This window comes from Streptomyces sp. BK239 (assembly GCF_004217285.1).
Lineage (GTDB): Bacteria > Actinomycetota > Actinomycetes > Streptomycetales > Streptomycetaceae > Streptomyces.
The window spans coordinates 398,791-455,547 of record NZ_SHKS01000002.1; the positions used below are offsets into that span (position 1 = coordinate 398,791).

50 protein-coding genes (1 of these 50 only partly in view) are annotated in these 56,757 nt (G+C 73.3%); 29 read left to right on the forward strand and 21 right to left on the reverse strand.

The features are described 5' to 3' along the window. The first annotated feature begins 123 nt into the window (after positions 1 to 123). Positions 124 to 1,758 carry a malate synthase A gene (gene aceB / locus EV567_RS07640; RefSeq protein WP_130437879.1) on the forward strand — a complete coding sequence of 545 codons (1,635 nt, stop codon included), beginning with the start codon at positions 124 to 126 and terminating at the stop codon, positions 1,756 to 1,758. A gap of 12 nt (positions 1,759 to 1,770) precedes the next feature. On the opposite strand, the gene EV567_RS07645 is transcribed toward aceB, so the two are convergent. The 3 genes from EV567_RS07645 to EV567_RS07655 are packed head-to-tail and all read right to left on the reverse strand — an operon-like array spanning position 1,771 to position 4,528. After that, positions 1,771 to 2,055: a SelT/SelW/SelH family protein gene (locus tag EV567_RS07645; protein WP_130437880.1), complete on the reverse strand. Its 285-nt coding sequence runs from the start codon at positions 2,053 to 2,055 to the stop codon at positions 1,771 to 1,773. Beyond that, complete coding sequence (locus EV567_RS07650; protein ID WP_130437881.1) at positions 2,052 to 2,966, reverse strand: HipA family kinase; 915 nt, start codon at positions 2,964 to 2,966, stop codon at positions 2,052 to 2,054. The genes EV567_RS07645 and EV567_RS07650 overlap by 4 nt, the downstream gene beginning before the upstream one ends. Before the next feature lie 35 nt (positions 2,967 to 3,001). Beyond that, positions 3,002 to 4,528 carry an IucA/IucC family siderophore biosynthesis protein gene (locus EV567_RS07655; RefSeq protein WP_130437882.1) on the reverse strand — a complete coding sequence of 509 codons (1,527 nt, stop codon included), beginning with the start codon at positions 4,526 to 4,528 and terminating at the stop codon, positions 3,002 to 3,004. A 103-nt stretch (positions 4,529 to 4,631) separates the two neighbouring features. Here EV567_RS07655 and EV567_RS07660 point away from each other — a divergent pair, with 103 nt between their 5' ends. From EV567_RS07660 to EV567_RS07670, 3 genes are read left to right on the forward strand one after another with little or no spacing between them, the layout of a single operon-like run. Then, complete coding sequence (locus tag EV567_RS07660; RefSeq protein ID WP_130437883.1) at positions 4,632 to 6,149, forward strand: IucA/IucC family protein; 1,518 nt, start codon at positions 4,632 to 4,634, stop codon at positions 6,147 to 6,149. A gap of 44 nt (positions 6,150 to 6,193) precedes the next feature. Next, positions 6,194 to 7,456 (forward strand): VWA domain-containing protein, encoded by a 1,263-nt coding sequence (locus tag EV567_RS07665; RefSeq protein WP_130437884.1) that lies wholly within the window; start codon positions 6,194 to 6,196, stop codon positions 7,454 to 7,456. Beyond that, positions 7,456 to 8,256: a hypothetical protein gene (locus EV567_RS07670; protein ID WP_130437885.1), complete on the forward strand. Its 801-nt coding sequence runs from the start codon at positions 7,456 to 7,458 to the stop codon at positions 8,254 to 8,256. Before EV567_RS07665 ends, EV567_RS07670 begins: the two co-directional genes overlap by 1 nt. A gap of 72 nt (positions 8,257 to 8,328) precedes the next feature. Here the strand turns inward: EV567_RS07670 and EV567_RS07675 are convergent, their stop codons facing one another. Continuing rightward, positions 8,329 to 8,961 carry a winged helix-turn-helix transcriptional regulator gene (locus EV567_RS07675; protein ID WP_130437886.1) on the reverse strand — a complete coding sequence of 211 codons (633 nt, stop codon included), beginning with the start codon at positions 8,959 to 8,961 and terminating at the stop codon, positions 8,329 to 8,331. Positions 8,962 to 9,042: 81 nt separating this feature from the next. On the opposite strand from EV567_RS07675, the gene EV567_RS07680 reads away from it, so the two are divergent. Next, positions 9,043 to 10,251 (forward strand): pyridoxal phosphate-dependent aminotransferase, encoded by a 1,209-nt coding sequence (locus EV567_RS07680; protein WP_130437887.1) that lies wholly within the window; start codon positions 9,043 to 9,045, stop codon positions 10,249 to 10,251. Positions 10,252 to 10,271: 20 nt separating this feature from the next. Here EV567_RS07680 and EV567_RS07685 read toward each other — a convergent pair whose 3' ends face one another. Then, positions 10,272 to 10,718, reverse strand: coding sequence for an ATP-binding protein (locus EV567_RS07685; protein WP_130437888.1), 447 nt, complete (start codon positions 10,716 to 10,718; stop codon positions 10,272 to 10,274). A gap of 156 nt (positions 10,719 to 10,874) precedes the next feature. On the opposite strand from EV567_RS07685, the gene EV567_RS07690 reads away from it, so the two are divergent. Genes EV567_RS07690 through EV567_RS07700 form a run of 3 tightly spaced genes read left to right on the forward strand, consistent with a single transcriptional unit; the run spans position 10,875 to position 12,586 of the window. Next, a complete protein-coding gene (locus EV567_RS07690; protein ID WP_130437889.1) occupies positions 10,875 to 11,726 on the forward strand; it encodes a helix-turn-helix transcriptional regulator in 852 nt (283 codons plus the stop codon). Further along, positions 11,723 to 11,929 carry a DUF397 domain-containing protein gene (locus tag EV567_RS07695; RefSeq protein WP_130437890.1) on the forward strand — a complete coding sequence of 69 codons (207 nt, stop codon included), beginning with the start codon at positions 11,723 to 11,725 and terminating at the stop codon, positions 11,927 to 11,929. The genes EV567_RS07690 and EV567_RS07695 overlap by 4 nt, the downstream gene beginning before the upstream one ends. 51 nt (positions 11,930 to 11,980) lie before the next feature. After that, positions 11,981 to 12,586, forward strand: coding sequence for a histidine phosphatase family protein (locus EV567_RS07700; RefSeq protein ID WP_130437891.1), 606 nt, complete (start codon positions 11,981 to 11,983; stop codon positions 12,584 to 12,586). A gap of 94 nt (positions 12,587 to 12,680) precedes the next feature. Here the strand turns inward: EV567_RS07700 and EV567_RS07705 are convergent, their stop codons facing one another. Further along, entirely contained in the window at positions 12,681 to 13,904 is a 1,224-nt protein-coding gene (locus EV567_RS07705) for an RNA-guided endonuclease TnpB family protein (RefSeq protein WP_130437892.1), read from the reverse strand. Between the two features lie 243 nt (positions 13,905 to 14,147). Between EV567_RS07705 and EV567_RS07710 the strand changes: the two genes are divergently transcribed. Continuing rightward, positions 14,148 to 14,783, forward strand: coding sequence for a hypothetical protein (locus EV567_RS07710; RefSeq protein WP_130437893.1), 636 nt, complete (start codon positions 14,148 to 14,150; stop codon positions 14,781 to 14,783). Positions 14,784 to 15,058: 275 nt separating this feature from the next. Here the strand turns inward: EV567_RS07710 and EV567_RS07715 are convergent, their stop codons facing one another. Next, entirely contained in the window at positions 15,059 to 16,327 is a 1,269-nt protein-coding gene (locus tag EV567_RS07715; RefSeq protein WP_130437894.1) for a DUF418 domain-containing protein, read from the reverse strand. Positions 16,328 to 16,541: 214 nt separating this feature from the next. On the opposite strand from EV567_RS07715, the gene EV567_RS07720 reads away from it, so the two are divergent. Next, complete coding sequence (locus tag EV567_RS07720; RefSeq protein ID WP_130437895.1) at positions 16,542 to 16,757, forward strand: hypothetical protein; 216 nt, start codon at positions 16,542 to 16,544, stop codon at positions 16,755 to 16,757. A 76-nt stretch (positions 16,758 to 16,833) separates the two neighbouring features. After that, positions 16,834 to 18,651, forward strand: coding sequence for an ABC transporter ATP-binding protein (locus EV567_RS07725; RefSeq protein WP_130437896.1), 1,818 nt, complete (start codon positions 16,834 to 16,836; stop codon positions 18,649 to 18,651). On the opposite strand, the gene EV567_RS07730 is transcribed toward EV567_RS07725, so the two are convergent. The 3 genes from EV567_RS07730 to EV567_RS07740 form a co-directional block, all read right to left on the reverse strand. Then, positions 18,612 to 19,721, reverse strand: coding sequence for a sensor histidine kinase (locus tag EV567_RS07730; protein WP_130437897.1), 1,110 nt, complete (start codon positions 19,719 to 19,721; stop codon positions 18,612 to 18,614). The genes EV567_RS07725 and EV567_RS07730 overlap by 40 nt on opposite strands. Further along, positions 19,718 to 20,377, reverse strand: coding sequence for a response regulator transcription factor (locus tag EV567_RS07735; RefSeq protein ID WP_130438313.1), 660 nt, complete (start codon positions 20,375 to 20,377; stop codon positions 19,718 to 19,720). Before EV567_RS07735 ends, EV567_RS07730 begins: the two co-directional genes overlap by 4 nt. 196 nt (positions 20,378 to 20,573) lie before the next feature. Further along, positions 20,574 to 21,869: a DUF418 domain-containing protein gene (locus EV567_RS07740; RefSeq protein WP_130437898.1), complete on the reverse strand. Its 1,296-nt coding sequence runs from the start codon at positions 21,867 to 21,869 to the stop codon at positions 20,574 to 20,576. Between the two features lie 184 nt (positions 21,870 to 22,053). Here EV567_RS07740 and EV567_RS07745 point away from each other — a divergent pair, with 184 nt between their 5' ends. Further along, positions 22,054 to 22,476 carry a thioesterase family protein gene (locus tag EV567_RS07745; RefSeq protein WP_130437899.1) on the forward strand — a complete coding sequence of 141 codons (423 nt, stop codon included), beginning with the start codon at positions 22,054 to 22,056 and terminating at the stop codon, positions 22,474 to 22,476. Positions 22,477 to 22,485: 9 nt separating this feature from the next. Here the strand turns inward: EV567_RS07745 and EV567_RS07750 are convergent, their stop codons facing one another. Next, a complete protein-coding gene (locus EV567_RS07750; RefSeq protein ID WP_165430326.1) occupies positions 22,486 to 23,343 on the reverse strand; it encodes an NAD(P)H-binding protein in 858 nt (285 codons plus the stop codon). An 87-nt stretch (positions 23,344 to 23,430) separates the two neighbouring features. Here EV567_RS07750 and EV567_RS07755 point away from each other — a divergent pair, with 87 nt between their 5' ends. Both EV567_RS07755 and EV567_RS07760 read left to right on the forward strand, forming a co-directional pair. Further along, complete coding sequence (locus EV567_RS07755) at positions 23,431 to 24,222, forward strand: helix-turn-helix domain-containing protein (RefSeq protein WP_130437901.1); 792 nt, start codon at positions 23,431 to 23,433, stop codon at positions 24,220 to 24,222. A gap of 61 nt (positions 24,223 to 24,283) precedes the next feature. After that, positions 24,284 to 24,883 (forward strand): 3'-5' exoribonuclease domain-containing protein, encoded by a 600-nt coding sequence (locus tag EV567_RS07760; protein ID WP_130437902.1) that lies wholly within the window; start codon positions 24,284 to 24,286, stop codon positions 24,881 to 24,883. A 16-nt stretch (positions 24,884 to 24,899) separates the two neighbouring features. Here EV567_RS07760 and EV567_RS07765 read toward each other — a convergent pair whose 3' ends face one another. The 6 genes from EV567_RS07765 to EV567_RS07790 all read right to left on the reverse strand — a co-directional run bounded on the left by EV567_RS07765 (position 24,900) and on the right by EV567_RS07790 (position 28,919). Beyond that, positions 24,900 to 26,273: an 8-oxoguanine deaminase gene (locus EV567_RS07765; protein WP_130437903.1), complete on the reverse strand. Its 1,374-nt coding sequence runs from the start codon at positions 26,271 to 26,273 to the stop codon at positions 24,900 to 24,902. Positions 26,274 to 26,284: 11 nt separating this feature from the next. Continuing rightward, on the reverse strand, positions 26,285 to 27,202 hold the full coding sequence (gene pucL, locus EV567_RS07770) for a factor-independent urate hydroxylase (protein ID WP_130437904.1): 918 nt from the start codon (positions 27,200 to 27,202) through the stop codon (positions 26,285 to 26,287). 4 nt (positions 27,203 to 27,206) lie between these two features. Further along, positions 27,207 to 27,602, reverse strand: coding sequence for a hydroxyisourate hydrolase (gene uraH, locus EV567_RS07775; protein ID WP_130437905.1), 396 nt, complete (start codon positions 27,600 to 27,602; stop codon positions 27,207 to 27,209). After that, positions 27,599 to 28,126, reverse strand: a complete 528-nt coding sequence (uraD, locus tag EV567_RS07780; RefSeq protein WP_130437906.1) for a 2-oxo-4-hydroxy-4-carboxy-5-ureidoimidazoline decarboxylase — start codon at positions 28,124 to 28,126, stop codon at positions 27,599 to 27,601. The genes uraH and uraD overlap by 4 nt, the downstream gene beginning before the upstream one ends. Positions 28,127 to 28,302: 176 nt before the next feature. After that, entirely contained in the window at positions 28,303 to 28,671 is a 369-nt protein-coding gene (locus EV567_RS07785; protein ID WP_130437907.1) for a helix-turn-helix domain-containing protein, read from the reverse strand. Next, the gene (locus EV567_RS07790; RefSeq protein ID WP_165430327.1) at positions 28,668 to 28,919 is read right to left on the reverse strand and encodes a hypothetical protein; all 252 of its coding nucleotides are present in this window, start codon (positions 28,917 to 28,919) and stop codon (positions 28,668 to 28,670) included. The genes EV567_RS07785 and EV567_RS07790 overlap by 4 nt, the downstream gene beginning before the upstream one ends. Positions 28,920 to 29,239: 320 nt before the next feature. Between EV567_RS07790 and EV567_RS07795 the strand changes: the two genes are divergently transcribed. Continuing rightward, positions 29,240 to 30,016, forward strand: a complete 777-nt coding sequence (locus EV567_RS07795) for a hypothetical protein (RefSeq protein ID WP_407071569.1) — start codon at positions 29,240 to 29,242, stop codon at positions 30,014 to 30,016. 264 nt (positions 30,017 to 30,280) lie between these two features. Here EV567_RS07795 and EV567_RS07800 read toward each other — a convergent pair whose 3' ends face one another. Next, positions 30,281 to 31,951, reverse strand: coding sequence for an AMP-binding protein (locus tag EV567_RS07800; RefSeq protein ID WP_130437909.1), 1,671 nt, complete (start codon positions 31,949 to 31,951; stop codon positions 30,281 to 30,283). Positions 31,952 to 32,384: 433 nt separating this feature from the next. Between EV567_RS07800 and EV567_RS07805 the strand changes: the two genes are divergently transcribed. Together EV567_RS07805 and EV567_RS07815 are read left to right on the forward strand one after the other, a co-directional pair. Beyond that, positions 32,385 to 35,201, forward strand: a complete 2,817-nt coding sequence (locus tag EV567_RS07805; RefSeq protein ID WP_130437910.1) for a LuxR family transcriptional regulator — start codon at positions 32,385 to 32,387, stop codon at positions 35,199 to 35,201. A 256-nt stretch (positions 35,202 to 35,457) separates the two neighbouring features. Continuing rightward, on the forward strand, positions 35,458 to 36,249 hold the full coding sequence (locus tag EV567_RS07815; protein ID WP_130437912.1) for a trypsin-like serine protease: 792 nt from the start codon (positions 35,458 to 35,460) through the stop codon (positions 36,247 to 36,249). 141 nt (positions 36,250 to 36,390) lie between these two features. On the opposite strand, the gene EV567_RS07825 is transcribed toward EV567_RS07815, so the two are convergent. Further along, complete coding sequence (locus tag EV567_RS07825) at positions 36,391 to 37,497, reverse strand: winged helix DNA-binding domain-containing protein (RefSeq protein WP_130437914.1); 1,107 nt, start codon at positions 37,495 to 37,497, stop codon at positions 36,391 to 36,393. Positions 37,498 to 37,672: 175 nt separating this feature from the next. Here EV567_RS07825 and EV567_RS07830 point away from each other — a divergent pair, with 175 nt between their 5' ends. The 3 genes from EV567_RS07830 to EV567_RS07840 are packed head-to-tail and all read left to right on the forward strand — an operon-like array spanning position 37,673 to position 41,500. Then, entirely contained in the window at positions 37,673 to 39,031 is a 1,359-nt protein-coding gene (locus EV567_RS07830; RefSeq protein ID WP_130437915.1) for an MFS transporter, read from the forward strand. Continuing rightward, entirely contained in the window at positions 39,028 to 40,554 is a 1,527-nt protein-coding gene (locus tag EV567_RS07835; protein WP_242620715.1) for a prolyl oligopeptidase family serine peptidase, read from the forward strand. The genes EV567_RS07830 and EV567_RS07835 overlap by 4 nt, the downstream gene beginning before the upstream one ends. Positions 40,555 to 40,606: 52 nt before the next feature. Next, on the forward strand, positions 40,607 to 41,500 hold the full coding sequence (locus EV567_RS07840; protein WP_278044740.1) for a PaaX family transcriptional regulator C-terminal domain-containing protein: 894 nt from the start codon (positions 40,607 to 40,609) through the stop codon (positions 41,498 to 41,500). A 292-nt stretch (positions 41,501 to 41,792) separates the two neighbouring features. Here EV567_RS07840 and EV567_RS07845 read toward each other — a convergent pair whose 3' ends face one another. Next, positions 41,793 to 43,328: a helix-turn-helix domain-containing protein gene (locus EV567_RS07845; RefSeq protein WP_130437916.1), complete on the reverse strand. Its 1,536-nt coding sequence runs from the start codon at positions 43,326 to 43,328 to the stop codon at positions 41,793 to 41,795. Positions 43,329 to 43,533: 205 nt separating this feature from the next. Here EV567_RS07845 and EV567_RS07850 point away from each other — a divergent pair, with 205 nt between their 5' ends. The 4 genes from EV567_RS07850 to EV567_RS07865 are packed head-to-tail and all read left to right on the forward strand — an operon-like array spanning position 43,534 to position 50,564. Continuing rightward, positions 43,534 to 46,389: an ATP-binding protein gene (locus EV567_RS07850; protein WP_130437917.1), complete on the forward strand. Its 2,856-nt coding sequence runs from the start codon at positions 43,534 to 43,536 to the stop codon at positions 46,387 to 46,389. Continuing rightward, positions 46,386 to 47,417, forward strand: coding sequence for a hypothetical protein (locus EV567_RS07855; protein WP_130437918.1), 1,032 nt, complete (start codon positions 46,386 to 46,388; stop codon positions 47,415 to 47,417). Before EV567_RS07850 ends, EV567_RS07855 begins: the two co-directional genes overlap by 4 nt. Before the next feature lie 19 nt (positions 47,418 to 47,436). Beyond that, a complete protein-coding gene (locus tag EV567_RS07860; RefSeq protein ID WP_130437919.1) occupies positions 47,437 to 49,077 on the forward strand; it encodes a hypothetical protein in 1,641 nt (546 codons plus the stop codon). Beyond that, positions 49,074 to 50,564 carry a hypothetical protein gene (locus tag EV567_RS07865; protein ID WP_130437920.1) on the forward strand — a complete coding sequence of 497 codons (1,491 nt, stop codon included), beginning with the start codon at positions 49,074 to 49,076 and terminating at the stop codon, positions 50,562 to 50,564. The genes EV567_RS07860 and EV567_RS07865 overlap by 4 nt, the downstream gene beginning before the upstream one ends. A gap of 25 nt (positions 50,565 to 50,589) precedes the next feature. On the opposite strand, the gene EV567_RS07870 is transcribed toward EV567_RS07865, so the two are convergent. Further along, positions 50,590 to 50,865, reverse strand: coding sequence for a hypothetical protein (locus EV567_RS07870; RefSeq protein ID WP_130437921.1), 276 nt, complete (start codon positions 50,863 to 50,865; stop codon positions 50,590 to 50,592). A gap of 351 nt (positions 50,866 to 51,216) precedes the next feature. On the opposite strand from EV567_RS07870, the gene EV567_RS07875 reads away from it, so the two are divergent. The 5 genes from EV567_RS07875 to EV567_RS07895 form a co-directional block, all read left to right on the forward strand. Next, a complete protein-coding gene (locus EV567_RS07875; protein WP_130437922.1) occupies positions 51,217 to 52,893 on the forward strand; it encodes an FAD-dependent monooxygenase in 1,677 nt (558 codons plus the stop codon). Between the two features lie 249 nt (positions 52,894 to 53,142). Continuing rightward, positions 53,143 to 54,300 (forward strand): SchA/CurD-like domain-containing protein, encoded by a 1,158-nt coding sequence (locus tag EV567_RS07880; RefSeq protein ID WP_130437923.1) that lies wholly within the window; start codon positions 53,143 to 53,145, stop codon positions 54,298 to 54,300. 61 nt (positions 54,301 to 54,361) lie between these two features. Next, positions 54,362 to 54,811, forward strand: coding sequence for a cupin domain-containing protein (locus EV567_RS07885; protein WP_242620716.1), 450 nt, complete (start codon positions 54,362 to 54,364; stop codon positions 54,809 to 54,811). Then, positions 54,808 to 56,076 carry a beta-ketoacyl synthase gene (locus tag EV567_RS07890; protein ID WP_130437924.1) on the forward strand — a complete coding sequence of 423 codons (1,269 nt, stop codon included), beginning with the start codon at positions 54,808 to 54,810 and terminating at the stop codon, positions 56,074 to 56,076. Before EV567_RS07885 ends, EV567_RS07890 begins: the two co-directional genes overlap by 4 nt. Beyond that, positions 56,073 to 56,757, forward strand: partial view of a ketosynthase chain-length factor gene (locus EV567_RS07895; protein ID WP_130437925.1) — the 5' portion only. 602 nt of this gene lie beyond the right edge of the window; 685 of the gene's 1,287 nt are visible here — the first part of the coding sequence; its start codon is at positions 56,073 to 56,075; its stop codon lies beyond the right edge, outside the window. Before EV567_RS07890 ends, EV567_RS07895 begins: the two co-directional genes overlap by 4 nt.

Consider the following 56,757-nt stretch of genomic DNA (forward strand, 5'->3'; position numbering starts at 1 on the left):
TCGGCGGGGCCGGCGCGCGCGCGACACAGCGCGCCATTGAACTTCCACGATGAGGAAACTACTATCCACTGACGCGATCAAGTCGTGTGCGCCGACCCGCCCCGCCGAAGGAAGTGACCGCTCATGGCAGCCCCCGCGCCGTCCACGCCGGCCGTAGTCGACGCCGAGCCCCTGCCGCGGCAGGAGGATGTCCTCACCGAGGCGGCCCTCGCCTTCGTGGCCGAACTGCACCGCCGCTTCACCCCGCGCCGGAACGAGCTCCTCGCCCGCCGGGCCGAGCGCCGCGCCGAGATCGCCCGCACCGGCACGCTCGACTTCCTCCCGGAGACCGCCGCGATCCGCGCCGACGACTCCTGGAAGGTGGCCCCCTGCCCCGTCGCTCTGGAGGACCGCCGGGTCGAGATCACGGGCCCCGCCGACCGCAGGATGACGGTCAACGCCCTCAACTCCGGTGCCCGGGTGTGGCTCGCGGACTTCGAGGACGCCTCCGCGCCGACCTGGGAGAACGTGGTCCTCGGCCAGCTCAACCTCATCGACGCCTACACCCGGAACATCGACTTCACCGACCCCGTCTCCGGCAAGGTGTACGCCCTGCGCCCCGACGACGAGCTCGCCACCGTCGTCATGCGCCCGCGCGGCTGGCATCTGGACGAGAGGCACCTCGTCGACGCCGAGGGGGTGCGGGTGCCCGGCGCGCTCGTCGACTTCGGCCTGTACTTCGTCCACAACGCCCGGCGCCTGCTCGACCTCGGCAAGGGACCGTACTTCTACCTGCCCAAGACCGAGTCGCACCTCGAAGCGCGGCTGTGGAACGACGTGTTCGTCTTCGCGCAGGACCACCTCGGCATCCCCCGGGGCACGGTGCGCGCCACGGTCCTCATCGAGACGATCACGGCCGCGTACGAGATGGAGGAGATCCTCTACGAACTCCGCGACCACGCCTCCGGGCTGAACGCGGGCCGCTGGGACTACCTGTTCTCCGTCATCAAGAACTTCCGTGACGCCGGGCCCGAGTTCGTCCTGCCGGACCGCAACGCCGTGACGATGACCGCCCCGTTCATGCGGGCGTACACCGAACTCCTCGTCCGCACCTGCCACAAGCGGGGCGCGCACGCCATCGGCGGCATGGCGGCGTTCATCCCGTCCCGCCGGGACGCCGAGGTGAACAGGGTCGCCTTCGAGAAGGTCCGCGCCGACAAGGACCGTGAGGCCGGCGACGGGTTCGACGGGTCCTGGGTCGCCCACCCCGACCTCGTCCCGATCGCCATGGAGTCCTTCGACAAGGTCCTCGGCGACCGGCCGCACCAGAAGGACCGGCTGCGCGAGGACGTCGACGTCCGGGCCGCCGACCTGATCGCGATCGGCTCGCTGGACGCGAGGCCCACGTACGAAGGTCTCGTCAACGCGGTGCAGGTCGGCATCCGTTACATCGAGGCGTGGCTGCGCGGACTCGGTGCGGTGGCCATCTTCAACCTGATGGAGGACGCGGCCACCGCGGAGATCTCCCGCTCGCAGATCTGGCAGTGGATCAACGCGGGCGTGGAGTTCACGCACGAGGGGCGGACCGTGCGGGCCACCCCCGAGCTGGCCCGCCGGGTCGCCGCCGAGGAACTGGCGGCCGTCCGCGAGGAGATCGGCGAGGAGGCGTTCGCGTCGGGGCACTGGCAGCGGGCCCACGACCTGCTGCTCCAGGTCGCCCTGGACGAGGACTACGCGGACTTCCTGACCCTGCCCGCGTACGAGCGCCTCGAAGGCTGAGCGTCACGCGCCTCAGGGCGCGGGCTGGTCCGAGTGGCCCAGGGGCTTGCCCGGGGCCACCCGGTCGCGTACGAGGCGCTTGACCGCCGTGGGCTCCGGGAAGCCCTGCTCACGGCGGTCCCACACCACTTCGTCGTTCACCCGGACGACGAAGACGCCGCCGGTGCCGGGCCGCAGGGCCAGCTCGGTGAGCTCCGTCTCGAAGGTCGTCAGCAGCTCCTGCGCGAGCCAGGCGGCGCGGGGCAGCCAGCGGCACCGGGTGCAGTACTCGATCTCCACGCGCTGGACGTCGCTCATCCCAGGTGCACCGACCAATCCTGTTCCGCGGCCGGCTTGCCGTGCAGGTCGGGGACCCGCTTGAGCCAGTCCGGCCGTCCCTGCCGCGTCTTCGCCGCGCGCAGGACCTCCTCGGCGGCGAGTTCCTCCCGGGTGGGGAAGTCCGTGGGCAGCCAGGCCGCCGAGGCCTTCACGCGCGCGTGGAGGTGGTCCACGTACGCCGTGCGGGCGTCGTCGGCCGTGGCGAACGCCGGGTCGTCCGCGAGCCAGGCGTCGGGGACCTCGGCGAGGATCTCCCGGAGCAGTTCCCCCGTCACCCGGGGCGCGAGCTCCGCGTCGGCGGCGCGCACGTCGGGCGCGTACCGGCCGAGGGCGTGGTGGCGGAAGTCGTAGGCCTTCGCGGGGTCGGCGCCGTCCCACCGGTGGTGGAAGACGAGGGCGGCTCCGTGGTCGATCAGCCACAGTCTCGGCGGCACGGTCCCGGACGTGGGCCACACCATCAGGTTGGAACTGTGGACGGTGCGGTCGACGTTGACGGTGAGGGCGTCGAGCCAGACGATCCGGCCCGCCTCCAGCGGGTCCACGGGGAAGGCCTTCGCCACCTCGGGCGTGAAGTCGCGCGCGCCGGGCAGGCAGTCCATGCCGAGGTTGAGTCCGGCGCTGGCGGCGTGCAGGTCCCGCACTTCCTGGTGCGGCTCGCTGTCCGCGATCGCCGGGTCGAAGCCCACCATGACCAGCTCGGGGAAGCGCAGCCCCAGGGCGCGCGCCAGTTCGCCCACGACGATCTCGGCGACCAGCGCCTTGCGGCCCTGCGCCGAACCGGTGAACTTCACGACGTAGGCGCCGAGGTCGTCGGCCTCGACGACGGCGGGGACGGAACCGCCGGACCTCAGCGGTTTCACATATCGAACGGCAGTCACGTGGCGCAGCACACCGGTCAGCCTAGTTCAGGTCGTACGGGGCCGGATCACGCGTCGGCCAGGGGGTTGGGCAGGGGCAGGTAGCGGGCGTCGGCGCCGTCCGCGCCGGTCCAGCGCAGCAGCAGGTTCGTCTTGCCGGGCAGGGTGGGCGCGGCGAGCAGGGCGCGGACCTCGGGGAGGTCGTGGCGGGCGAGTTCGCGGCGGGCGGCGGGCCAGGGGTCCAGTCCGGGCCGGTGCTCGGCGAGGGCGGCGGCGACCTCGGTGAGGTGGTTGACGACCAGGCAGTACACGAGCCGTTCCCAGCCGGCGGCGCGCGCGACGTCCGGCAGCAGCTTCACGCCCTCCGCGTCGCGGAACAGGGCCTGCACCGGCGTCCCGCCGGCGTCGACGGCGACCAGGGTGTTCTGAAGATGCGCCTCCAGGACGACGCCGTGGTCGGCGAAGGCGCCGAGCACCGGCGGGACGACGGCGGCCAGGTACGCCTCCCACCAGGCCGCCGTGTCGGCCGCGCGGTGCGGGGGGCTGCCCGCGAAGCCCTCGACGAGGCCGGCGGCGAGCAGCGGGGTCGCGCCGGGCAGCAGGTGGCCGCGCAGGCCGTCGCGGACCAGCACGGCGAGTTCCTCGAAGGCGAAGTCGGCGGTGCGGTAGCCCCGGTCGCTCAGCCAGGCCGCCGGGCCGCCGGCCGCCGTGAACGCGCGCGTGACGGCCGCGTCGGTCCGGCGGAGCCGGAGCAGGTCGTGGCGCCAGAGCCGGCGGATGTCGTTGGTGATGCGCACGTCGAGGCTGAACTTGAGGAACAGGTCGGGTCCGGGCGTGTACAGGGTGCGGATCGCGGCGGTGGGCCAGGCGTCGAAGGCGGTGACGCCGAGGCGGACCAGCCGGCCGTCGGCGAACGCGGGGGCGAGGGCGCGGCGCGCCAGGTCGAGCTGCCAGGGGTGGGCGGGCAGCAGCCGGTAACCGGGCGGGGCCTCGCCGAGGGCGTCGAGCGCGGCGGTGTCGCCCTCCTCGACGACCGTGTCCTCGCGCAGCCCGAGCAGGACCAACGGGAAGCGGGCGTGGGCCTCGGGGGCGTACGGCAGCCAGGCGCTCGCGGGGCCGCCGCCGCGCGCCTTGGGGGCGGGATGGTGGGGGTGGCCGGTGAGGAGGGACTGCTCGGAGCGCAGGTAGGGGTCGTCGGGCGGGACGGCGCCCGCGCGTGCGGTGAGCAGGGCGGCCACCGCCTGCCGGCTGTCGAGCATCTCGGCGGGCAGCTCGTGGTTGGCGAGCCCGGTGTGCCGGCGCAGTTCCTCGCCGGCCAGGGAGACGAGAGCGCCGTGGTCGAGGCGGTGCCAGGCGCCGGCGGTGTACACCTCCGGTTCGGTGGGGCGCCGGGCGCCGCGCACGCGCAGCTCCCGGCCGGACGGCAGCCGGTGCACACGGCGTCCGTCGCGTTCGGACAGCGGTTCCCCGACCTCCCGCAGCAGACAGTTCAGCAGGGGCGCGCCCGCGACGGCTTCGGCGCGGGCGGCGAGGCCGTCCCGTCCGGCCCGGTCGGCGGACGCCGGGGCCTTGGCGGTCGGGGGGATGAGGTCCACGGGTTGTACTCGTTCCCTACGGTTCTTCTCGGGCGGGGACGATCAGTATCGCGGTCGTCACGAGCCGTCCGTGACGCCGTACCCGTACCCGAGGAGTCCGCCCGTGCACCGTCCCCCCACCGCCGAGGCCGAGGTGGCCGCCGAGCTCGCCGGGGTGCGCCCCGCGCTCGGGCCCCGGTTCGCCGCCGAGCTGCCGGGGGCCCGCGCGGCCGTGCTGACGCGGCTGTGGCGGGCGCTGGCCCATGAGCCGCTGCCCTGGATCGAGCACCGCGAGGCGGGCCGGGAGGGTCTGGCGCTGCGCCTTGCGGACGGCCGCCGTCTGGACGGCCCGCCCGCGGATCCGTACGCGACGACCGGCAGCGTGACGGAGGTGCGGCTCGACGGGGTGGCGTACGACGATCCCGCACGGCTGACGACACAGCTCGCCGTGCCGCACGGCGACGGTTTCGCGGCCGAACTCGGCGACAGCGTCGCGTCGTTGGCTCTCTCGCGGGCGGGGGCGGCGAGCGGCGGAGCAGGTCCGGGCGGATGGCCCGCGCACGACTGGGAGTGGGAGCAGCGTGTCGTCGACGGACATCCGTACCACCCCAACTGCCGCTCCCGGCCCGGTTTCTCGGTGGCGGAGCAGCTAGCGTACGGCCCCGAGCACCGCCCCCCGCCGGTACGGCTGACGTTGCTGCCGGCGCCGGTCGCGGAGTGCCTGGTCACGGGTGACTGGCCGGAGGAACTGCGGGACGGGCGGGACGTGCTGATCCCGGTGCATCCGTGGCAGGCGGCGCACGTCCTCAAGCGGTCGGGCCTGCCGGGTCCTGCCGCGCACCCGTTGATGTCGTTGCGCACGCTCGCGGTGCCGGGCGGCCCGCATGTGAAGACGGCGCTCAGCGCCCGGCTGACGTCGTCGGTGCGGGACATCTCGGTCGGCTCGGTCGCCTCCGCCGCGGTGCTGTCGGCGTTCGCGGAGACGCTGGCGGCGCGCACGGACGGTCTGCTGCACATGACGCGGACGTGGGGCGCGGTCACCGCCGACTCCCCCGATCTGGCGGCCCTGTTGCGCGAGTCACCGGCGGCGTACGCGGGGCCGGGCGAGCAGGTGACGCCGGTCGCGGCGCTCGCCACCACCGGACTTCCCTCACGTCCGGGCTGGTTGGTGGAGTTCGCGCGGCTGTGTCTGGGCGTCGGGCTGCGGCTGCTGGAGCTGGGCGTGGCGCTGGAGGCGCACGGGCAGAATCTGCTGGTGGTGCTGTCGGCGTCGGGCGCCCCGCTGCGGCTGGTCTACCGCGACCTCGCCGACATCCGGGTCAGCCCGGTCCGGCTGGCCCGGCACGGTGTGCCGCTGCCCGAGCTGCCGGAGCGGATCCGCACGGACGACGTACGGGCGCTGCGCCGCAAGCTGTTCGGCTCGCTCGTCGGGGGCGCGCTGGCGGGGACGGCGGGCGACGGGGAGACGCTGCGGGCGGCGCTGGCGGCGGCCGTCCGAGAGCTGCCGCGCACGCCCGATCTCGACGCACTGTGCGAACAGCCGCTGCCGGTCAAGGCGTTGACCCTGATGCGGCTGTCCCCCGAGGTCGCGGGCGATCAGTGGACCGTACTGCCCAACCCGCTGCGGTCGCACGGCATCTGAGGCCGTTTTTGTGGCGGAGCGCCTCCGATCAATAGGATCCGCCGATGATCAGAACACAACGGCTGGCGGCGGGCGTGGCGGCACTGCTCGCCACGCTCGCGGTCGGGATCGCGTTCCCGTCCGGGGCGGTCGCCGACGAGACCACAGCCAACGCTCCGAAGGTCGACCTGGTCCTCGACGTCAGCGGCTCCATGCGGGCCAAGGACATCGACGGCGGGACCCGGATGGCCGCGGCCAAGCAGGCGTTCAACGAGGTGCTCGACGCCACCCCGGAGGGCGTGCGGCTCGGCATCCGCACCCTCGGCGCCAACTACCCCGGCGACGACCGGCAGACGGGCTGCAAGGACACCGCGCAGCTCTACCCGGTCGGCCCGCTGGACCGGACCGAGGCGAAGACGGCGGTGGCGACGCTCACGCCCACCGGCTGGACCCCGATCGGCCCGGCGCTGCTGAAGGCGGCCGGGGACCTCGACGGCGGCACCGGCTCCAAGCGGATCGTGCTGATCAGTGACGGCGAGGACACCTGCGCGCCGCTCGACCCGTGCGTGGTGGCCCGGGAGATCGCCGCCAAGGGCATCGGACTGACCATCGACACCCTCGGCCTGGTCCCCAACGTCAAGATGCGCCAGCAGCTCAGCTGCATCGCCGAGGCCACCGGCGGCACCTACACCTCGGTGGAGCACACCGAGGAACTCGCCGACAAGGTCAACCAGTTGGTGGACCGGGCGGCCGATCCCGTGGTGACGCCGGTCGCCGTCGGCGGCGCGGAGTCCTGCACCGCCGCGCCGGCGCTGAAGTCGGGCCTGTTCACCGACCGCGAGGAGTTCGGCCGGCAGCGCTGGTACCGGGTCGACGTCGAGCCGGGCAAGGAGCTGCGCGCCTCGGTCAGCGTGGCGGCCGACCGGGCCGTGAACCCCTCCTACGGGGTGCTGCTGCGGGCGGTCACCGTGCACGGCCGGGAGATCGTACGGGGTGAGGCCGCGGGAAACGGCCGCACCGACGTCGTCTCGGCCGGTCTGCGCTACCCGAAGGCGGAGAGCGACGAGGAGGACGCGCCGGCCGAGACGGTGTGCCTCCAGGTGACCAACTCCTTCTCCCCGGCGGCCGGGGTGAAGACCACGCCCGGCATGCCGCTGGAGCTGACGGTGGACGTGGTGGACGGCCCGTCCCCGGCGAGCGACGTGGCCTCGTTCGGTCTGGGCCGCGGCTGGTGGCTGCTCGGCGCGCTGGTGCTGGCCGGCTTCGTCGCGGGCGTGCTGTGGGGCTGGCTGTCACGCTGGCGTGTCGCGATCTGGAGGACCAACTGATGCGGATCACACGCGTGGTGAGCGCGACCTTGCTGGCGCTCGGTCTGGCGGCGGCGCCCGCCGCGGCCGACTCGACGCCCTCGGCGAGCCCCTCCCAGGACAGCGCGGCGCCCACCCGGGCGGGCACGTCGTTCCGCACCGCCACGGAGGTCGACCAGGGCCAGAAGGCGACCGCGAGCGCGTCCACGGGCGACTACCTGTACTGGTCGTTCCCGGCTGACGCCGGCCAACGGCCCACCGTGAAGGCGACGGTGAAGCTCCCCGAGGGTCACACCGGCCAGACCTGGCAGATCGACGTGTACGACGGTCTGCGCCGCCGCCAGGCCTGCCAGTACGGCGCCCAGACGCGCACCGCCGCCGCGGGCGCGGCCTCGGCCGAACTGGCCTGCGTCCTGCGCACTGTGCGCGCCTGGTCGGAGCCGTGGGCGAACGACCCGCTGCCGGGCACGTACTACGTCCGTCTGACCGCCGTCGGGCTGAAGACGGCCGACCTCGGCCTGCCGGTCTCCACCGAACTGCGGGTGGACTCCAAGGACATGGGCGGTGCGGCGGCGGTGGACGGCAGCCTCGCCGAGCCGCTGGTGCCGGGCGTCGCGGTCAAGTCCGACACCGGGAAGGACGATTCGTCCTCGGCGGTGCTGTCGAGCATCGAGCCGGACGACGGCTGGTCGTCGGGCTGGTGGTCGGACCGCTGGGTGTGGACGGCGATCGGCGGCATGCTGGCCGCGCTGGCCGGCATCGGCGGTTACGCGCTGACCCGGGGCACGGGACGCCCGCCGGGGGTACCGCCGCAGGCGTAGCCGACGGGCGCGAGCGCCTGAACGACCCTCAGAAGGCCTGTCACACACGCGTGGCAGGCCTTCTCTCCTGCCTCACGCCTCCCGCAGCGCCTTGGCCAGCGGGCCCTCACCGCTCACGCCGACGCGCCCGGCCCGCACCGCGTCGGGCAGGGTCAACTGCCCGCGCGCGAGGGCCTCCGCGGTTCCGGCGTCCAGGGTGAGACGCGCGTCGGGCTCGCCGGGCGCGGGGCCTTCGCCGTATACGGGCGCGTCCCGAGCACCCACCAGAAGATGGAACTCGCCTTCTTCCAACACCACTTCGACGGCTCCGTCGCCCTCGCCCTCCAGCGCGCGCAGCAACGGCAGCGCGAACCAGTGGGCGCGTACGGCGTCGGTGGGCTGCCGCTCCCCCAGTTCCCCCTGCCCCCACGCCCCGAGCGCCTGCAGGACCGGCAGCAAACCGCTCCCGCGCGCGGTGAGTTCGTACACGTAGGCCGCTCCGGGCGGGGGCAGCCTGCGGCGGGTGGCGAGGCCGTCCCGCTCCATGTCCCGCAGCCGGGAGGCAAGGACGTCCGTGCTGACGCCGGGCAGGTCGGCGTGCAGGTCGGTGTAGCGGCGCGGGCCGGCGAGCAGCTCCCGGACGATCAGCAGGGTCCAGCGGTCGCCGACGACGTCGAGCGCGCGGGCGGCGGAACAGTACTGGTCGTAGCTTCGGCGACGAGACATGCGAGGCAGTCTAGACATGTCGTTGGACTTTCCAAGCGGTGACTTGGTAAAACCAAGCAACCCCAGATACCGGAGGGACCCATGGAGTTCCGGCAGTCGAACAAGCTCAGCGAGGTCTGTTACGAGATCCGCGGCCCGGTGATCGAGCACGCCAACGCGCTGGAGGAGGCGGGCCACAGCGTGCTGCGCCTGAACACGGGCAACCCCGCGCTGTTCGGCTTCGAGGCGCCGGAGGAGATCATCCAGGACATGATCCGGATGCTTCCCCAGGCCCACGGGTACACGGACTCGCGCGGCGTCCTGTCCGCCCGCCGGGCGGTGGCCCAGCGCTACCAGAGCCGGGGCCTGGAGGTCGACGTCGACGACGTCTTCCTGGGCAACGGCGTCTCCGAGCTGGTCTCCATGGCCGTGCAGGCGCTGGTGGAGGACGGCGACGAGATCCTCATCCCGGCCCCCGACTTCCCGCTGTGGACGGCGGTGACGACCCTCGCCGGCGGCAAGGCGGTCCACTACCTCTGCGACGAGCAGTCGGAGTGGTACCCGGACCTGGACGACATGGCGTCGAAGATCACCGACCGCACCAAGGCCGTCGTGATCATCAACCCGAACAACCCCACCGGGGCGGTCTACCCCAAGGAGATCATCGAGGGCATCCTCGACCTGGCCCGCCGCCACGGCCTGATGGTGTTCGCCGACGAGATCTACGACCAGATCCTCTACGACGACGCCGTCCACCACTCGGCCGCCGCGCTCGCCCCCGACCTGGTCGTCCTGACCTTCTGCGGACTGTCCAAGACGTACCGGGTCGCGGGCTTCCGCTCGGGCTGGCTGGTGGTCACCGGCCCCCGGCAGCACGCCAGGGACTACCTGGAGGGCCTGACCATGCTGGCCTCCATGCGCCTGTGCGCCAACGCGCCCGCCCAGTACGCCATTCAGGCCGCGCTGGGCGGCCGGCAGTCCATCAGCGAGCTGACCGCGCCCGGCGGCCGGCTGCGCGAACAGCGGGACGTGGTCTTCGAAAAGCTCAACGAGATCCCGGGCGTCTCCTGCGTCAAGCCCAAGGGCGCGCTGTACGCCTTCCCGCGCCTGGACCCGGCGGTGCACCGGATCCACGACGACGAGAAGTTCGTCCTGGACCTCCTCCTGCGCGAGAAGATCCAGGTGGTCCAGGGAACCGGCTTCAACTGGCCCTCCCCGGACCACTTCCGCATCCTGACGCTGCCCCACGCGGAGGACCTGGAGGCGGCGATCGGGAGGATCGGGCGGTTCCTCGGGGGATACCGGCAGTAGGACCCCCGGGCGTCGAGTCTTCAGCCGAGCGCGACCTCGCACCACACCGTCTTGCTGAAGCCGTCGCCCCACGTCGCCCCCCAGTGGCTCGACAGCGCCTCGACCAGGAGCAGACCCCGGCCGGACTCGGCGTCCGCGGCGGGCGGCCGGAGGGTGCCGGGCGTGGGTGGGCGGCGGCCCGGACGGGGGTCGGTCACCTCGATGCGAAGGGTGGCGTCCTGCGGGTAGAGCGTCAGGCGGAGCCTGAAGTCACGGCCCCGCTCCCTGCCGTGCCGTACGGCGTTCGCCGCGAGTTCGGCGACGAGGAGCGCGGCGGTGCCGTTCGCGTCCGTCGCGTAGGGCCAGCCCCAGGTGTCGAGTTGTTCGGCCGTCAGGCGCCGGGCGAGGCGGGCGCCCCTGGGGGTGGCGGAGAGCCGGACCGTGGACTGACGCGTGGTGGGGGCCGACTGGGCGATCTCCGAGTTCATGTCACTCAGCGTGGTCGATCGACTCTACTCTGAACAGGAACGTCAGCGGTACGCAGCGTCACTGTCCGGTCGCCGTCCGGGTCTGTCCGGGCGGCGACGCGTGACGCGTGGGGCCGGTGGGGAGTTGGGATCGAACGGCACGAGGAGGTGTCCGGGGTGGGCGCGACGGGACAGGGGCACGTCGAGGAACCGCACGTCGACGACGAGGAGTCGACGGCGGTGCTGCGGACCGTCGGCAAGGTCATCAAGATGTTCCGGGAGCGAAAGGGCTGGACCCAGGCCGAGTTGGGGGCGGCGGTCGGGTACAGCGAGGAGCAGGTGTCCTCGGTGGAGCGCGGACGACGGGCGCCGAAGCCGCAGTTCCTGGAGGCGGCGGACGAGGCGCTGTCGGCGGGTGGGCTGATCGCCGGGCTGCGCAAGGACGTGGAGGAGGCCCGGTACCCGAAGAAGGTGCGGGATCTGAAGAAGCTGGAGGGGGAAGCGGTCGAGATCTGCGCCTACGACAACTCCGTGGTCAACGGGTTGTTGCAGACGGAGGAGTATCTGCGGGCGGTGTTCGGGACGCGACGACCGGCGTTCTCCGAGGAGGAGATCGAGCGGCTCGTCGCCGCTCGGCTCGCGCGCCAAAAGATCATCGACGGCTCACAGACGATCCCGGCCTTCAGCTTCGTCCACGACGAGGCGAGCCTGCGTCGGCGGGTCGGGGGCAGAATGGTGTGGCGTCAGCAGCTCGAACGGCTGCTGGAGGTCGGGCAGATGCGCAACGTGGAGATCCAGGTGCTGCCTCTGGACAGTGAGGACAACCCGGGACTCGACGGCCCGTTCCACCTGCTGCGACTCAGGGAGGACAACACGGTGGCACACAGCGACATTCAGCTGGTCAGCCGACTGATCTCGGACCGTAAAGAAATCCAGATCCTTGAGCTGCGCTATGGCATGATCCGCGCGCAGGCTCTCACTCCGCGGGAGTCGCTGGCCTTCATCGAGAAACTCCTTGGAGAGACATGAGCGTGCAGCCTCCAGTTGATGACGGCTCCGAGCCGAAGTGGTTCAAGAGCAGCCACAGCAATCCCGACGGTGCGGCTTGCGTCGAAATCGCGGTCACCCCCGGCGACATCCGCATTCGGGACTCGAAGATCGCAACAGGCCCCCAACTCGCCTTCGGCCCCACGCAGTGGGCCGCCTTCGTCACGTACGCCGCCGACCGCTGACGGGGCACGCGGCGTCGGCGTCGCCGGGCGCGCTGTGCGAGCCTGTGTCGCATGGGTGATCTTTTTCTCGTCCGGCACGGAGAGACCTCGTGGTCGCGTTCCGGCCGGCACACCGGATCGACGGACGTCCCGCTCACCGAGCACGGCCGGGACGAGGCGCGGCGGCTGGCGCCGCTGATCCGGTCGCACCGGATCGGCGCCGCGTTCGTCAGCCCCGCGCAGCGCGCGCGGGAGACCGCCGAGCTGATCGGGCTCGGCCCGCACGAGCCGCAGGTCGACGCGGATCTGCGGGAGTGGGACTACGGCGGCTACGAGGGCATCACCACCGTGGAGATCCATCGTGAGCGGCCCGACTGGTTCCTGTTCACGGACGGGGTCGCGCCGGGACCGCCCGAGCATCCCGGGGAGAGCCCGGAGCAGGTCGGGGAACGGGCCGACCGGATGCTGGCCAAGGTGGACGCGGCGTTCGCGAACACCGAGGGGTGCGTGGTGCTGGTGGCGCACGGCCACTTCCTGCGGGTCCTCACGGCGCGCCGGCTCGGGCTGCCGCCGTCCTCGGGCGCGCTGTTCCAGCTGGCCACGGGCACGCTGTGCCGCCTGGGGACGGAGCACGGGCGGCCGGTGATCGCGGGGTGGAACATCCGCCCGGGCGGCTGACGGACCCGGGGGGAGGATGTCAGACCCTCGTCTTGACATGCTCCTCGTCCTGAAGGGATGAGGATTCTGGCCTTCTCGATCGGTTGCCGTGCCGCTACGCGGCGCGGTTTCCGGTCGGGAATCCGTGGCTTCCTGTTTCTTCGCGCTGTGCCGGGATCGCTCCCGGTCTTACCGGCGCTCCGCAGGCCGATACCGCCAGTCCGGCGGCCGTCTCGATGTTGATCGCGGCGTTGTGGTCACGGTCGTGGACGGTGCCGCACGCGGGGCAGGTCCATTCCCGCACATTCAGGGGTTTGGGCCCGTCCACGGTGCCGCAGGCGTGGCAGGTCTGGGAGGTCGGTTCGAACCGGCCGATCTTGACCAGGGTGCGCCCGTACCGTTCTGCCTTGTACGCGAGCATGCTGATGAATGATGACCAGCCGGCGTCGTGCACGGACTTGGCCAGTCTGGTGCGGGCCAGTCCCGTCACCGACAGGTCCTCCACGGCGATCCCTTGGTTCTCGGCGATCAGCTGGGTGGAGAGCTGGTGGTGGAACTCGCGGCGCGCGTCACTGACCTTGGCGTGGGCGCGGGCGACTTTCAGGCGGGCCCTGGCCCGGTTCTTCGATCCCTTCTGCTTGCGGGACAGCTCCCGCTGGGCCTTCTTCAGTTTCTTCTCCGCGCGCCGCAAAAAGCGCGGGGAGTCGATCTTCGTGCCGTCGGAGAGGACCGCGAAGTGGGTCAGGCCGAGGTCGATGCCGACGGTGCGGTCGGTCTGCGGCATGCGGGCGGCGTCGGCGGCGGTGTCGGTGTCGATGACGAACGAGGCGAAGTACCGTCCGGCCGCGTCCTTGATCACCGTGACGGAGGTCGGAGCGGCGGGCAGCGGACGGGACCATTTCACCTTCACCGCGCCGATCTTCGGCAGGTGCAGGCGGTGGCTGTCGGTGATGGTCCAGCGGGCGTTGGCGGTGAACCGGATCGACTGCCGAGCGTCCTTGCGGGACTTGAAGCGTGGTGCCCGAAGTTTCGGTCCTTTGCGGGAGCCGTTGAGGGAGGCGAAGAAGTTCTTGTACGCGGCCTCGGCGTCCCGCAGGGACTGCTGGAGCACCACCGCGGAAACCTCCCCCAGCCAGGACCGCTCGGCTGTCCGCTTCGCCTCGGTGATCAGCTTCCGCGACAGTTCACCGGCCGTCGGAAACGGCTGCCCGGCCCCGCGGGCGTCCTCGCGGGCACGCACGGCGTCGTTGAACACGACCCGCGCACACCCGAACGCCCTCGCCAACGCGGCCTGCTGGACGGTGTCGGGGTACAACCGATAGGCGTACCGAAGCTGCATGACGATCACCTTAGAAGCCCGAACACCCACTGTCGCCGGGAACATGCGCGCGAGAGGTCACCGTGGCGTGCACTGCCCGGCTCCGCCGGAACGACACCGCGACGCTCCACGTCGCCACCACGAGATTCCCTTCACCCCCGGCCCGAAGGCCGGAGCACTGCGAATGAATCCCGGTAGCCTCGGAGGCGGTGGGTGAACGGCAGGGGCGGGCCCGTCGTCCCCGTGGCCCGGAGGGGGTACGCCTTGACACGACCGCCGACCGCGGCGCAGCGGCGGGTGATCGACGCCGCCGATCCCGTCACCGGGCGGCTGCGGGGTACGGAGGCGCAGCTCGCGGCGCTGGTGGGGCGGGGGCTCGCCTTCCGGCATCCGCGCCCGCCGCACGACTGCTTCCTGACGCCCGCCGGGCAACGGATACGCGAGGCCGCGCCCGAACCGCCCCGTGCGGCCGAAGCGGCTCAGGAGGCGGCGGGCGCGGGCGGGGTGTTCGCCGCGCGGGTCGGCGGCGAGGAGGAGCCCGCGGTGGGGCCCTCCCGTGCCCGGGAGGTGCACAGCGCCTGGAAGGGGCTGCTGGAGCTGCGCCGGATGACCAATCCGGACGGTGCCGCGGACCGGCCGTGCGGGTGGGAGCGTACACATCTCGTGCGGGCCGCCGCGCTCGCCCTGGAGGCCGCCGGGCACCGCCCCGCAGGGCCGGACGGCGACGGCTACCGGGTCCGCGCGACGCCGCAGCCGGACGCCGTCGCGGTGCGCGGGCCGGACGCCGGGACGCTGCGGGCGTGCGCGGCGACGCTGGAAGGGGCGGGCTGGCAGGTCGGGGAGCACACCGACTCCCGCACGAGAGACCGCTACCTGCTGGCGTCCCCGCGCCGGGTGTGAGGGGCGCGGCCGAGATGTGCCGATGCCGTCGGTCAGTGCAGGTCCCACAGAGCCGTCGAGGACGCGAGCCGAGATGAGAAGGCGTCGCTGAGGTGGCTCAGCCGCTCGGCAGTGAGTTCGAGGGCTCCAGTCGGTGCGGCGCTTCTCAGGGTCCGCAGTGCCGTCCTGTCGAGGGCCGACAGAGGCTGGGAGTCGGGGTCCGGGAGGGTATGAGGAACTGCTCGGGCATCTCGGTGCCGGGGTGGAGCGAGGGGGCGTCCCACCCCGGCCGGGTCTCATCGGATGTGCTTCGCCAGCTTGGTGGCGGCGTTGAGGAGGTGTTCCAGGGGGCCTCGGCGGAAGAAGCGGGACCAGATCGCGGCGAACACGGTCGCCCCGAGGACGAACATGATGAGCGGCACCCATGACTGCTGGGTGCCGGTCCCGGCGGGCACGGACAGCGCGGACTGGGCGAGGAAGTGGCCGACGTAGGCGGTCAGGGACATGGTGCCCACGGCGATGACCGGCTTGGCCAGGCGGCGCAGTCGCGGCAGGCGGTCCATCGCCACCGTCGCGCCCACGATCACGAGGATCGCGACGCCTACGCTGCCGATGATGTCGAACGTGGTCCCGCTGTGCGGCCCGCCCTTCAGCAGGAACGACGCGGACATCTCGGGGAACGATCCCCCGTCCGGGGGCATCGAACCGCCGGCAGGGGGCATCGAACCGGAGCCGCCGGACGAGGACCCGTCTTCCGCCATGCTCCTCAACGCGCCCGATCCGGCGAGCAGCAGGGACATGCCGTAGGCGGCCGCGGTGAGGGAGGCGCCGAGCGCGGCGAGGCGCTTCTGAACGGTGCCGGAGGACAGGTCGAGGCGGCCCAGTGCCATGCCCGCGATCACGAACGACATCCACGTGAGCGCCGGGTAGAAGCCGGTGAGCAGCAGGTCGAGCACTCCCACCTCGCTGAGGCGGCGGAGCGGGTCGTGGGCGTTGATGCTCTCCTGGACCGACGAAGTCAGCAGCGAGGTCAGGACATACGCCAACTGCGGTGCGACGAGGGCGAACGCGGCCGCGACGATCGCGAGTGTCCTGGCACGCAGTCGCACCAGGGGAAGGGCCAGCAGGAAGTAGACCCCGTAGAAGCCGAGGATGATCACTCCCCCGTACTCCATCGCCAGCACGGTGCCCAGCACCAGAAGGACCGCGGCGCGGATCGCGATGCGGGCCTTCGCCTGCCGGCCCGCCAGGCCCGTCTTCGGCTCGCGGCGGCCGGCGATCAGCATCAGAGAGAACCCGGCGAGAGTGGCGAACAGGACCGACGAGTGGCCGTCCGCCATGTAGCGGATCCAGCTCGCCACGCCGGTCGTGGCGGACAGCGGGGGGCCGATGTGCACGACGTACATGCCGAACACCGCCAGCGCGCGGGCCAGGTCCACCCCGACGAGGCGTCCCGTCGAAGGACCGGCCGAGGCCGGCACGGCGGACTCGGGGGAGGTTAGGGGCGGCGGAGGTGGGTTCTCCGGGAGAGCTGACGTCTCCTGCGGCGGCTGCGTCTGTGTCATACGGCGAACCTCGCGCGGAGTTCAGGGTGCGGGCCATCCGGCAGGCTTCAGTGACGCCCCCGCCGACCGGCGGGTACCGCCCTGCCGACCGGCGGAACCTCGTCCCCGGCCCGGTCCGGTGCGACCGGGCGGTGATCTTGTCCAGCCACTCGGCGGGGGTGGACCCGACGGTTGCCGGGTGGGTGCGGGACGGCCGGGCTTCCAGGGTCGAGGCATGACACACCGTGCGCGACACAAGGAGCTCAACACCTCCCGCGCCTCACCACCTGACGAACCGGGGCATGACGTGGTCCCTCTCAGAGGCGACTTCCTGGAGTTCCTCGGCCTGGTGCTGGCTGTGGGCGCCCTCGTCCTGGTCGTCGTACGCCCTGAGCTCCCCGAAGCGTTCGTGCGCGCCCTTTCATCGAGCACGGCCGGACTCGTCCGTTGAGCCGGCACACCATCACGCCCGGTCCGCGCGGCACCGTCTGCGCGGTGCCGGGCGGACCGCAGAAGGAAGGAACGTTGTGAACACCGCATCCGCCCCGGCGAAGGACGAGTCGTCCCTGTCTGCCCGGGAGACCGTCAGGGCGCTGTACGGGTATGTCCGGCCGCACCGTTGGGCCGTCGCCCTTGGTCTGTTGTGCGCCCTGGTGGGGGCCGCCGGGGCGCTGCTGCAGCCGTTGGCCACGAAAGCGCTGGTGGACCGGATGGCTTCCGGTGGGACCATCGCCGGGATCCTGATCGGGCTCACCGTGCTGGTGGTGGTGGGCACGGCGGTCGAGGCGTTCGGCGCGTACGTGCTGGAGCGGACGGCGGAGTCGGTGGTCCTGGCCGCTCGACGCACCGTGGTGGGGCGGCTGTTGCGGCTGCGGATCGCGGAATGGGAGCGGATCCCGCCGGGTGATCTGATGTCCCGCGTCACCTCGGACACCACGCTGCTGCGGGCGGTCAGCACGCAGGCGGTCGTCTCCGCGGCCACGGGTGCGGTCGCGTTCGTCGCGGCGATCGTGATGATGGCTCTGCTCGATGTCGTGCTGCTGGGTGTCACGCTCGGCGTGGTCGTGCTGGTCGGCGGGGCCGTCGCGCTGGTCATGCCGAAGATCGCCCGGGCCACCGAGCGATCGCAGCAGGCGGTCGGGGAGATCTCCGTCGCGTTGGAGCGGGCCTTCGGGGCGTTCCGCACGGTGAAGGCGTCCGGTGCCGAGGGCCGGGAGACCGCCCGGGTGGAGGCGGCTGCGCGGCGGGCGTGGCGGCACGGCGTGAAGAGCGCGAAGTGGGAGGCCGCGGCGGGCTCGGCCGACGAACTCGCCGTCCAGCTGGCCTTCCTCGCGGTGCTCGCGGTCGGCGGGGCGCGCGTGGCGTCCGGGGAGATCCCCGTGTCCACCCTCATCGCCTTCCTGCTGTATCTCTTCTACCTGATCGAGCCGGTGTCCAGACTGGTCGACGCCGTCTCCCAGTATCAGGAGGGGGCGGCGGCGCTCTCCCGGATCGCGCAGGTGGAACAGCTGGCGACCGAGCCGACCGACGGCCGGCACAACGGCCCGCCCAGGCAGGGGGCATCGGTGTCGGAGCCGGCGTCGGTCCGCTTCGAGGACGTGTCCTTCCGCTACGGGCCCGGTTCGCCGTACATCCATCAGCAGGTGAGTTTCGAGGTTCCGGGAACCGGTACGACGGCCTTCGTCGGTCCCTCGGGCGCGGGCAAGTCGACGGTCTTCGCGCTCATCGAGCGGTTCCACGAAGTCACCGGCGGCCGGGTCCTGGTCGACGGCAAGGACGTGCGGGACTGGTCCCTGTCCGAGCTGCGGTCTGCCATCGGGTACGTGGAACAGGACGCGCCCGTCTTGGCCGGCACCCTGCGGGAGAACCTCGTCTTCGCGGCGCCCGGCGCGAGCGACGACGACATCCGCGACGTCCTCGCCCGCACGAAGCTCGACACCCTCGTCGAGCGCCTGCCCCACGGCCTGGACACCCCGGTCGGACACCGCGGTTCGAAACTGTCGGGCGGCGAACGGCAGCGCATCGCCATCGCCCGCGCACTGCTGCGCAAGCCCCGACTGCTGCTCCTGGACGAGGCGACCTCACAGCTCGACGCCGTCAACGAGCTCGTGCTGCGGGACGTCATCACGGAGGTGGCCCGCGACACCACCGTGCTGGTGGTGGCCCACCGCCTGTCCACGGTGACCGGAGCCGACCGCATCGTCGTCCTGGACGCCGGCCAGGTCCGAGCCGTCGGCACTCACGAGGAACTGGTGACCGAGGACCCGCTGTACGCACGACTGGCAGCCGCCCAGCTCCTTCCCGCTCAGTCCGCGCTGAGCGGGATCCGCAGCCGCACCCGGTAGCCGCCTTCCGTGGTCGGGCCCGCATCCAGGGTGCCGTGCAGGACGTCGGCACGTTCCCGCAGTCCGACGAGGCCTTGCCGGGAGCCGGGGAGGGACAGGGAAGGACGCGTGGGCGGGGTGTTGGTGACGGTCACTCCGATGTCGTCGCCGTCCTGCCACAGTTCGACGCCGGCAGTGGCGCCAGGTGCGTGTTTGCGGACGTTGGTCAGCGCTTCCTGCACCGTACGGTAGAGAGCGCGTTGGGTGGGTGTGCTCACAGTGGGTGGCAGTTCGCCCGTCAGCTGTACGTGAGTGCCGCTTGATTCCACGAGTTTGCGCAGGTCGGCAAGGGTGGGCTGAGGCGTCAGCTCGGTGGCGTCGCCGCCGGAGGCCCGCAGCAGGGTGACCATGGTGCGCAGTTCGTCGAGCGTGGTGACGCTCAGCGAACGGATCGTGCGGGCGGCCTCCTTGGCGTCCGCGTCCTTGGTGCCGACCTGCAATGCTCCGGCCCGGACGGCGATCAGGCTGACCTGGTGGGAGACCACGTCGTGCATCTCGCGTGCCAGTTGGGCGCGTTCGCGGGCGAGGACGGCCTGGGCGTGCAGGGTCCGCTCGTGTTCCCTTGCCTCCTCGATCTCGGCCAGTCGCTTCGCGAGGTCCCGCTGTGCCTGGAGCAGCTGGCCGAAGAGGACCGGCGCCGCGGCCGTGGCCAGGCCGTACACGAAGAAGACCACTGTCATGGTCCGGTCTACCTCGGCCAGGGGCCACGGGGTGCTGCTCGCGACGGCGGCCAGGGCGACGCACACGGCGAGGAGACGGCGGTTGCGGGAGCGTTCGGCCAGGGTGAACAACGCCGCGAGCACAGCGACGGCGACGTCCTGCATCAGCGCGACGGGCAGGGTGAGCAGGAACACGCCGAGCGGGAACCTGCGCCGGAAGGCCAGCGCGGTGCACCCGACAGCCGCCAGCGCGAGCCCGAGGCGCGTGGGCTCCCAGTTGTTCAGCCGCACGTCCACGGCCGCCGCGACCACCAGGGCGAGGTCGATGACCGGCGCGGGAAGCCGCTGCCACAGGACGCGTGCACGGCTCATCCGCCGGCCTCCGACCGCAGGCGCTCGTCGAGCAGCCCGGCCCGCTGCGCCAGCAGCGCGGCCTGTACCCGGCCCGCCACCCGCAGCTTCGTCAGGATCGCGCTGACGTGGTCCTTGACCGTGCCCGCCCCCAGGTGGATGCGCGCCCCGATGTCCGCGTTCGACAAGCCCTCCGCCACCAGGACGAGGACGTCACGCTCCCGCGCGGTGAGCAGCCGGACCCGCGCCGCGTCCTCGTCGACAACCGTCTCGGTGCCGGGGTGGCTGTGCAGCAGGGTCCGCGACGCCTTGGGGGACAGCACGACGCCGCCCGCGGCCAGGGTGCGCACCAGATGAGGGAGTTGCTCCGGTTCGGTGTCCTTGAGCAGGAAGCCGGCAGCGCCGCCGTTCAGCGCGGTCAGGATGTACTCGTCGGCGTCGAACGTGGTCAGCATCGCCACCACCGGCGGGTCCGGCATCGTGCGCAGCTCGCGAAGGACGGTGAGCCCGTCGACGTCCGGCATCCGGATGTCCAGCAGCACCACGCCGGGCCGCTCCCGGCGGACGGTGTCCACCGCGTCTGCGCCGCTCGCGGTCGCGACGACCTCTATGTCCTCGGACGCGCCCAGAATCAGCTGGAAGCCCGAGCGGACCAGAGCCTCGTCGTCGACCACCACTACCCGTATCACGCGCCCCGCCTCACCTTGTTCATGCCGTTCGGCCCATGCCGACTCGACCCTAAAGCCATGCGGAGCCCTTGCGGCCCGCGAGCGGCGGCACCCGCCACACGGCGGGGCAGCACCCACCGCTCGGCAGGGCCACAACAGCCTTCTGCCGACAGGCCGTACGGATTCCCCGGGGCGCCCGCCCGGCTCAGCGGACGCGGTTCGCCAGTTCGGTGGCTCTGTTGAGGAGGTACTCCAACGGGCCGCGGCGGAAGAAGCGGGACCAGATCCCAGCGAACAGGGTGGCCCCGGCCACGAAGCAGAGCAGCAGCTCGAAGGAGGCGGACTGCGGTGGGGTGACCCCTTCGCCGGGCAGGGCGAGGATCACCAGGATGTGGCTCACGTAGAGGGTCAGGGACATGGTGCCGACGGCGATGACCGGCGCCGCCAGCCGGCGCAGCACCGGCAGCCGGTCCACGGCCACCGTCAGGCACAGGATCACGGTGATCGCGACTCCCACGCAGCCGATGAGGTCGAACGTGGAACCGCTGTGCGGCTCCGCCGCCAGCAGCCCCCAGGCGTCGGGGCCCCACAGTCCATTGCCGACCGGCAGGTCGAAGGACCCCTCTGCCATGCCGGGATCCTTCATGGCGGTGCCTTCCTTCAGGACGTCGAAGTCCTTCATGCCAGGCATCCCGGCCATGATCTCCCTGGCGCCGCCGGTCAACCGGAGCGCCAGCCACGAGACGCCGTATCCGAAAGCGGTCAGCGCGGGACCGACCACGGCCAGCCGCCGCCGCACCGCACCGGAGGACAGATCCAGTCGGCCCAGGGCCATGCCGGTGACCACGAACGTCATCCAGGTGATCGCCGGGTAGAAGCCGGTGAGCAGGAAGTCGAGCACACCCACGCCGGAGAGGCGCGCGATCGGGTCGTAGGAGTCGATCGTGTGCACGGTCGACTCGCTGAGCAGCGCCCGCAGGGCGTACGCCACCTGCGGCATGACGAGCGCGAGCGCGACCGCGACGGTCGCGAGAGTCCTGGCGCGCAACCGCAGCAGAGGCAGGGCCAACAGGAAGTACACCGCGTAGAAGTTGATGATGACGCCGCCGCCGAAGTCGGTCATCGCCAGCGCGGTCCCCACCACCAGAAGGATCACGGCCCGGATCACGATCCTGGCCTTCGCCTGCCGGCCGGCCAGTCCGGTCTTCGGCTCCGGACGGCCGGCGATCAGCACCAGCGAGAACCCGGCGAGGGTGGCGAACAGCGCCGAGGCCCGGCCGCTCGCCAGCCAGACGGCCCAGGTGCCCATGCCGTCACCGGAGACGGGGAAGGGATTGAAGGGGCCTACGTGCACGGCGAACATTCCGAACACGGCCACGGCACGGGCGAGGTCCACCCCGACCAGGCGCGCCGTCGACGAAGGGCGTTCCGTCGCCGTGACAGGCTCGGGTACGTCCAGGGGCTGGGCAGGCGCCTTGTCGGCGCTTTCGATCTCGGTCACCGGGACAACCTCGCCGAGACGTGGGCGGTCGACCATCCGCCGGGCTTCAGGAGGTGTCCCGCCGGTCGGCCCACCGCCCCCCTCCGGTCGGCGGGGGGGGCGGGAGCCGTGCGAGGAGGAAGTGGACGCCGCAGTGGGCGAGGATGATGATGTCCCCGGACGAACACAGCAGGAGGAGCCACCAGTGAGCGAGCCGTTTTCCGTCCGGATCACCGTCCGCGGATACGAGACCGACACGCAGGGCCATGTGAACCAGAGTGTGTACGTCAACTACGCGGAACACGCCCGCTGGTCGCTGCTCCAGGCCGCCGGGATCACCCAGGCCGCCCTGATCGCGAGGGGCGTCGGGCCCGTCGCCCTGGAGACGACCATCCGCTACAAGCGTGAGCTTCTCGCCGGCGACGAGGTCGACGTGACGTGCGTCTTCGAGTGGAGCGGCGGCAAGACGTTCCGCATCGAGCAGGTCATGCGCAAGGCCGACGGCACGGTGGCGGCCGAACTCACCGCGGTCGGCGGCCTGCTGGACCTGAAGTCACGGCGGATGGTGCCCGACCCGCAGAACCACTTCAAGGAACTGGCGTCCGACCCGGCCCTGTTCGGCCTCTGACGGACGGCGTCACCCGAAGGCCGCTCGACACTCGCGCGCCCACTCGCGGTAGGTCCGCGCCGGACGCCCCAGCAGCTCCGGCACGTCCTCGGTGACCACGGCGTTGCCGCCGTCGCGTACGAAGGCGTTGCCGGCCAGGACGCCCTCCGCCTGGGCCTCACCGAGACCCCATGCGAGCAGACGCTCACGCGCCTGGCGCGGTGTGAGGTCCCGGGTGGTGATCGGCCGGCCGAGGACCTCGGCGAGCACGGCGGCCTGCTCCGGGACGCTGATCGTCTCCGGTCCGGTCAGCGTGTACGTCCGTCCGGCGAGCCGGCCGTCGAGAAGGACCCGCGCCGCGGCCTCGGCCACGTCACGCGGGTCGATCACGCCCTGCGCCCCGTCGCCGCTCATGTTCGGCACCGGCTCGCCCGCTTTGATCGGGGCCGCCCAGCTCAGTGTGTTCGAGGCGAACGACGAGGGCCGCAGGACGGCCCACTCGGCCCCGCTCTCGCGCACGGCCCGCTCGCCGGGCAGATGCCACGTTCCGAAAGCGCCCAGACCGGGGTCTCCGGTCGCGATCGCGGACAGCTTCACCAGCCGGCCGACCCGCGCCGACCGGGCCGCCGCCACCAGCGCCTGGTCGTGGTGGGTGTCCGGACCCGGGACGCCCACCAGGAACGCGGCCCGCGCTCCGGCCGCCGCGGCCTCCAGGGAGCCGGGGTCGAGGTAGTCCCCACGTGCCACCTCCACCCCTGAGGGCAACGCGGCGGCCTTCGCCGGGTCGCGGAGCAGTGCGCGCACCTTCTCGCCGCGTGCCGTCAACTGTCGTACGAGTTCACTGCCGATGGTGCCCGTGGCACCGGTCACGAGGATCATGGCTCTCACGGTGCCGGGCGTCGCCGCCGCATCTCTAGGAGATTCCGGCACGCTTCGGCGACCCTCCGGGACCTGTCCGGCGCTTACGGTGGAGCGGTGACCGACGTCCTCGCCGAACAGCCCCTCACCGTCCACGACCGGGCGCGCCCCTGGATCTCCGGCGTCGCGGCGGTGCGGGCCACGGGTCCCGTCGAGAACGCCCTCGCACACCCGCCGGACACCGCGACCCAGGTGGTCGTGCGCCTGCGGGGCGACGGGTGGCGCGACACACTGGTCGTCGGACCGCGCACCCTGGCCACGTACCACGCGGACGCGCACCAGCGGGTGGTGTCCTGTGTGCGCCTGCGTCTGGAGCCGGGTGCGGTGCGACCGCTGCTGGGTGTGCCGGCCGTGGACCTCGTCGGCCGGGTGATGCCGCTGGGCGCCCTGCCCTCCGACACGGCCCGTGCGCTGGCGCGCGAACTGGCTCACCAGGAGCCGGGTGAGGTCACGTCGGGACTCGCGGATCTGCTCCCCCCGCCCTCCGACCGTTCCCGCGACCGCGACCGGCTGCTGCGCGCCGCCGTCGCCGCCCTGTCGACCCGCCGGGACCGCGCGCCGGCCGCCGTGCGGGACGTCGCCCGCCAACTGGCCGTCAGTGAACGCCAGTTGCGCAACCTCTTCGCGGAGGGCATCGGCCTCTCCCCCAAGCACTTCGCCCGCATCGACCGCGTGCGGCACGTGCTGGACCACGCCCTGACCACCCCGTGGGCCGAACTCGCCGCCGTCACCGGTTACTACGACCAGTCGCACATGACGGCCGACTTCCGCACCCTGATGGGTGTGCCGCCCCGGGCGTTCTTCTCAGGGCGGCTGCCGCGGGCCACACCCTGCCAAGCGCCCTCATGAGGCCAGGGTGAAGCGGAATTCGGGTGCACCGCGCCCCGGGCACCTGCGATGCTCCCGTCCCATGCCCCCGCGACGCGTCAGACCCAGCCTGTACATCTCCGTGGACATCGAGGCCGACGGGCCCATTCCCGGCCCGTATTCGATGCTCAGCCTCGGCGCCGCGGTCGCCGGTGTGCAGGACGCGGACGGTTTCACCGCAGCCGATCCCGCCGCGCGGACCTTCTACCGCGAACTGCGGCCCATCAGCGAGGAGTTCGTGCCCGAGGCGCTGGCCGTGAGCGGGCTCGACCGGGAGCGGCTGCGCGAGCAGGGGATCGAACCCTCCCTGGCACTGGCCCAGTTCGCCCACTGGGTGCGTGAGGTGAGCGACGGCGCGCAGCCGGTGATGTGCGGCTACCCGGCGCCGTACGACTGGACCTTCCTGTACTGGTATCTGATCCGGTTCACCGGGTCGAGTCCGTTCGGGCACTCCGGCTGCCTCGACATGAAGACGCTGTACGCCACGAAGGCGGGACTGCCGCTGCGGGCGGTGGCGAAGCGCGCCATGCCGCCCGAGCTGCTGTCGACGCGCCGCCACACCCACCACGCCCTCGACGACGCGATCGAACAGGCCGAGCTGTTCGCCAACCTCATGGCCTGGGCGGGCCCCCCGGAGTCCTGAGGCCGCCCCTTCCGGCTCAGGAACCGGCGGCGATCCGGGCCAGCCGCCTCGCCTCCTCGCGGGTGGATCGGGCGATCGCGTCCTCGTCGGCGGTCAGCAGCCGGCCGTTCTCGACGATCTGGCGGCCGTTCACGAAGGAGGCGGTGACCGGGGCGGCCGCGCCGAAGACCAGCGCGGTCACCGGGTCGGCGATGGAGGCGTGGGCGAGGGTGTCCATCCGCCACAGCACCAGGTCGGCCAGCTTTCCCGGTTCCAGTGAGCCGATCTCCCTTTCGCGGCCCAGGACTCGGGCTCCGCCGTAGGTGCCGAGGCGCAGCGCCTGACGGGCGTTCAGGGCGGCCTCGCGGTGGGGGCCGAGTCGGTTGACGAGGAGGGCGTTGCGCAGCTCGGTGTGCAGTTCGCCGGACTCGTTGGACGCGGTGCCGTCGACGCCGAGGCCGACCGGGACGCCGGCCGCGAGGAGGTCGGGGACGCGTGCGATCCCCGCCGCCAGGCGGGCGTTGGAGGAGGGACAGTGGGCGACGCCGGTCCTCGTACGGGCGAAGGCTTCGATGTCGGAGTCGTTCATGTGGACGCAGTGCGCCATCCACACGTCCTCGCCCAGCCAGCCGGTGGACTCGAAGTAGTCGGTCGGGCCCATGCCGAACAGCTCGTGACAGAACTTCTCCTCCTCGACCGTCTCCGAGCCGTGGGTGTGCAGCCGCACGCCGAGCCGGCGCGCCAACTCCGCTCCCTGCCGCATCAGTTCGGTGGAGACGGAGAAGGGTGAGCAGGGGGCGACGGCCACCTGGGTCATCGCGCCGAAGGAGGAGTCGTGGTGGCGCCGTACGGTCTTCTCGGTGGCGGCGAGGGCGTCCTCAAGGCTCTCGACGGCGAAGTCGGGCGGCAGGCCGCCGTCCTTCTCGCCGCGGTCCATGGAGCCGCGCGCCAGGGTGAAGCGGACGCCCATGTCGCGGGCGACGCCGATGATCGTGCCGGCCAGGTCCCCGCAGCCGCGGGGGAAGACGTAGTGGTGGTCCATGGCGGTGGTGACGCCGCCACGGGCCATCATCGCGAGCGAGCCCTGCGCGGCCGCGCGCACCATCGGCTCGTCGATGCGCGCCCACGTCGGGTACAGCGCGACGAGCCAGTCGAAGAGGTTGTGGTCGGTGGCGAGGCCCCGGGTGATCCACTGGTAGAAGTGGTGGTGGGTGTTGACCAGGCCGGGGGTCACGAGGTGGCCGGTGGCGTCGACGCACCGTACGACGTTCTCCAGGCCTTCGGGGGCGCGGCCGGGGCCGATCGACTCGATCCGGTCGTCCGCCAGGACCACGTGCCCCGAGGCGTGCTCGGTGTCGTGCGCGTCCACGGTCGCGATGGCCGCGTTCTCGATGACGGTGCGCTGGGTCATCCGGTCCGTCCTCACAGGTTGGTCAGGTCCTCCGGGATCCGCGCCTCGCAGCCGTCCCGCAGGACGGTGGCCTCGATCAGGCCGTAGGGGCGGTCCGCGGCGAAGTACACCTCGTTGTCGTTCTCCAAACCGAACGGCGTGAGATCCACCAGGAAGTGGTGCTTGTTGGGCAGCGAGAAGCGGACCTCGTCGATCTCCGGGCGGTGTTCGACGATCCGGGAGCCCATCGCGTACAGGGTCTGCTGGAGGGACAGCGAGTACGTCTCGGCGAAGGCCGAGAGCAGGTGCTCCCGGGTTCGCGCGTAGGACTCGTTCCAGTCGGGCGCGGGCTGCGCGTCGTCGGTCCAGTTCAGGCGCCAGCGCCCGGAGACCTCGGTGGCCAGGACCCGGTCGTGGGCCTCGGGGAGCGTCGTGTACCTGTCCTTGACGTAGCCCCAGAACTCGGAGTCGGTGGTGTTCAGCACGGTCAGGTCCTTGAGCCCGGCGACGACCTCCCAGCGCTCTCCGTCGTAGGCGATCTGGGCGAGCCGGGTCTCCTGGCCCTTGCGGACGAAGGAGTGCGCGCCCTCGCCCGAGGTCTCGACGCGCTCCCAGGCGTACTCCTCGACGCGGATCCGGGCCCGGTGGATCGACTGCTGCGAGGTGACGAAGTGGCGGGCGAGGTGGATGCCGAACTGCTCGGGGGAGTCGACGCCGTGCTCCTTGGCGAACGCGTACACCGTGTTCTTGGTGGTGTCCGTCGGCAGGACGCCGGCGTTCGAGCCCGAGCAGTGGACCTCCTCCATGTCGCCGCTGAGCGACACGGAGACGTTGAGGTCCTTGATGTGGTGGGTGGCGCCGTCGCGCGTGACCTTGACGACCCGGGTCTCGGCCTTGCCGTACCGGTTCGGCCCGAGCACCGGGCGGCCGGGGCGGGGGTTGTCTGCCATGGAGCTAGCTCCCTCGGTATACGGAGTAGCCGAACGGGGTGAGCAGCAGCGGTACGTGGTAGTGCTCGCCGGGCGCGACGGCGAACGTGACCGTCACCTCCGGGAAGAACACGCCCGGACCGCCGTCCCGGTGCGCGGGGGCGTCCTGCCGTGCCTCGGCCCGCTCGTTCTCGAAGTACGGCTCGACCGCGAAGTCGAGCCGTACATGGGTGGTCCCTTCCGGCAGGTCCGGGAGGTCCTTGCACCGGCCGTCCGCGTCGGTCGCGGAGCCGCCGAGCGGCTGCCAGCCGGCGTCGCGGCCCGCGCGGGCGGCGATCCGGACGGCGACGTCGCGGGCGGGGCGGCCGACGGAGGTGTCCAGGATGTGGGTGGACACCGAGGCGGTCGTGCTGGTGCTCATGCTGCTCCTCGGTCCTCTTCTGCTTCGACGACGCGGGCGAGCCGGATGCGGTTGATCTTCCCCAGTTCGGTGCGGACGATCTCCCGCTCCCGCTCCGGCGTGTTGCCGATCCGTTCCCGCACGGCGTCGCGCATCTGCTCGCCGGTGCGGCCGGTGGCGCAGATCAGGAAGACGTGCCCGAACTTCTCCTGGTAGGCCAGGTTGAGTTCGAGCATCTCCGCTCTCAGCTCCTCGGACGCGCCGGCCATGCCGCGCTGTTCGCGGGCGGAGGCCGGGTCGCCGGGCCGGGGCCGGCCGATCGGCGGATGCCCGGCCATGGCCTCGTCGAGGTCCCGCGCGCTCAGGCCGGCCGTCGCGGCGTCGCCGGCGGCGTAGAGGTCGTCGGGGGTGGCGTAGGGACGGCCGGCGAGCAGCCGCCGCACCCATGCCGTCGAGGCGCACACCTCGTGCAGCGCGGCGGCTGCCGCCCGCTCCTCCAGGGCGTTGAACCGGCTCAGACCGGCGGGCTGGGGAGTCGACGTCACGGGAGCCTCCGTGGCCGTGGCGGCCTGCGTGCTGAGGGGACTGCGTACTGACCGGGCTGGGGCCAGCTAACGCCCCACCGGTCCCCGGCGTCAACACTTTGTTGAAAAATCCGGGTCACGGCTCCCCGCCGACGGGTCACGCCCCCCCCCGCAGCGGGTGACGACCTCGCCGCCGCTCAGCCGCCCTTCTCGCGGTTGAGGTAGTTGTAGACGGTGAACCGGCTCACCCCGAGTGCGCCGGCCACGGTCTCCACGCCGTGCCGCACGGAGAACGCGCCGCGCGCCTCGAGTATCCGTACGACCTCCTGCTTGGCCTTGCGGTCGAGGTCGGCGAGCGGCCTGCCCCGCTCGCGCTCCATGGCGGCCAGGATGTGGTCCAGGGAGTCGGCGAGCTGCGGCAGCCGTACGGCGACGGCCCGCGTCCCCTCCCAGGTAAGCACGACGTCGTCGGGACCGGCCTCGTCCGGCGGGAGCAGCTCTCCGCCCATCGCGTCGACCAACGGCTTGACGGCCGCGACGAAGGCCTCGTCCCCGGCGCGGGTCACTTCCCGTCCTCCCCGACCACGTTGAGCTGGAGGGAGATCCGGGTGGCGCCCGACCCGAGGGTCCGGCGCAGCACGGCGTCCACGGCGGCGAGCACGGCGTCGGCGTCGCCTTCGGCGGTGTTGCCGAACGGGCCGACGTCCACGGCGTCCAGATCGGCCGACTCGATCACCTCGCGGGCGACCAGCGCGTGCGCGGGCGCCTCGTCGAGATCGAAGGGCTCGGTGGTGAACTCCAGTCTCAATCGCACGCGCTCAACCTAACGCGCGAGGCGGTCTCCCGCCGGGCGTCCTCCCCGGAAGGGGGGCGCCTCCGTCCGGCGCGGCCGGGAGCCCGCGTCAACCTCAAATGAACCTCTGAACATGGCCCGTGGGCTTCAACCGCGCCTGGCGCAGGGCACATTGTGGTCCCGCGGGGTCCGCCGGCACGGGGGCGGCGGACCCCGCGCATCGTGCAGCGGGCGTTCGATCTTCGAGCACGCGCCGGGCCTTCGGGCCCGCTTTCTCCGGTCTCTGCCCGACCTTCGCCAACGGACGGACAAGCGGGGGGCGATGGAGGACCATGGGGGCCATGTTCGAGAGCGTGCCGGTGAGTTGCCCGGCCTGCCGACGCGAGCGTCTCTACTCCGCGCCGACCTACCCGTGCGCGTGCGGCGCCCCGGTCACCCCGCGCCTCGACCGCCGCGCGAAGGTGACGGCCGTCGCCCACCGCGCGTGGGAGGAGGAGTGGGTCACCGTGCGGTGCGCGGCCTGCGGCCGCCATGACCAGTGGCCGCGACCGGAGCTGGGGTGCGTCTGCGGCACGGTGCTGCGCATCCCGGTGAGCGCGGGGACGGACGACGGTGAGGGGGCGGCGACTTCGCCGCCCCGGCAAAAGACGGCGGGCCCGCGGCCGGGCGCGGACCCGGCGGCGGACCTCGCGGCCGCCGCGCCGCCCGCGCCCATATCCACCTCCCCGCCCCGCCCCCGCCCCTTCCGCCCCGTCGCCATCCGCACGGCCCGGGACGCGGTCACCGCGACCGCCCTGTACCTGGACTGGCTGGGCTACCCGGAGGTCCGCCGGGCCGACCAGCGCCCGACCTCGGGCATAGGCCTCGCCACCCGGGGGCTGCTGGCGCAGGTCGACCCCAAGGCGGGCCCGGCCTCCCTGCGGGACGTCGAATGCCTGTGGCTGACGGCCATGACGGAGTCCTCGGAGTGCGTGTACTTCTCCCTCTCCGGTTACACCCCCGACGCCCACGCCCGCGCCGACTCCCTCGCCGTGCCCCTGTTCGTCATGGACCTCACGGGCAGACCCCGGCCGGTCAACGCGGTCGCCGGCGCGCTCGACGCACAGGGCGGCGGCTGAGCCGGCACCACCGCGCCGGCCCGGCTCCGCCGCCGGCTCACGCGCTAGGGCGTGTTTCGAAAGTAGCGTCGTCCGCCCGGAGGGCGGGGCTCGCGGCGTCTGGTGCGGTGCATCGCAAGGCGGAGGGTCGTCCGCGTACTGGTTGTACGCGGACGACCCGACAACGCGGCGGTGGGGGCCCCTCCCGCGCGAGCGAAGCCGAGCGTGGGGGAGCCGTGCCAGGCGTCGCGGGCCAGACGCTACGTTCGAAACACGCCCTAGGACTCACCGGAAGTCCTCCTCCCGGTACTCCCCCGCCGACCCCGCCGCCGTGGCCTCGCGGAGCTCGACGCGGCGGATCTTGCCCGAGACGGTCTTGGGCAGCGGCGCGAACTCCAGCCGGCGCAGGCGCTTGTAGGGGGCGAGGACCTCGCGGGAGTGCTCGAACAGCACCTTCGCGGTGTCGGGGCCGGGTTCCCAGCCCTCCGCCAGGACGACGTACGCCTTGGGCACGGCCAGCCGCAGCTCGTCCGGCGCGGGGACCACGGCCGCCTCGGCGACGGCCTCGTGCTCCAGCAGGGCGCTCTCCAGCTCGAAGGGGCTGATCTTGTAGTCGGAGGCCTTGAAGACGTCGTCGCTCCTGCCGACATAGGTGATGTATCCGGATTCGTCGCGTTCGCCGATGTCGCCGGTGCGGTAGTAGCCGCCCGCCATCGCCTCCGCCGTACGGTCGTCGTCGCCGTGGTAGCCGGTCATCAGGCCGACCGGCCGCGCCGACAGGTCGAGGGCGATCTCGCCCTCCCGGGCGCCGGGCGCGCCGGTCACCGGGTCCAGCAGTTCCACCCGGTAGCCGGGGCTGGGGCGTCCCATGGAGCCGGTCTTCAGGGGCTGTCCGGGGCTGTTGGCGATCTGCACGGCCGTCTCCGTCTGGCCGAAGCCGTCCCGGACGGTGACGCCCCAGGCCCGCCGGACCTGCTCGATCACCTCGGGGTTGAGCGGTTCCCCGGCGGCCACGATCTCGCGGGGCGGGGTGCGCAGCGCGGTCAGGTCGGCCTGGATGAGCATGCGCCACACGGTCGGCGGGGCGCAGAACGTCGTCACGCCCGCGCGGTCCATCTCGGACATCAGCCGGGCCGGGTCGAAGCGGGTGTAGTTGTGGATGAAGACGGTCGCCTCGGCGTTCCACGGGGCGAACAGGTTGGACCAGGCGTGCTTGGCCCAGCCGGGTGAGGAGATGTTGAGGTGGACGTCGCCGGGCCGCAGACCGATCCAGTACATGGTGGCGAGGTGCCCGACCGGGTACGACACGTGCGTGTGCTCGACGAGCTTGGGGCGGGCGGTCGTCCCCGAGGTGAAGTACAGCATCAGGGTGTCGTCGGCCAGGGTCGGGCCGTCGGGCAGGAACTCGGCGGAGGCGGCGTGGGCGTCCTCGTACGGCTGCCAGCCCTCGGGCACTGCGCCCACGGCGGTGCGCGTGTAGTCGCCGGGGACCTCGTCGAACTTGCCGGCGTCCTCGGCGCGGACGACGACGTGCCGGACCCGGCCGCGCTCGACGCGGTCGCGCAGGTCGGCGGGGCCGAGCAGCGGTGTCGCGGGGATGACGACGGCGCGCAGCTTCATCGCCGCGAGGGCGGTCTCCCACAGTTCGGCCTGGTTGCCGAGCATCACGAGGATGCGTTCGCCGGCCGCGACGCCGCGCTCCCGCAGCAGGTTGGCGAGCCGGTCGGAGCGTTCGGACAGCTCGGCGAAGGTGAGCCGGACCTCGGCGCCGTCCTCCTCGACGATGTGCAGCGCGATGCGGTCGTTGCCGTCCGCGATGGCGTCGAACCAGTCGAGTGCCCAGTTGAAGTGCTCGAACCGGGGCCACTCGAAGCCCGCGTAGGCCGTGGCGTAGTCCTCGCGGTGTCGCAGCAGGAAGTCCCGCGCCGTACGGAACCGCTCCGTCGCCGTCGTCATGCGTCCTCCGTCTCGCTCTGTCTGCCGCGCGGCCCCGTCGGGCCCCGGGCGGCGGCCGCGCGCCCGGTGAAGTGCGCGGGCCGGCGCCGGACCATTGCCGGGCGGCTCTCTGTCATCGTGTAATCCGTGATGCGGGTGCACCACCCCCGCACGGGGATCGCCTCGGAAAGGAGGGCCGCCGGCACAGGAGGCGGGGAGGTCCGCGCGGAAGGCGGGACAGCCCCGGGAAGGGCCGGACGGACGAAAGACCGGCGGTTCGACGGAGGGGTCCGTTCCGGCCAGGGACGGCTCCGGGCGACGAGTGGCCATTCAACGGCCGGTTCGTTGAATTTCCCCATGCTTCCCGCTGTTATATCCCTCACCAAGGAGTCCGCCGGGATTTCAACGGGATGTTGCCTAGAATTTGGCCCGAACACGACCACGGAGGGGAGCGGTGACCGTGCGACGGGACTTCCAGGAGCCTGCCAGATGCCGCCCCGACCTGGTCATCGGACGGGAGGAACTGGTCACGGCCGCCCGCGACCAGCTGACCGGCGGCGGCAGTGTGCTGCTGCACGGCCCGGCCGGAATAGGCAAGTCGACCGTGCTGCGGGCACTGGCCGCTGATTACGGCGACTCCGCCCGCACCGTCCTGCGCTGCTCGGCGACCGAGTCCGAATCGCACCTTCCCTTCCTCGCGCTGGCCGACCTCTTCGGACTGGTCCTCGGCGAGGTGTCCGACAAGCTGCCCGCCGCCCAGCTCACGGCCCTGGAGGCGGCGCTCACCGGCCGCGGCGAGTCGACCCTGCAACGCGACGGCCTCGCCCTGCGCCTGGCCGTACTGTCGGCGCTGCGCGCCCTCGCCGCCGCCGGGCCCGTGCTGCTCGTCGCCGACGACCTCCAGTGGCTGGACTCCGCCAGCGCCGAACTCCTCGGCTTCGCCGCCCGCCGCCTCGGCGACACCCCCGTGCAGCTGCTCTGCGCGGTGCGGACCGAGGGGCAGGAGTACGACCGCCATCTACGCGCGTCCCCGCCCGACACCCTCGCCGTCCGGCTGAACCCGCTCTCCCGCGCCCAGGTGTCCGCCCTGCTCGACCACCGCGGCTACACCGACCTGCCGCGCTCCACGATGCGGGAGATCCACCGCACCAGCGGCGGCAACCCGCTGTTCGCGCTGGAGCTCGGCCGCGCCCTCGGCGAGAACCCGACCCCGCCGCGCCCCGGCGAGCCGCTGCCGGTGCCGACCTCGCTGCGCGACCTGGTGCTCAGCCGGCTCGACATGCTCTCAGGCGAGGCCCGCCGCACCCTGCTCGTCGCCAGCGCGGGCGCCCGCCCCACGCTCGCCCTGCTCCAGGCGGCCGGCCGGGAGAACGCCGAGGCGGAGACCGCCCAGGCCGCCGCGCTCGGCCTGCTGGCGACGGAACCCGACGGGCCGGCCGTACGGTTCGCGCATCCGCTGATCTCGGCCGCGCTGTACGCCGAGGCGCCCGCGCAGGAACGCCGGGCCGCGCACGCCGCGCTGTCCACGGCGGCCTCCGACCCGATCGAGCGGGCCCGGCACCTCGCGCTGTCCACGACCGGCACCGACCCGGGCGTGGCCGCGCGGCTCGCGGGGGCCGCCTCGATGGCCCGGGACCGCGGCGCGCCCTCGGTCGCCGCCTCGCTCGGGCTGCTCGCGGCCCGGCACACCCCGCCGGGCGGCGCGCCTGCCCCGGACGACCGCCGACTGCAGGCCGCGGAGGACGCGATCACCGCCGGGGAGGTCGACCTCGCCCGGGACATCGCCCACGAGGTGCTGACCCGCGCCTCGGCGCCCGCCGAGCGGGTCCGCGCCTGGATGGTGGTGATCGAGGCCGCCGGGCAGGCGCTGGGCGACGTCGACACCGTCTACCCGCAGGCGCTCTCCGACGCCGGCGACGACCCGGTGCTGCTCGCCCAGGTGCACTACCAGCTCGCCTGGCGCGGTCTGGTCGTCCAGGGGGACTTCGCCGAGGCCCGCCGGCAGGCGGCGCACGCCGCGGAGCTGGCCGCGCGCGGCGAGGACCGGCGCAACGAGCTGATGGCGCTTGCCCTCCAGGCGTCGACGGAGATCCTCATGGGGCATCCGAACGCGCCCGTCACCATCAAACGGGCCCTGAAAGAGCCTCAGGACCCGTACGTGACGTGCCATCACAACGGCGTCGGCATGGCCAGGTACCGCTGGCTGCTGATGAGCGACCAGCTGCCCGAGGCCCGGGCGACCATCAGCGCGCTGCTGCGCGAGGTGCGCCGGCGGGGCATGGTCGAGAGCGAGGTGCACTTCCAGCGGTTCCTGGCCGACATCGAGCTGCGCTCCGGGCACTGCGGGCGCGCCCTGGACCTGGCCCGGGAGAGTCTGCGGCTGGCCCGGGACTCCGGTATCGGCCTGGGCGCCTCCGCCATGCTCGCCTCCCTCGCGGAGGCGTCCGGCGGGGACGTCGGCCAGGCGCTGGCGCTGGCCCGGGAGGCGGTGGACCGGGCCGAGGAGGACGGCGACCAGATGTATCTGTCGCGGGCTCTGGCCGCCCTGGGCTACGCCCAGTTGGTCGCCGGGGACGCGGCGGGCGCGGTGGGCAGTCTGCGCCGGGTGCGGGAGCTGGAGCAGGGGCTCGGCATCACCGACCCGGCGCGCGGCCGCTGGCAGGGCGACCTGGCCGAGGCCCTGGTCCGCGTCGGTGAGCCGGGCGAGGCGCAGGACGTCATCGACGTCGCCCGGGAGCACGCGCTGCGGCTGGGCCGGGAGAGCGTCCTCGCGGTGCTGGACCGGGCGGAGGCGCTGGTGCGGGCGGCGCGGGGCGACCAGGAGGGGGCGCTGGCCCGGCTGACGTCCGTTCAGGACCGGCTGGCGAAGCTGGGGTACGGACTGGAGGAGGCGCGGGCGGCGTTCGAGCTGGCTCGGCTGCGCACCCGGCGGCCGGGGCCGACGTCGTACGAGGAGGCGGCGCGGCTGTTCCGGCGGTGCCGGGCGCTGCCGTGGCTGCGGCAGGTGGAGGCCGCCGCCGCGGAGGGGGCGGCCGAGGCGGCCGCCGCGCCCGTGCCGGCGCCCGCGGCCGACGCGATGGAGGGGCTGGCCTCGATGGAGCGTCAGGTGGCGGCGCTGGTCATGGAGGGCGCCACCAACCGGGAGATCGCCGCGCGGCTGTTCATCAGCGTCAAGACGGTGGAGGCGACGCTGACCCGGGTCTACCGCAAGCTGGGGATCCGCTCGCGGGTGGACATCGTCCGGCTGGCGGCGGGGCACCACGCCAAGTGAGGGATCCGCGGGTTTTACTGCCTGCTGTCGAAAGACCGGTACCGGCCCCCGTGGTCCTCCGTGTGCGGTCCGCCGAGGCGACCGAGGGTTTTCCCTGCCCCAACTCCCTTAGGGGGTTCCCTCATTGGGGAGGGTGAACCCCGAGCCCTAGCGTAAGGGACGTGCCGCTCGCCCGGGCACACGGGGTCGGTCCCGCCCCGTGCAACCCCCACACCCGCGCGTCCCCCACCGGCCACCTCCCCACGCAAGGAGATCCATGTTCGGGCTCACCCGTGCCAAGAAGACCGCGGCTGTCGTCGCGGCGACCGCGGCGGCTGCCGCGACCGCGTTGATCAGCGCCCCCACCGCTGTCGCCGCGCCGCAGCCCATCGTCGGCGGCACGACCACCACCACGACGGCCTACCCGTTCATGATGCAGATCACGGACGCCTCGCAGAACCAGTTCTGCGGCGGCACGCTCGTCTCCCCGACCAAGGTGGTCACCGCGGCCCACTGCATGGTCGGCGAGACCACGAGCAGCGTGCGGGTGGTCGGCGGCCGGACGTACCTCAACGGGACCAACGGCACGGTCAGCCGGGTCAGCAAGATCTGGATCAACCCGAGCTACACGGACGCCACCGACGGCGACGACGTGGCCGTGCTGACCCTCGCGACGTCGATGCCGTACACCACGGCGTCGTACGTCTCCTCCACCCAGACCGGTGTGTACGCGGCGGGCACCACCGCGCGCATCCTCGGCTGGGGCACCACCTCTTCGAACGGCAGCTCCTCCAACCAGCTGCGGACCGCGACCGTCCCGATCGTGTCCGACGCCAGCTGCGGCAGTTCGTACGGCTCCGACTTCGTCGCGAGCGACATGGTGTGCGCCGGATACACCTCCGGCGGCGTAGACACCTGCCAGGGCGACAGCGGCGGTCCCCTGCTCATCGGGGGCGTCCTGGCAGGGATCACTTCTTGGGGCGAGGGCTGTGCCCAGGCGGGTTACCCGGGTGTCTACACCCGGCTGACCACCTTCTCCAGCCTGGTGACCGCACAGGTCAACTCCTAGCCCCGAGCGCTCCCCGAGCCTGGCTCGGGGACAAGACCGGGGGGGGGGGGGGGGGGGGGGGGGGGGGGGGGCCCCCCCCCCCCCCCCCCCCCCCCCCCCCCCTCTCCATGCCCGACGGGCGCCGGGGGCGCCCTGTGAGGGTCAGCGCCGTGCGACGGTCGTGAACCGGATGTCGTACGGCGTTTGCGCGTACAGGCACGCGAGCATGTGCTCCGCTTCCGCCGTCACCTCCTCGCGCCGGGCCCTGTCCAGGTCGGCGAACGGCTCGATGACGAGGGCGTCCGGTTCGAGTCGCCACACTCCGGCCACGAAGCCGTCGACGAGGAACGTGCGGTGGGCCTGGTTGCCCTGCCAGGTGCGGCCCCGGTACGGGCCCGGGACGACGCGGGTGCGGTCGGCGTGGGACAGGAGCAGGTTGTCGAACTCGGGGAGGAAGCGGGGCGGGGCGGGGGTGTCCGGGTCGGGGCGGGGGGCGTCGGGGAGGTCGAAGAGTTCGACGCCGTGCTCGTCGCGGAAGGCGAGGAGCCGCGGGCGGAGGCGCTCGAAGGCCGCGCGCAGCCGGGTGAGGCCGGCCCAGGTCTGCATGTCCTTGACGGAGGCCGGGCCGAAGGCGGCGAGGTAGCGCAGGACGACGTCGTCGACCGGCGGCGCGGGTTCGGCGGGGCGGCCCAGCCAGTGCTCGGCGGTGGTGAGGGCGACCTGGCCGGACTGTCCCCACAGCCCGCGCGGGGTGACCTGCACCAGGGGAAGCAGGCAGCGGGCGGCGACCGCCAGGGACTGCGGGTCGGCGTCCGGCCACCGCGCGCCGAGTTCCTCGCGCAGTTGCCCCATGGTGCGCGGCTCGGCCTCGACGAGGTCGCGGGCGAGTGCGGCGAGCCGCCCGAGGTCGACACCGGCGAGGCCGGCGCGGAATGCGGTCAGCTCCCGCTCCCGGGCGGGCTGCACCAAGGGGCGCAGGGTGAGGCAGTCGTCGGCAGTGTGGGTGTGCAGGGTCGAGCGCAGGGTGACCATCCGGGCGACCCGACGGTCCGCCATGAGCGTCGAGAGGGCCTCGGGCGCGAAGCCGTCGAGGCGGGCGGCGAGGGCGTGGTACGGCGGCCTGACGTTCTGCGCCTGAAGTCCGACGAGGTGGGCGACGGCCGCCTCGGGCGTGAGCCGGGAGCGGCTCAGCAGGAGCTGCCGGTCGAGGGTCGCGCGGTTGAGCGCGCGCACGCCGAGCACGGGGGCGGGGGCCGTCGTCTTCGTCATGCGGGCACGGTAGCGGGCGCGGTGGGGATGTGACTGCGGGACCGAGCATCGGCGTGACGTCCGGTCAGCCCGCCGGGCAGTGGTTCCACGCCGGCCAATGTTGTGCACTTCGTTGACTGCGGTCACATCTACGCCTACTTTCGCGATGTCCTTCCCCCGGTCAAGGGAGACCGCGATGCCTTCGTCCCCCGTCGCATCCGCATCACCGTCCAGGACCCCCGAACAGGCCCGGCAGCTGCGCCGGGTCGCCCTCTCCGGCCTGCTCGGCACGGCCGTCGAGTTCTACGACTTCCTCGTCTACGGCACCGTCGCCGCGCTCGTCTTCGGTGAACTGTTCTTCCCCGGCGCCGATCCCGCCGTCGGCACGGTCGCCGCGTTCGGCACCTTCGCCGCCGGCTATGTCGCCCGGCCGCTCGGCGGCGTCCTCTTCGGCCACTTCGGCGACCGGCTGGGCCGCAAGTCGATGCTGCTGCTCACCATGGGCCTGATGGGCGGCGCCAGCTTCCTCATCGGCCTGCTCCCCACCTACGACACGATCGGCGTCTGGGCGCCGGTCCTGCTGATCGCCCTGCGCGTGGTCCAGGGCATCGCCATCGGCGGCGAGTGGGGCGGGGCCACGCTGATGGTCGTCGAGCACGCCGGGGAACGGCGACGCGGACTGTGGTCGAGTTTCACGCAGATGGGAGCCCCGCTCGGCTCCCTGCTGTCGACCGCCGTCGTCACCCTCGTGGTCGCCCTGCCCCGGGAGGAGTTCGCGGCGTGGGGCTGGCGGGTGCCGTTCCTGCTGAGCGTGGTGCTGCTCGGCGTCGGGCTGTTCGTGCGGCTGCGGGTGGTGGAGAGCCCGCTGTTCGCCGACGTGCGGAAGGACCGCGCCGAGGCGCGGCTGCCGGTCCTCGACGTGCTGCGCCGGCCGCGCCCGCTGCTGCTGGCCTGCTGCGTCGGCATCGGCGCGTTCACCGCACAGTCGCTGCTGACCAGCTACATGATCGCCTACGCCACCGGCATCGGCTACGCCCGCCCGCAGGTGCTCACCGCTCTCACGGTGTCCGCCTGCGTCGCGCTCGTCGTCCTGCCCTGCGCCTCCGCGCTGTCCGACCGGGTCGGCCGCCGCCCGGTCGTCCTGGCCGGGGCCGTGGCCTCGGCCGCGCTCGCCTTCCCCGTGCTGGCGCTGGTCGACTCCGGGTCGCCCGGGCTGCTGATCCTCGCCGTCGCCCTCGGTCACGGCGTCGCCCAGTCGACGATGTACGGGCCGCTGGGCGCCCTGCTCACCGAGATGTTCGGCACCCGGGTCCGCTACACCGGCGCCTCCCTCGGCTACCAGGGCGCCACCCTGGTCGGCGCCGGCTTCTCCCCCATGATCGCCGGCAGCCTGGTGGCCGCGAGCGGCGACAGCACGCCCGTCGCCCTGCTGCTCTGCGGCGGCGCCGCGATCACCGCGCTGACCGTGGTGTTCGTCCGCGAGACCAACAAGGACTCCCTCACCGAGGCCGCCGAACGGCCCGCCACAGCCCCCACGGAAGAGGTCACGGCATGACGACGGACGCCGCCGAGAACCCCCGGGGCACTCGCATCCCCCTTCAGAGAACTCCCCGTGAGGGCGTCCGCCCGCACAGGGCCGCCCTCGGGCGCCACCGCCGGGCCGCCGGCCCCGGCGCGCTCCGCCGGTCCGTGCGCCGCGCCGCCTGCGCCGCCGCGTCCGTACTGGCGGTCGCCGCTGTGCCCGCGCCGGGCGCGACGGCCGCCACCGGCGCCGCCGGGGCGGGCACCAGTCACGTCGAGGGCCGGCTGCCCTCGGGGGCCACGTACGTCATGGACGTGCCCGCGACCTGGAACGGCACCGTGCTGCTCTACAGCCACGGCTACACCCCCTCCGGCGTGCCCAACCCGGCCCGCAACGGACCCGACGCGGCCACGGACTCCCTCCTGCTGGGCAAGGGTTACGCGCTCATCGGTTCCTCCTACGCCACCACCGGATGGACGGTGACCGACGCGGTCCCCGACCAGATCGCCACTCTTTCCGCGTTCGCCGACCGCTTCGGCGCGGCCCGGCGCACGATCGCCTGGGGCACGTCGTACGGCGGTCTGGTCACCACCGCCCTCGCCGAGCGGCACGGCGACCGGATCGACGGCTCGCTGTCCCTGTGCGGTCTGGTCCACGGCGGGGTGGCCAACTGGAACAACACCCTCGACCCGGTGTTCGCCCTCAGGACGCTCCTCGCGCCCGGCTCCGGGATCCCCCTGACCGGCCTGCCCGATCAGAGCACCGCCACCGCCGCGGCCGACGCCCTGGCCGCCGCGGTCGACTCGGCGCAGTCCACGACCGCGGGGCGGGCCCGGATCGCGCTGGCCGCCGCCCTGCACAACATCCCGGTGTGGAACCAGCCCGGCCAGCCCCGGCCGGCCCCCGCCGACCTGGACGCACAGCAGGCCAACCAGTACGAGGCCGTCAAGGGCCTGGTGAAGGTCGCCGCCTTCAACTGGCGGCAGGAGGCCGAGGCCAGGGCCGGCGGCAACATGTCGTGGAACACCGGCGTCGACTACGCGCGGCTCCTCGGCCGGTCCTCCGTCCGCGACGAGGTCACCGCGCTGTACCGGAAGGCCGGGCTGTCGCTGAAGGCCGACCTCGCCACGCTCGACCGCGCCCCGCGGATCGGCGCGAACCGGGCCGCTCTCGCCTGGATGAGCCGCACCAGCTCCTTCACCGGCCGGCTGACCAAGCCGCAGCTGTCCGTGCACACCGTGGGCGACGCCCTCGTCCCCGTCCAGACGGAGAGCGCCCTGCTCCGCGCGGTCACCGCCGCCGGTACGACCCCGCTCCTGCGGCAGGCGTACACCGGCGCCCCCGGCCACTGCACCTTCAGCCCCGCCGAACAGCTCGCCGCCCTGCACGCGCTGGAGGACCGCATCGCCACCGGCGCATGGCGGGGCGCCGGCCCCGACGCCCTCAACTCCCGTGCGGCGTCGGCCGATCCGACGACTCCCTCGCGCTACGTCCCGTACCGCCCCACCCCGTACCCGCGGCCGTACGACCTTGCCCATCCCGCCGACCGCCCCTGACCCCGCGCGGCCGTCCGCCGGACCGTCGGCGGACGGCCGTACCCTTTCCCCCGTGGAGGACGACGACATCCTGGACACCACGCACGACGACAGCACGGACGGCGGCAGCGGCGGCGCGGGCGGTGACGCCCCGGACGCCCCCGCGCCGCGCCCCCAGTCGCTCATGCTGACCTTCTTCGGCAACCACGTGCTGGACGAGGGGCAGTTGTGCGTCTACTCGGGGAGCATCATCGACGTCCTCGGCCGGGTCGGGGTGGGCGAGCAGGCCGTGCGCTCCACGCTGACGCGCATGGTCAACCGGGGCCTGCTGTGCCGGCAGCGCGAGGGCCGCAGGATGTACTTCGGGCTCACCCCGCAGGCGGTACGCGTCCTGGAGGACGGCCGTGTGCGCATCTGGCAGCAGGGCGCGGTCAACGACGACTGGGACGGTTCCTGGACCCTGCTCGGCTTCTCGCTGCCCGACTCCTGGAAGAGGCAGCGCCACGACCTGCGCTCCCGGCTCGCCTGGTCCGGGTTCGGCGCGCTGTACAGCGGGCTGTGGATCGCGCCGGGGGACGTCGACGTGTCCGCCGTCGTCGCGGAGCTGGGGCTGACCGAACGCGTCAAGATCTTCCACGCCCGGGCCGACACGGCCACCGACATCGAGCTGATGGTCCGTGACACCTGGGACCTGGAGAGCATCGCCGCCCGTTACGTCGCCTTCGACAAACGCTGGACCGCCCACCTGGGAGCCGGCTCGGGGCACGATCCCATCGCGACGAGGCTGCGGCTGGTCAGCGAATGGCTGGGGACGATCCGCACGGACCCCCGGCTGCCCGCCGCGCACCTTCCCCGCGCCTGGCCCGCCGGCCCGGCCCAGGAGACCTTCCGCCGCGTCGCCGACCAGACCGCGTCGCCGGCCCGACGGACGGCCCGCGCTCTGCTGGAGACGACGCCGATGCGGTAGGCGGGCGGACGAGTGAACCCGGCGGTACGGCCTTCCTCGGTCAACGCCCGTCAGAGGGTGCCCCCATGTGCCGCATTTCTTGCACTCCCCGTATACCTCCGCAATCCACCCACCCGGTGTCCGGCACGCCCCCTAAAGTCGCAGGCGGTCGACCGACCCACCCGCCGACCCGGGAGGTATCCACCGTGATCCGCCTCAGCCCGCCCGACCCTCGCCCGCTCGCCCGCGCCGTCGGCCCCGAGGACGCCGACGACGCGCTGCTACCCAATCTCTGACGGGTCGTCAGTTAAATTCACCAGGTCCGCAGCGACCGCACCGCTCGGTCCGCCCGCAGCCGGCTCGCGTGGTCCGCCAGGTGCGAGGGGCGCAACTCGCCGAAGAGGGAGGGGCGTCCACGGTTGGCGATCTCGTCGAGCCATTCAAGGATCCGCCACGCGCACCGGACCTGATGGTCCACCAGATGGGCGGGGAGCCGTGGGTCCGCCGCCGGGAGGGCGCGCGGCGGGTCGGGCAGCGTCAGCAGGAGGTCGCCGCCCACGGGCAGGCCGCGACTGTCGCGCCGGGCGTGCAGGACGCCCTCGACGCGCTCCAGGGCGCGGTCGATGCCGGCCCGCCACACGTCCCCCGGCGTGCCCCGGACCGAGGTGAGGTCCCGGCGGGCGGCCCACCAGTCGAGGTGCCGGTGCGAAGGGCGGACGTACACCACCCGCGCGCCGGTCTCCCGTAGCAGGTCCGCCATGACGTGCCCGTAGTGGCCCTCCTCGGCGAACACGTACGGCTTGACCAGGACGACCGCGGGCCAGTTCTCCTGGAGCCGGACCCGCTCGGCGATGTGACGTGCCGTCACCGCCCAGCCGCGCAGCCGGCCCGACCGGCGGTCCAGGGGGTCGCCCTGCACGACCCGGCCCCCGTCCACCTCGGTGGCGGAGCTGACCGGCACGTACTCCCAACCGAGGGCGTCGGCGACCAGGGCGGCGGTGAGCGCGGCCGACCAGACGGCGCCGACCACCACCAACGGCCGCTGGTCGACGCCCCGCCACGGGTAGGCGGCCTGCCGGTGCAGGTCGACCAGGCAGTTCTGCACGAGGAGATGCCCCGGCCACTCGGCGGCCGCCGGCGCCCACAGGGAGGTGCCGGGCTCGCCCTGCCAGCTGAACTCCCCCGCCGCCCGCAGGGACTCGGAGACCACGATCCCCAACTCCGCCCTGATCCGCGCGTGTTCGCCGTCACCGTCGTCCACGGCGGTGCCGTCCGGCAGCCGGGCGGCCGAAGGGCCCGCGCGGAGCGCGCGTTCGGCCAGCTCCCGCCAGGGCAGCGCCTCGGCCCCGGCGGTGAGCCGGAACTCGCCCACCAGCGCCGTGGACACGGGGTACTCCCGGCCCGAGACGAGGTGCGACAGGCCGACCCGGAAGCGCGCCGCGGCCCGCCGGTCGCCGCACAGCGCGGCCGCGGCCCGCAGCGGCGCGGGCAGCCTGGCCTGCGTGAACCCCCGTACGTACGCCTCGATGCCGCTGATCGCGGACAGCGCCGCCACCAGTTCGGGCGGCGGTTCGTAGGCGGCCGGGGACGGCGCCTCGCCACGGGGCAGCCAGCCGATGTCCGCGAACACCCGCGCAGGACTCACCCCGGCGAGCTCCGCCAGCGCCCGCACGAAGCGGGGCGGCGGCATGCGCTCGCCCAGCATGTACTTGCGCACCGTCTCCGCCTTGTACCCGAGGGCGTTGGCGAGCGCGCTGTCGCCGCCGGGCCGTCCCTGCGCCACCGAGGCGGCCCGGCATCCCTCCAACGCCGTTCTCACCCGCTCCCGTTCTTCCCGGCTGTAGGTCATCGGCCCCCCTCGGCCCCTCCGTCCCGCTACGCCCCGTACGGAAATGGTGACACGAACGTACGGATCGGGCGGGCCGAACGTCGGGACGCTGCGCGAATCTGACCCCGGGACATCCGTTCCCACCGGCGCCGGCCGGATCACGACCCGCGTCTGGGGACGGAGGAGGGAGTGCAAGATGACGCCGGAGAAGCCCCCGGGGGGATCCATGCCGACCAGTGCGAAGCCGCCGGACGACGTCCCGACGGTGACCAAGTGGCCGCCGTTCCACCCGGGAAGCGTCCTGGGCGGGTACCGCCGCCTGGCCCGCTACGTGAGCGTCCCGGCGCTCACCGGTCTCGACCTCGTGGAGCACGAGGCGCACAAGTGGCGCGGTGATCCACAGGAGTTGCTGAAGCGGCTCTACGAGCGCCTCCGGCACAAGCGGATCCCGTACAACCAGGCCTGGAGCGCCGGAACCCACCAGCGGGTCCGCGACCCGCACCTGATCGACCGCAGCTCGGGCACCTGCCTCGACCTGGTCCTGATGTTCGCCGCGATGTGCGAGGCGGCCGGCCTGAGGCCCTACGTGACCGTCCTCGGCGACCACGCCCTCGTGCTGGTGCACTCCGACCCCGACGCCACGCCGGGACAGCTGTCCGAGCCCCCGGTGACCTCCTGGCACGACCACGACCGGGGCGTCTTCCTCGCCTACGGCGAAGGGCTGCGGCTCAGGGCCGGCACGGCGATCGACGTGGTCGGCGCCTGCCGGGGCGAGGACCGGACCTTCGCCGAGGCGTGCGCGAGCGGGGCGCGCCGGCTGGAGTCCGGGCAGGACGACGTCCGCATGGTCGACGTCGTCGCCCTGCACGCGGAGGGCGGCGACGACGTGGCCGAACTCCCGCTGGTGCGCGACGAGTCGAGGCCGGCGATCTACCGGCGGCTGCCGGCCCGGCCGCAGTTCGTCGACTTCCCCGGGCGGGACAAGTTCATGGCGGAGCTGCGGGACCTCGCGGCGCGCGGCGGCACGGTGGTGCTGCACGGCCCGCAGGGCATCGGCAAGAGCATGGTCGCCCACCGGCTCGCGGCCGGCGCGGACGAGGGATGCGGATGGTTCCTCGACGCCTCCGACCAGCGGACGCTGACCGCCTCCCTCGGCGACGCGGAGATCGAGGAGCGGGGGCTCGGCGGCGAGGCACGGGACGACTCCGACCGCACCGTGTTCGCCGCGCTGGCCATGGAGCGGCTCGCCGACGCCAGCGGCCCCTGGGTGGTCGTCCTGGACAACGTCGACGTAGACCCCACCGAGCTGCGCCTGCCCAGGCCCGGCCGGCCCGGGCAACTCGTGGTCGTCACCACGACCAACGCCGAGTGGGCCGACCCGGAGAGGAATCCCGCCTTACGGAACGCCTGCGCCAAGGAAGTGCCCGAGCTGGACGCCGACGACCTCCCGCACGTCCTGGACGTGGCGGACGCGCCCACGGAACTCCTCGCCGGGCGCCCCCTGCTGCTCGAAGCCAGCGCCCGGCTGCTCCAGGCGACCGGCCGGGCGTGGTGGAGGCACCTCGCCACCCGCCCCGCCGACCCCGGTCAGGTGCCGGCGGCCATCTGGTCGACGGTGGTGCGGGCGGCCGACGCGGGAACTCCGGCCGGCCCGCTGCACGATCCCGCCCTCGTCGAGCGCCGGCTGGCCACGGTCATGGCCTGGCTGCCGCCCTCCGGCCTCTCCCCCGAACTGCTCACCCTGGCGGTACGCGACGAGGCGGGCGGGGCCGGGGCACGGCCCGAAGAGGTGCACGCCGCTCTGGAGCGGCTGCGCGCACTGGGACTGATCGAGTTCACCGGCGGCCTGGCGACCATGCACCGGCTCTTCCAGCACGCCGTCCGCGAGCACGGCCTGCGGTGGAACGCGGCCTGCACCGCCGCGCTGGTCGGCGGTGTCCACCGGAACTTCTTCACCGCGACCAGCGCCAGGCAGCCCGCCGGCGCCCGGCGGGCCGGTCTGTCCACGCCCTTCGACCTGGTCCTGGACCCCCGCCAAGTCGGCTCGATCGCCGACCTGCTGACGCATCAGCCGGCGGACCTGGACGCCTTCCGCAGCCTGCACGCGCTCGGCGTGCTCGTTGAACGCCAGGATCCGGCGGCGGCGACCGAGTGCTTCCAGAAGGCCCTCGAACGGATCGCGCACCACGAGGCGGGCGGCGACGCGGAGTTGCGGATCATGCGCTCCGACTGTCTGCGCGGCAAGGCACGGGTCGTGCACCGCACCCCGGGCCGATCGCCGTGGGGCACCGTCGACGACGCCATCGGCTGGGCGATCGAGGCGCGGGAGCTGTGCGCCGTCCCGGGCGCCGGCCGCGACGAGCAACTGGCCGCGTCCCGCGCCGAGGCCATGCACGGCCTGCTGATCCGCAGGAAGGCGAACACGGACGGCCTCACCGCGGGGCAGCGGCTGGCCCTGCTGCGCGAGGCCGAGGTCCTCCTGCGCCACAGTGCCGCCGAGCGGGAGCTGCTCACCGGCGAGGACTCGCCCGACGCGGACCGCAGTCGCTTCAACCTCGCCGGTCTGGAGGTCTCCCTGGCCCAGGTCGACCCCGACCTTCCGCCGCAGCGTCACCTCGACGCGGCGGACGAGCACTACCAGGCGGTGCTGACCCTGCGTGAACGCCGGTACGGCACACGGCATCTGGAGGAAGTGATCACCTGTGTCAACGGGCTGGCACTGGTGAACTTCTACCGGGCCGTCCTCCAGGACGTCGGACCGGCCCAGCGCGTCACCTTCCTCACCCACGCCCTGCGCTTCGCGCACGAGGCGCTGGAGGTGCGCCAGAGCCTCGCGATCCCCATCGAGCTCAACGTGATGAAGAGCCTCGACATCCTCGCCAAGACCGCTCTCGCCCGCCTCGACGCCCGTCAACCGGCCGCGCACGCCTGGGAGACGGCCGGCGCGGCCTCCGAGAAGCTGTACGCGACCTACCGACGCGAGTCCGCCGACGGCCGGTTCACCGTCCGTCCCGCGCCCGAACCCCACTCCCTGCCCGGCATCCCCGCCCAGCAGTCCGCCCAGGAAAAGGAACCCTCATGAGCACGCGCTTCCCCCGGCCCACGCTGCCCGGCAGCGGCAAGGACCTGATCTCCGACATCGACGCCTACCTGGCCTCCGACGCCATGCGGGCGCTGGTCGCCGCCTTCCACGGCGACCCGGACGGGCTGTCCGGCCCCGCGGCCACCCTGACGGAACGCATCGACCGGCTCTACGAGTTCACCGCCACCGTCAGCACGCGCCTGGAGGACAAGGAGCGCAACACGGCCGACGAACTGCCGATGACCCCCGACCAGGCCGACACCACCCTGGCCGCCGTCACCGCGCTCGGCCTGCGCGACGAACTCCCGCCCCGGCACCGTGAGTACGACCATGTGCTGATGCTGGGCGGTCTCGTCCGCGCCTGCTTCAACCGTCCGGCCTACGCCGCCCGGCTCGTCGACGACGGTGTGGTGACCGCCGCCGCCGTCACCGCCCTCGGCGGACACCGCGCGTTCAAGGTGTCCGACGAGAGCGTGAAGGACCCGAACGAGCGGGAGTCCGCGATCTCCGAGCGGCTCGGGCACCCCGAACTCACCGACGAGTACGCGGCGCTCGACCTCGGCACCCGGCTGGCGTTCGGGCTCGGCGAACCCGAAGGCGTCGAGGGCGAGGAGTCCCCCGACCCGGCGAAGCTGCCCGGTCTGACCTGGGGCGTCCGTCACTACCGCAGGGGCGACGGGCTGTCCGTGCGGGTGGCCGCGGCGCCGTCCGGGGACCCGAAGCGGCGGGCTCACACCGGCGAGACGTACGCCTTCTTCGCCGAACGGATGACCTCGCTGAGGCCGGGCGCGCGGCTGCTGCTGGTGACCACGCCCATCTACGCGCCCATGCAGCACTTCACGGCCGTCCGGATGCTCGCCCTGCCGTACGACGTGGAGGTGGAGACCATCGGCGGCGACGTGCCGGACCGGGCGCCCGCCCTGCGCCAGCCGTTCACCCCGACGAAGTACCTCAACGATCTGCGCACCACCGTACGGGCCCTGCGGGCCCTCGCGGAGGACGCGCTCGCACGCGACGAACTGGGCTGAGGGAGAGGACGGGGAGGACATGCCGGAAACGATGACCGAGGCGCTGACCCGGGGCTGGCTGCGCCTGCCGCAGGAGGCGCGGCAGGGGATCCATCCGCTGAGCGCGCTCACACGCGACCTTCTGGTCAACTCACGTCTGGCGCGCGCCTACTTGACGCCCCGGGTGCGTGCGAAGCACCCCGAGCTGGGGCCGGTCCTGCGCGCGAGGGTGTGGGAGCAGCGGGAGTCGGACCAGGTGGCCGGGGCGGTGGCCGGGCTGCTGCCCGAGGTGCTGGCGGACGGGCCGGTCGCGACCGGGCTGCGGGAGGCGTTCGCCCGGGCCGGGGTGCCGACCGCGGAGCACGAGGACAAGCTGTACGGGTGGGTCGTCCGGTGGACCGGGAACCGTCCGCCGTCACGCGAGGAGTGCGACCGGGTGGTCGAGGAGCACTTCGGCCGGGGCCCCGACTCCCGGCCGCCGGCCTACGCGGCGCTGGACGCCCTGCTCGGGGACGCGGCCGCGGTCGCGGAACTGGGCGAGGTCGTCTCCCGGAACTGGACGCCCCGGCCGGCCCGCCCCCACCGTCCGATGGACGCGGCGCAACGCCGCGCGCTGGACGACCTGTTGGACTCCGACGTCACCTGCGACCTGAACGGGCTCTGGGAGGCGTACGTCAAGACCCGCCCCTGGGAAGGCCTGTCGGACGATCCGGCCCGGTCGGGGATGTCGGTGGCCTCCGTGCCCGCGAAGCCCACCGTGGACGGGCGGCGGCGGGGCCGGGGCGAGCCCCTGCCGCTCCCGCTGGACAGGTCGCTGCGCCAGCGGCTGGGCTCCGCGGTGTTCCGGCAGCCCGAGAAGGCGAGCGAGGAGTTCCGCGGGAGTTCCACCCGGGACCTCGCCCGCCGGGAGGCGGAACGGATGTGCCTGCCGCTGGGGCTGGGGTCGGACGACCGGCGGGCGGCCTTCGCGCTCGGCGTCCACCTGGCGTACGCGGTCAACACCTCCACCATCGACGAGCGGCGGTCGCGCGCCGGCGACGGCCGCCGCCTCTCGCGCCGGATGGAGAAGCTGATCGCGCAGGTCCTCGACAAGGACCTCTTCGCCTACAGCGAGCGCCGGCCCGGCGGCCGGCAGTCCGCGGCCCGACTGCGGTTGCAGGACCCGCAGGCCCATGTGGTCACCCGGTTGTGGCCCCGGCTGCACACCCCCGACGTGCGCGGGGAGTCGTTCACCCCGGAGAGGTACTTCGGGTTGCTCAACAGCGCGATCCGGTCCTTCGTCCGCGAGACCGGCAAGCGGGACGCTCACCCGGACGAACCCCGGATCGTCCCCCTTGCCGAAGGCGGTCCGTCGGACCGTGCGACGGAGGGACCGGAGGATGACGCCGTCTCCTTCCTGGACGTCGGCGCCGTCGTGGTCTCCGTGTTCAACGACCGCATCGCCCACCGCGACCTCGCGGGGCACGCGGACGCCTTCGGGTTGACGCGCTGGTTCCTCACCGCCTCCGACCAGGAGGCCGTCCGCGACTGGTGGTCGCGGTCCCTGGACGCCTGCACGGCGTCCCTCCCGGACGGAGCCGAGCTGCCCGTCCGCCCCACCGCCGCCGAGGCCCGGGACGTGATCCGGCGCCTCCACTCCCCCGACGACCGCCCTGACGACGACTCAGGAGAAGGACAATGACCCTGACCGTACGCATCGACACGGTCGGCACCGTCCGGCTCGGCCCCCGGCCGTCGGCGCGGCCCTTCCACGCGCCTCTGGCCCTGGCCGGCGGGACGCTGTGCGTCGACCCGTTCGCGCCGGACGCGCCCCCCTACGCCGAGGTGGACGACCTCGACGAGGCGGCGGGCTGGCTGGAGGGCGTCTACGGCGCGCACGCCCTGGACGCGGCCCGCGAGGCGCTCGCCGGGGCGCGCGAGGGGTCGGTGTCCCGTCACGACCCGGTGGACGCCACCGTCCGCTCGGCCGTCGTCGCATGGGCGCCCGGGCCGCGCCACACGTCCGTGGCCCGGCTGGCCACCACGCGCTGGCTGGGCGCCTGGTCGCCGGAGCGCCTCGACCCGGCGCTCCTCGACCTGGAGACCGGCGGCCTGCTGTGGGACCTGGACGGGCTGGTGCCGGACGCGCCGGGGCAGGCGAGGGCCTGCCTGGCCGGCTCGGCCGGACGGCTGTCGGCGCTGGCCGGACGGCTGCGGCGCCGGTCGCCCGAGCAGGTGTCGGACGGGCTGGTGGCGGAGGCCGTCATGGACTCGGTGCTGGCCGCCGCAAGTCTGCTCGACGGCCATGAGCTCCACGCCCGGCTGCTGGAGCTCGCCCGGGAGGAGGCGGCCCTGCGGGAGTCGGGGCAGCGGATGGCGGCCTCCGAGGAAACGGTTCTGGCCGCCTTCCGCACGGAGTCCGCCGGGCGCGGCGGCGAGCGGCTGGGCAGCGTCGACTGGGAGCAGGTGCCCGCGCACGTGCTGAACGCGGCGGAGAACACGGTGCGCTGGGCCACCGCGCCGGGCCCGGACGGCTCCCGGGTGCTCCAGGTGGAGGTGGAGGCCGCGTCGCGGACCGTCCGCGCGGACGGGCTGGGCTTTCGCGCCTACCACCCGGAACTGCCGCTGCCCGTGGCGCTCGGCCGGCTGGCCGGGCCGCCGGAGCCGGGCGGGACGACGCTGCACGGTGAGGCGGTGCTGAGCCCGGCGGCGGACGGCCTCGACGCGGCGGACATCGTGGTCGACGTGTTCGACGCGTCGATGGTGTCCCGCCCGCGCCTCGGCCGGGCCGCCGTGCGGGCCGCGCACGAGCGGCGGGCGGTGCGCCGGCTCACCGCCCTGCGCCGGCACTGGGCCGCCCGCGACGGCGACGCACTGCGGGAGTGGGCGCAGGCCGCCGCGCGGACCGCGCAGAGCCTCGACGAGGACGCCGCGGGCGCCGGCCCGGACCCGCTGGGGACCCGGATGTGGACGCTCGTCCTGGCGGCCGCCGACACCGCGGTCTCCCTGGGCGCGCCGCCCGCCCGGCTCCCGGAGCGCGCCGCCGCCGTCCGCGAGGCGGCCCGCGCCGGCAACCGGGAGGGCGACGCGGGCGACCTGTACGTGCCGCGGCTGCGGGACGCCACCTGGCGGCCCACCGTGGCCGAATGGCTGACCGTCCGGCCGGACTTCGGTCTGACGTCGACCTGAGCCCGGCCGGGCCGCGAGCAGGGGGTCAGCGGCGGCGCAGCGCCCGGTCCGCCAGGTCGTACGCCATGCCGGCGATCACCAGGACGACCACGGCCCACAGGCCGGCCGTGTTGTCCGCGAACCAGCCCTCGGCGATGGCCAGGACGAGGCCGCCGGTGCCCGTCACCGACACCGTCCGCGCCGCCCGCGGCAGCGCCAACTGCAGGACGGCGCCCGAGCCGGCGGGGCCCGCGCCGAAGGCGGCGTCCGTGTCGTCGCGCCCGCTGGAGCCGCGTCCCCGGGGCGTGTCATCGTGGGTCATGGTGCTCCTCCTGGGGAGTTCCCTCCGCCCGCCGCTTCCTGCGACCGCCAGATCCGGGGCGGCGGGCGGACATCCGATGCGTCCCGCCGGAGCCCCGAGGGCGTCCGCGGCACGCGCTGTCATCCCCTTTCTCCGCTCCCAGCACCGCCCCGGCCGCCCCACACGCGCCCACCGCGCCACGACCCGCCGCTCACCCCGCACGGTTGTCCGGCCGCACGAAACCCGCCGCCCCGGTGAACGGGCCGGGTTATGCGGGTGAAGCCCGGTCCGCCCCACTTCGGGCGGGGCATGCATGGTGGTCCCGGCCGCACCCCGGCCGGCTCGGCGGACACGACGCGCTGGAGGCGAGTGATGAACACGAGAGCCGAGCACCCCGATCCCACGGTCGAGCCCCCTGATCCCCAGGTCCACGAGGTCCCCGTCCTCATCGTCGGCGGCTCCCTGGTCGGGCTGTCGACCTCCCTGTTCCTGGGCCGGCTGGGGGTGCCGCACACCCTGGTGGAGCGTCACGCCGGCACCTCCATCCACCCGCGCGGGCGCGGCAACAACGTACGGACGATGGAACTGTTCCGGGTGGCCGGCGTCGAGGCCGACATCCACACCGCCGCCGCGACCCTGGCCCACAACCACGGCATCCTTCAGACGCCCACGCTGGTGGGCGACGCCGGGGAGTGGCTGTTCAGGAACATCGACCCGGGCGGCGGTCTGGCCCGCTTCAGCCCGGCCTCGTGGTGCCTGTGCAGCCAGAACGACCTGGAGCCGGTCCTGCTGGAGCACGCCCGCGCCCTCGGCGGCGACCTGCGCTACCACACGGAGCTGATGTCCTTCGAGGCCGACGCCGACGGCGTGACCGCGGTGGTCAAGAGCCGTCGCACCGGCGAGCACTCCACCGTCCGCGCGCAGTACCTGGTCGCCGCCGACGGCCCGCGCAGCCCCGTCCGGGAGCGGCTCGGCATCGGGCAGAGCGGCCCCGGCGACCTCTTCCACAACATCAGCATGACCTTCCGCTCGCGCCGCCTCGCCGACGTCGTGGGCGACCGGCGTTTCATCGTCTGCTACCTGACCTCGCCGGACGCCGACGGCGCCCTGCTGCCCGTCGACAACCGCGAGAACTGGGTGTTCCACGCTCCGTGGCACCCGGAGACGGGGGAGACACTGGAGGACTTCACCGACGAGCGCTGCATCGCGCATATCCGCCGCGCGGTCGGCGATCCGGACCTCGACGTGGAGATCACCGGCCGGGCGCCCTGGCACGCGGCGCAGCGCGTCGCCCGCGGCTACCGCTCGGGGCGCGTCTTCCTGGCGGGCGACTCGGCGCACGAGATGTCCCCGACGGGGGCGTTCGGCTCCAACACCGGCATCCAGGACGCGCACAACCTCGCCTGGAAGCTGGCGGCGGTGCTCGGCGGCTGGGCGGGCGAGGGGCTGCTGGACACCTACGACCTCGAACGCCGTCCGGTGGCGGAGGCGACCAGCGCCCGCGCCGCCGCCCGTTCGGTCGAGCACAGCCACCCGGGCTTCGCCCCGCCGCCGGGCGCGGGCAGCGGGCCGCAGCGCGGCATCCTCAACGTGGCGCTGGGCTACCGCTATCCGCTGGGGGCGGTCGTCGGCACCGACCCGGAGTCCCCGGTCGTCCCCGACGAACTCGCCCTGGCCGGGGCGCCCGGCACCCGGGCGCCCCACCTGTGGGTGCGGCACGAGGGCCGGCGGATCTCCACCCTCGACCTCTACGAGCGGTCGCTGGTGCTGTTGAGCGACGCGGGTGACCTCAACGAGTGGCACGAGGCGGCCGCGCGGCTCGCGGACCAGCTGCGGGTGCCGCTCGTGTCGTACCGGGTGGGCGAGGGGCCGGACGCCGAGCTGGCGCCGGAGGACGGCGCCGACTGGCGGACGCACCACGGCACCAAGCCGGGCGGCGCCGTGCTGGTGCGGCCGGACGGATTCGTCGCCTGGCGGGAGACCGGTCCCGCGCCGGACGCCGAGAAGGTGCTGCGTCAGGCCCTCACCAAGGTGATGTCGCTGGCCTGACGGGCTCTCACCCCGCGCCGCGCGCGCTCACGACGGCCGGGCCGCCACCCCTCCCGGGGGTGACGGCCCGGCCGTTTCCGCGCCCGTCCGGCCGCACCCGCGTCCGGTGTCTCCCGCGAACGCCGGTCACCCGCGCGCTCCACACGAGTCGCGCGCCGATGGGGACCGGCTCAAGATCGAGGCACGCTCACCTCGACGCTCAGCGGCCGAGGTACGCCTTCCCCTCTCCCGAAGGAGATGTGCACACCGATGACCACGACGTCCGCGCCTGCCTCGCCACCGCTGACACGACAGGTGTCACAACATGTCTCCCAGTCCGTGTTCGACGGCTCCCGGCTCCGGGTCGTCCTGCTGGTGGACGTCTACGACGGAGCCCAGCAGCAGTTCCTGGAGGCGTACGAGCAGCTCTGCAACCAGGTCGCGTCGGTTCCCGGGCACGTCAGCGACCAGCTGTGCCAGTCGATCGAGAACCCCTCGCAGTGGCTCATCACCAGCGAGTGGGAGAGCGCCCCGCCGTTCCTCACCTGGGTGAACAGCGAGGAGCACGTGGAGATGGTGCGGCCGCTGCACAACTGCGTGAGCGACACCCGCTCGCTGCGGTTCCACGTGGTGCGCGAGACCGGCGGCGAGGCGGCGGGCGCCGAGTCCGGCCGGCGTCGGCTGCAGTCCTCGCCCCGCATCGGCGACGGCGTCATCCGGCACGCGCTCACCTTCACCGTCAAGCCCGGCAACGAGAAGGCCGTCGCCAAGCTCCTCGCCGACTACGCGCCGCCCAACCCGCGCGTCGACGACACCACGCGGCTGGTGCGGACCTCCCTGTTCATGCACGGCAACCGGGTGGTGCGGGCCATCGAGGTGCGCGGCGACCTGCTCGCCGCGCTGCGTCACGTGGCCCGGCAGCCCGAGGTGCGGGCCGTGGAGGAGGCCATCAACCCCTATCTGGAGCAGGACCGGGACCTCGACGACCCCGAGTCGGCCCGCGTCTTCTTCACCCGGGCCGCGCTGCCCGCCGTCCACCATGTGACGACGGACCAGGAGCCCGCGGGCGCCGTCCGGCACGCGCTGTACTACCCGGCCCGGGAGGGCGCCGGGATGCGGCTGGCGGAGCTGCTCGCGCAGCGGGACGAGGCCGCCGCTGACGACCCGCGCAGCCCGGTGCTGCGCAGCACGATCTTCCAGCGCGACGACGTCGTGGTGCGGCTGGTCGACGTGCAGGAGGGCCTCGACGCCGACGCCGGCACGGTCCTCGGGCTCACCGACCCGGCCCGGACGGCCGAGCTGACGGACCTGCTGGACGTCGCCGCCCTCGGCGCGGACGCCTCCGCGCTGCGGGCCGGGTCCGCGGACCGTCTCCTCGCCCTCGCCCGCATGGAACTCGTCACCGACCGCCGCTCCCCCGACGCCTGAGCCGTCGCCACCCCGGGGCCACGGCGCCCAAGTCGACACAGCACACGAACGGAGCAACGTCGTGATCACTTCCCGTCCCAGAATCGTGGACCTCAGCGAGGTCGAGCCGAACACCCGGCGCGGCGGCGACCTGCGCGCCATGCTCACGCCCGCCACGGTGGGCGCGACCAGCGGCTTCATGGGCGTGGCCATCGTGCAGCCCGGCGACCGCATCGGCGAGCACTACCACCCGTACTCCGAGGAGTTCGTGTACGTCGTCTGCGGACAGCTGGAGGTCGACCTGGACGGCGACCCCCACCCGCTGCGGCCCGAGCAGGGGCTGATGATCCCCATCGGGATGCGGCACCGGTTCCGCAACGTCGGCAAGGTGGAGGCGCGTGTCGTCTTCCACCTCGGTCCGCTGGCCCCGACCCCGCCGCTGGGCCATGTCGACACCGAGGCCACCGACGGGGTCCCCGTCGCGGCGGAGGGCGCGGGCGGACCGGCCGCCGGCCGCGGGGCCCGGTCATGACGCGGCGGGTCGCGGTCACCGGGATAGGCGTGGTCGCGCCGGGCGGCATCGGCATACCGAACTTCTGGGACCTGCTCTCCAACGGCCGCACCGCGACGCGGGGCATCACCTTCTTCGACCCGAGCGGACTGCGGTCGCGGATCGCCGCCGAGTGCGACTTCGACCCGGCGGCCCACGGGCTGGACGCGGAGCAGGTCGCCCGGTGCGACCGCTACATCCAGTTCGCCCTGGTCGCCGGCGAGGAGGCGATCCGCGACGCGGGTCTCGACCTCGGCCGGGAGAACCCGTGGCGGGTCGGGGTCTCGCTGGGCACCGCGGTCGGCGGCACCACCCGTCTGGAGCACGACTACGTGCTGGTCAGCCAGGGCGGACAGCGCTGGGACGTGGACCACCGGGAGGCGGAGCCGCATCTGCACCGGGCGTTCGCGCCCAGCACCCTCGCCTCCACGGTCGCCGAGCGGTTCGGGGCCCGGGGTCCGGTGCAGACCGTGTCCACGGGCTGCACCTCCGGGCTCGACGCCGTCGGGTACGCCTTCCACACGATCGAGGAGGGCCGGGCCGACGTGTGCGTCGCGGGCGCGTCGGACTCCCCCATCTCCCCGATCACGATGGCCTGCTTCGACGCGATCAAGGCCACCTCGCCGCACAACGACGACCCCGCCCACGCCTCGCGTCCCTTCGACGCCGACCGGGACGGGTTCGTGATGGGCGAGGGGGGCGCGGTCCTGGTCCTGGAGGAGCTGGAGCACGCCCGGGCCCGCGGGGCCCACGTGTACTGCGAGCTCGGCGGCTACGCGACGTACGGCAACGCCTACCACATGACCGGGCTGACGAAGGAGGGCGTGGAGATGGCCCGGGCCATCGAGGACGCCCTCGAACACGCGCGGCTCGACCCGACGGCGATCGACTACGTCAACGCGCACGGGTCGGGCACCAAGCAGAACGACCGGCACGAGACGGCTGCGGTGAAGCGCTCCCTGGGCGCGCACGCCTACGACACGCCGATGAGCTCCATCAAGTCGATGGTGGGTCACTCGCTGGGCGCGATCGGGGCGATCGAGGTCGTCGCGTGTGTGCTGGCGCTGGCCCGCCAGGTGGTGCCGCCGACCGCCAACTACGAGACGCCGGACCCCGAGTGCGACCTGGACTACGTCCCGAAGGTCGCGCGTGAGCGGAAGCTGAACAGCGTGCTCTCCGTGGGCAGCGGGTTCGGCGGCTTCCAGTCCGCGGTGATCCTGACCCGGCCGAGGGAGAGGACACGATGAGCGAACCCCGTCCACGGCGCGCCGTCGTCACCGGAATCGGTGTGGTGGCGCCCAACGGAACCAGCACCGAGTCCTTCTGGAAGTCCACCCAGGAGGGCATCAGCGTCCTCGACCGGGTCACCCGCGAGGGCTGCGAGCATCTGCCGCTGCGGGTGGCCGGCGAGATCCGCGCGTTCGAGCCGTCCACGGCGGTGGAGGAGCGCTTCCTCGTCCAGACCGACCGGTTCACGCACTTCGCGCTGGCCGCGGCGGACCTGGCGCTGGAGGACGCCCGCCTCGGCCACGCCGACACCGACGCCGAACCGTTCTCCGTGGGCGTGGTCACCGCGGCCGGCTCCGGCGGCGGCGAGTTCGGCCAGCGGGAGCTGCAGCAACTGTGGGGAAAGGGAAGCCGGTTCGTCGGCCCGTACCAGTCCATCGCCTGGTTCTACGCCGCCAGCACCGGCCAGATCTCCATCCGCCGGGGCTTCAAGGGGCCCTGTTCGGTGGTCGCCGCCGACGAGGCGGGCGGTCTGGACGCGCTGGCGCACGCGGCGCGGGCGGTGCGGCGCGGCACCGACGTGATCGTGGCCGGCGCCACCGAGGCGCCGCTCGCCCCGTACTCGGTGGTGTGCCAGCTCGGCTACGACGAGTTGAGCACCGCCGACGACCCGGCCCGCGCCTACCGCCCGTTCACGGAGT

Bases quoted from the DNA above. Each gene is read 5' to 3' on its own strand.
- EV567_RS07765 (WP_130437903.1), bottom strand. From the start codon at position 26,273: ATGACCCAGCGCACCGTCATCGAGAACGCGGCCATCGCGACCGTGGAC.
- EV567_RS07675 (WP_130437886.1), bottom strand. From the start codon at position 8,961: ATGTCTCGTCGCCGAAGCTACGACCAGTACTGTTCCGCCGCCCGCGCG.
- EV567_RS07825 (WP_130437914.1), bottom strand. From the start codon at position 37,497: ATGACGAAGACGACGGCCCCCGCCCCCGTGCTCGGCGTGCGCGCGCTC.
- EV567_RS07855 (WP_130437918.1), top strand. From the start codon at position 46,386: ATGAGCACGCGCTTCCCCCGGCCCACGCTGCCCGGCAGCGGCAAGGAC.
- EV567_RS07845 (WP_130437916.1), bottom strand. From the start codon at position 43,328: ATGACCTACAGCCGGGAAGAACGGGAGCGGGTGAGAACGGCGTTGGAG.
- EV567_RS07835 (WP_242620715.1), top strand. From the start codon at position 39,028: ATGACGACGGACGCCGCCGAGAACCCCCGGGGCACTCGCATCCCCCTT.
- EV567_RS07715 (WP_130437894.1), bottom strand. From the start codon at position 16,327: ATGACACAGACGCAGCCGCCGCAGGAGACGTCAGCTCTCCCGGAGAAC.
- EV567_RS07830 (WP_130437915.1), top strand. From the start codon at position 37,673: ATGCCTTCGTCCCCCGTCGCATCCGCATCACCGTCCAGGACCCCCGAA.
- EV567_RS07880 (WP_130437923.1), top strand. From the start codon at position 53,143: ATGACCACGACGTCCGCGCCTGCCTCGCCACCGCTGACACGACAGGTG.
- EV567_RS07870 (WP_130437921.1), bottom strand. From the start codon at position 50,865: ATGACCCACGATGACACGCCCCGGGGACGCGGCTCCAGCGGGCGCGAC.
- EV567_RS07705 (WP_130437892.1), bottom strand. From the start codon at position 13,904: ATGCAGCTTCGGTACGCCTATCGGTTGTACCCCGACACCGTCCAGCAG.
- EV567_RS07685 (WP_130437888.1), bottom strand. From the start codon at position 10,718: ATGAACTCGGAGATCGCCCAGTCGGCCCCCACCACGCGTCAGTCCACG.
- EV567_RS07795 (WP_407071569.1), top strand. From the start codon at position 29,240: ATGTTCGAGAGCGTGCCGGTGAGTTGCCCGGCCTGCCGACGCGAGCGT.
- EV567_RS07695 (WP_130437890.1), top strand. From the start codon at position 11,723: ATGAGCGTGCAGCCTCCAGTTGATGACGGCTCCGAGCCGAAGTGGTTC.
- EV567_RS07890 (WP_130437924.1), top strand. From the start codon at position 54,808: ATGACGCGGCGGGTCGCGGTCACCGGGATAGGCGTGGTCGCGCCGGGC.
- EV567_RS07815 (WP_130437912.1), top strand. From the start codon at position 35,458: ATGTTCGGGCTCACCCGTGCCAAGAAGACCGCGGCTGTCGTCGCGGCG.
- uraH (WP_130437905.1), bottom strand. From the start codon at position 27,602: ATGAGCACCAGCACGACCGCCTCGGTGTCCACCCACATCCTGGACACC.
- EV567_RS07860 (WP_130437919.1), top strand. From the start codon at position 47,437: ATGCCGGAAACGATGACCGAGGCGCTGACCCGGGGCTGGCTGCGCCTG.
- EV567_RS07680 (WP_130437887.1), top strand. From the start codon at position 9,043: ATGGAGTTCCGGCAGTCGAACAAGCTCAGCGAGGTCTGTTACGAGATC.
- EV567_RS07875 (WP_130437922.1), top strand. From the start codon at position 51,217: ATGAACACGAGAGCCGAGCACCCCGATCCCACGGTCGAGCCCCCTGAT.
- EV567_RS07760 (WP_130437902.1), top strand. From the start codon at position 24,284: ATGCCCCCGCGACGCGTCAGACCCAGCCTGTACATCTCCGTGGACATC.
- EV567_RS07850 (WP_130437917.1), top strand. From the start codon at position 43,534: ATGCCGACCAGTGCGAAGCCGCCGGACGACGTCCCGACGGTGACCAAG.
- EV567_RS07670 (WP_130437885.1), top strand. From the start codon at position 7,456: ATGCGGATCACACGCGTGGTGAGCGCGACCTTGCTGGCGCTCGGTCTG.
- EV567_RS07665 (WP_130437884.1), top strand. From the start codon at position 6,194: ATGATCAGAACACAACGGCTGGCGGCGGGCGTGGCGGCACTGCTCGCC.
- EV567_RS07645 (WP_130437880.1), bottom strand. From the start codon at position 2,055: ATGAGCGACGTCCAGCGCGTGGAGATCGAGTACTGCACCCGGTGCCGC.
- EV567_RS07700 (WP_130437891.1), top strand. From the start codon at position 11,981: ATGGGTGATCTTTTTCTCGTCCGGCACGGAGAGACCTCGTGGTCGCGT.
- EV567_RS07720 (WP_130437895.1), top strand. From the start codon at position 16,542: ATGACACACCGTGCGCGACACAAGGAGCTCAACACCTCCCGCGCCTCA.
- EV567_RS07800 (WP_130437909.1), bottom strand. From the start codon at position 31,951: ATGACGACGGCGACGGAGCGGTTCCGTACGGCGCGGGACTTCCTGCTG.
- pucL (WP_130437904.1), bottom strand. From the start codon at position 27,202: ATGGCAGACAACCCCCGCCCCGGCCGCCCGGTGCTCGGGCCGAACCGG.
- EV567_RS07865 (WP_130437920.1), top strand. From the start codon at position 49,074: ATGACCCTGACCGTACGCATCGACACGGTCGGCACCGTCCGGCTCGGC.
- EV567_RS07730 (WP_130437897.1), bottom strand. From the start codon at position 19,721: ATGAGCCGTGCACGCGTCCTGTGGCAGCGGCTTCCCGCGCCGGTCATC.
- aceB (WP_130437879.1), top strand. From the start codon at position 124: ATGGCAGCCCCCGCGCCGTCCACGCCGGCCGTAGTCGACGCCGAGCCC.